Raw genomic sequence first — 56,084 nt, forward strand, 5'->3', positions numbered from 1 at the left:
GGTCGGGTTCTGGTGGAGACGACGCTTGCCGCGTTGCTCGAATTTGAAATGTTTGACGGCGTTGGTCAGCCGGATCTCGGGACGATCGAACCCAGCCGTCTCAAGATGCCCGTCGAGCAACTGCCCCGCCGGGCCGACAAAAGGCCGGCCCTGCTGCTCTTCGAAATCGCCCGGCTGCTCGCCCACGATCATCAGCCGCGCGTTGCCGGGCCCTTCGCCGGCGACGGCGCGCGTGCCGTTGCAGCCGATCGGGCAGGCCGTGCAGGTTGAGATGCCCTCGGCAATCTCGCCGAGGGACGTCGGGGGCGGGCGCTGGAAGGGATCGGCGCCCTGATCGACCATCTGAGCCTCGCGAGCCTGCGCGCCGGCAATCAGTGCGGGGATCAACGCGGCTTCCGGCAGGTTCTTCCAGTAGCGTCGAGGCATTTCCTTCACCATCATCGCCACCTTGAGCCGCGCTGGGTTGAAGATGGAGGCATAATAACGCTGCCAAAGCCCTTCGATCTCGTCTTCGCCGGGGGCATCCCGGGAGTCAGCGCCCGGCCCCTCCGCAAGCAGGGTGCCATCCCAGTGAAGGCTGAGATCGGGCGTCAGGATGGACCAGCGCTGGCTCGCGAACCGATTGAGGAAAAACGGGGCATTGGCGCGCACGATCGCGTGATCCGGCTCGAACCAGGCCACGTAGCGGTCCGTTCCGTCGGGATCGTGGGCCAGCCGGAACCGCACGAACGCACGCATCTTGTGAATGTCGCGGCGTACCTGCCGCTCCAACTGCGTCAGGGCGTGCACATCAGCATCGCTCGTCTTTTCAAGCAGGTGCGGGTCGCTTTGCAGGCGCCACAGCAGGCGATAGAGCAGCGCCAACCGTGTATCCGAGCTGTGCAGGATCACCTTGCGGGCCAACTCGATGAAGCGCTTGTTGGCCGTGACCGGGCGGGGTGATGGAGCCGGCTCGGGCGTGTCTTTGGACGCGAACAAATCCCGCGCGCTGTCCGATGCCGCTGCCCAGCGGATATGCTCCGGACTGACGCCCCGCAAGACCAGGGCGCGGGCCAGCTCACGCCATGTGTCGAAATCATGGGCGTCCTCCAGCTCGGCATTGAACAGCGCCGGCTGATCTTGGAGCGGGGCCGGCCTCACCCGAACAGTTCCATCTGGCGAGGCGGCGGAGCCAGTCGGGCGCGCAGGTTTGCCGTGTCGATCAACCCAGTCGGGCGCCAGTCGGCCGTGACGATAAACGGCCGCAATTTGGTGACCGTGCGGGTGAGCCGGGCAAGATCATCCAGCCGCAGGCGATGATGGCGGCGGGCTTGCAAGATGGCAGCCACCGCCCGCGTGCCCAGTCCTGGCACGCGCAACAGCTTCTCGCGCGATGCCAGATTGATGTCGACCGGAAAATCCTGCCGGTGCCGCAAGGCCCAAGCCAATTTAGGATCGATGTCGAGCGCCAGCATGCCGTCATCGTCGGTCGCGGTCTGCACCTCGCTGGTCGAAAATCCGTAGAAGCGGATCAGCCAGTCGGACTGATAAAGCCGATGCTCGCGCATCAGTGGTGGTCGCTTGAGCGGCAGGACGGCGCTGGCATCGGGGATCGGGCTAAAGGCGGAGTAATAGACACGGCGCAGGCGATGGCGGTCGTATAATTCGCTGGCCCGGCCGATGATCTGCGTGTCGCTGGCGCCGTCCGCGCCGACGATCATCTGGGTAGATTGGCCGGCGGGCGCGAACATCGGCGCATGTTTGAAGCGTTTGCGCGCATCCTTCGCCTCGACCATGGCCGAACCGAGCCGCGCCATCGCGCCTTCGATCTGCCCGCCATTCTTGTCCGGCGCCAGATCGCTCAGGCCGCGCTCGGTCGGCAGTTCGACATTGATCGAGACGCGGTCCGCCCACAGGCCCGCTTGCTCGACCAGCGCGCGATCAGCCTCGGGAATGGTCTTGAGGTGGATATAGCCCTTGAAGCCATGATCCTCCCGCAAGGCACGGGCGACCTCAATCAGCTGCTCCATCGTATGGTCGGCGGACTTGATGATGCCCGAGGAGAGGAACAGGCCCTCAATATAATTGCGCCGGTAGAAGTTGAGCGTCAGCTCGACCACTTCCTGTGCCGTGAAGCGCGCGCGCCGCACATTCGAGCTCTTGCGATTGACGCAATAATGGCAGTCGAAAATGCAATGATTGGTGAGCAGGATCTTGAGCAGCGAGATGCAGCGCCCGTCCGGCGCATAGGCATGGCAGATGCCCATGCCTTCGGTCGAGCCGATCCCCTTGCCGTCGCGACTGTTGCGCTTAGCCGTGCCGGACGATGCGCAGGAGGCATCATATTTGGCGGCGTCGGCAAGGATCGCCAAGCGGTCCGTGATCGTCTCCTGTTTCATTTGTTCTTTATATGTTCTTGCGGCTGGGTCGGCAAGCACCGCGCAGGCCAACGTGGCTCGGTTCGTCTGAAAATTGCACTGCCATGTGCCTTGCGCTATGCGCTGGGGAAGAGCCCCGGTGTCCGCTGATCCTCGCTGATTCGCGCCGCCGGGGCCTTGATTTTTACAACTGATGAGTAGGCACCCGCACATGTCCCGTCGTCGCCAGATTTATGAGGGCAAGGCGAAGATCCTTTATGAAGGTCCCGAGCCCGGCACGCTGATCCAGTATTTCAAGGACGATGCGACCGCCTTCAATGCGCAGAAGAAGGGGACGATCTCCGGCAAGGGCGTTCTGAACAACCGGATTTCCGAGCATGTCTTCACGCTGCTCGCGAACATTGGCGTGCCCACCCACTTCATCAAGCGGCTGAACATGCGCGAGCAGCTCATCCGTCAGGTGGAGATCGTGCCGATCGAGGTCGTGGTGCGCAATGTCGCCGCCGGTTCGCTCTCCACCCGGCTCGGCATCGAGGAGGGCACGCAGCTCCCCCGCACGCTCATCGAATATTATTACAAGGACGATGCGCTCGGCGACCCGCTGATTACCGAAGAGCATATCGCTTGCTTCGGCTGGGCGAGCCAGGAAGAGATGCACGACATCGCCGACATGGCAATCCGCGTGAACGACTTCATGAGCGGCTTATTCGCCGGCATCGGCATCCGTCTGGTCGACTTCAAGCTGGAGTTCGGCCGCATCTGGGATGGCGATTTCTCGCGGATCATCCTGGCCGACGAGATCAGCCCCGATGGCTGCCGGCTGTGGGATATGGCCACCAACGAGAAGCTGGACAAGGACCGCTTCCGCCGCGATCTGGGGGGTGAGGTCGAGGCCTATCAGGAAGTCGCGCGCCGCCTTGGCCTGCTGCCCGAGGGCCTTGAGAACGACGTTCTCGATCTGGAGAGCCACCGCAAGAAGCGCGGCAAGTAAGAGGATTGGGCCGGGCGCTTATCAGCGGCGCCCGGCACCCGCGCCTTTACATCGGCGCGCCGGGAAGAACCCAGGCATTGAGGCCCATCCACAGGGCCATGGCGACCATGAACAGGTCTTCGGTCAGCGAGACGAAGCCGAGTGGCACATTGGTCCCGCCGCCGACGCAGGCACATTTGAGGCTGCGTTTCTCCACATAGACGGCCTTGTAGATCGACACCGCGCCGATGCCGCCGATGAACGCGGCGACTGGCACCGAGAGCCAGGGCAGGGCCCCCGCGAGCATCAGCACGCCGGCGCCCAATTGGGCGAACGGATAGAGCGAGGCATAAGGCACCCATTTGCGGGCCAGCAGATCATAGCCCAGGAACATGGTCGCGAACCGATCCACATCCTGCAGCTTGAGCATCGCCAGCAGGATCATCGTCACGGAGATGAAACGCTCGAGGGTGAGCAGGCTGAGCAGCGGCGCGGCCGTCAACAGATCGATCGTCAGCGCGATCAGCGCCGCTACAGCGAAGACGACCAGAACAGGGGTATAGCTCGTCGCGTTCGGATCTTTGACGCTCAGGCCCAGGAAGCGGCGCAAGTCATCATGGCCACCGATCCGCTGACCGTCGATGAACACCTGCGGCGTGGTGGTCACATAATGCTCGGCCTTGAACGCTTCCTGCTGGGCGCGGGTTTCGATCCAGCGATCCTCGACATCATAGCCTTTGCTGCGCAGCAGGTGCAGCGCCTTGAGACCATAAGGACAGATGTGGCCGGGCATCACCATCCGATAGAGAACGGCCTTACGGCTGCTCGTGGCGCGGGGTTCAGGCATTGACGCTCATCCTTGCTGAGAAGTCCATGCACCCCATATAGGGTCTGTACCATGGTACGGAGTCAAGCATGGCGGCGATGAGCATTTCGGGTCTGGCGACGGCCGGCAACGTGGGGGTCGAGACGATCCGCTTCTACCAGCGCAAGGGGCTGCTCCCTACGCCTGAGAAACAGGCCGGCAATGATCTGTCCGGGGGCATAAGGCGCTATGGAGAGGAGGATGTCCGGCGGCTGCGCTTCATTCGGGCGGCGCAGCAGGCCGGCTTTACGCTGGAAGAAATCCGCACGCTTTTGTCGCTCGATGCGGGGCAGGATCGTGCCCGCGCGCGCGCCTTGGCGGAAGAGCGGCTGGTCCAGCTCGATGAGAAGATCGCGCAACTCGAAGCGGCCCGCGCCTCGCTGCGCCAGTTGGCGCGGACCTGTGCCCGTTCCGAAGAAGGGCCGTGCCCGATCTTGCAATCCTTCGGCGTGTAAGAGCTTATCCGGCGGGGAGGCGCAGGCGGACCATCAGGCCGCCCAGATCCTCGCTCTCGTCCAGCGTGACGGAGCCACCGTAGATTTCCGCGACATCGCGCACGATGGCGAGGCCAAGGCCGGTGCCGGGCTTGCCGCTATCCAGCCGCACGCCGCGATCGAAGATGCGTTCGCGCGCGGCCTCGGGAATGCCCATGCCGTCGTCCTCGACGAGAATGTCGACCCAGGGCGTACTCTGCACCACGGTGACGAACACGCTGCCACCGCCATATTTGGCGGCATTCTCGACCAGATTGCCAAGCAGCTCGTCCAGATCCTGCCGCTCGACGCGGACGACGGCTGTCTGCGCGCCGTCGCGGTCGATGCGGACATCCGGGTAGAGGCGCTCGACGGCGCGCTCCACCGCTTCGAGGCTCGGCCACACCAATGTGCGGCTTTGTGCCGCGCCGCGCCGGCCGAGGGCACGGGCACGGGCGAGATGGTGATCGATCTGGCGGCGCATCGTCCCGGTTTCCCGCACCACCGTGGTGGCGAGGTCGGGCGACTGGGCGGTCGCGGCGTTCATCACGACCGTCAGCGGCGTCTTGAGCGCGTGGGCGAGATTGCCGGCGTGGCGGCGGGCTTCCTCCGCCTGCTGCTCGTTATGGGCGAGCAGCGCGTTCAATTCCTCGACCAGCGGCTGGACCTCCCGGGGCAGGGGCACGGTTACGCGGCTCTTCTCGCCATCCCGCATGCGCGCGATTTCGCGGCGGATATGGCGCAGCGGACGCAGGCCGAAAAACACCTGCAAGCCGGCCAATATGATCAGCCCGACGCCCAGAATGACGAAGCTGTTGAACAGCGTAGCCCGCAGCGCGTGGATCTGCGCGTCCAGGCCCTCGCGGGCCTGCGCGACGATGAAAATCCACCGCGTATTGCTGCCCGGCAGGATCACGGTGCGAGCCATCAGGCGCAGCGGCTCATCGGGGAACTGGTTGCTGTCCATCCCCTCGCCGGGATTGGTTGTCATGCCCGGCGTGACGCGGATCGCGCGATCCCACAGCGAACGGGAGCGCCAGTCTTCATGGCCCTGACCGCTGATCTGGTAATAGAGCCCGCTCGCCGGCTCCAGAAACCGCTGGTCGGCAAGCGGGCGGTTGAACAGCACCTCGCCTTCCGGGCCGATCTCCGCCGAGGAGATCATGGCGGTCAGCACATAGGATAGCCCGTCATCGAAGGTGCGCGTGACGGTGCTTACCAGCACCCGGTCGAGCGCAAGCGCGCCGCCGAGCAACAGCAGGCCGATCCAGATGGCCGAGATGCCGAGAATGCGGCGGCTGAGCGATCCGGTGCTGCGGCTGGAGGCTGGCGGGGGCGCCGTCTCCGCTCCGTGCGGCGCCGGTTCAGCCAGCGGGGTCCTCCAGGCTGTAGCCCAGACCGCGGATGGTGGAGATCACATCGGCCCCCAGCTTCTTGCGGATGCGGGTAACGAACACCTCGATGGTGTTGGAATCCCGGTCGAAATCCTGATCGTAGATATGCTCGATCAGCTCGGTGCGGCTCACTACCTTGCCCTTGTGGTGCATGAGGTAGGAGAGCAGCTTATATTCCTGCGCGGTCAGCTTCACCGGCTCGCCGTTCAGCGTGACCTTGCCCGAGCGGGTATCCAGCCGCACGCTGCCGGCGATGAGCTCGGACGAGGCATTGCCGGACGAGCGGCGAATGAGCGCGCGCAGGCGGGCGATCAGCTCCTCGCTCTGGAACGGCTTGGCGAGATAGTCGTCCGCACCGGCATCGAGCCCGGCAACCTTGTCGGACCAGCTGTCCCGCGCTGTCAGCACGAGCACCGGCACCGCCGAGCCTTCCTTGCGCCAGCGGTCGAGCACGGTCAGGCCGTCGATTTCCGGCAGGCCAAGGTCCAGGATGATCGCGTCGTAGCTCTCGGTCGATCCGAGGAAATGGCCGTCCTCGCCATCGGTCGCCAGGTCGACGGCATAGCCGACGCCTTCGAGCGTGGACTTGAGCTGTTTGCCCAAGGTCGGCTCATCTTCGACGATCAGCAGACGCATGGCTTTTCCTTTCCGAATGAGGGGGCGTGCGCAGGCGATCCGGCCGGATCAGCGCGTCCGTCCGATGATATTGCCGGTCTTGCCGTCCACATCAACCCAGATGACCTTGCCATCCTGCTGGAGGAACTGCATCCGGTACACGCCTTCGCGAACGGATGGAGCGACGCCGACATATTGGGCGTCGCTGATCTCGCGCTCGACACGACGCTTGATGATCGAAAACGGCATCACCTCACCATCGAGCATGGCGCGCCGCGCCGCCCGCTGGTCATCGCCCCGCGCAAAGCTCTGCGCCGAAACCGGGAGGCTGGTGGCCGCCAGTGCCATCAGCCCGCCGAGCAGAAGAGAGGATGAAAGAGTTTTCATGATGCCGTGTTAGCCATCAAGCATTGAACAAGCGCTGAATGTCCCATCTGTCCCCCGTTCAGGGTTCCAGCATATACTGGACGTTGAGGGAAATCGAGGTGGCGATCTCACCGGGCTCGATCTTGGTCTGCGGCGCGGCTGCAGCAGAGTCGCGCATCGCCATCATCGGCATCGGCGGCGGCGCGAAACCGCCACCTTCGGAGATGCTCACCAGGCGCGCGGTGCGGAAGCCGGTCGCCTGCGCATAAAGGTTTGCGCGGGCCTGCGCGGTTTTTAGCGCCTTGGTGCGGGCCTGATCGAGCAGCTTGTCCGGCTCGGCAATGCCAAAGCTCGGGCCGTTGATGTTGGTCGCCCCGGCGGCGACCAGCGAGTCGATCAGATCGCCTGCGTTATTCAGCTTGCGGACCGCGACAGTGAGCTGGTTGCTGGCTTCATAGCCGATGAAGCGCGGACCTTTGCCATCCGTGCGGTCGCTATAATCATATTGCGGGTTGAGGTTGATGCCGCTGGTCTGGATGTCCTTGCGGGCGATGCCGGCTTTCACAAGCGCGGCGATCAGCTTGTCCATCTGGATGGCATTCTGCGCCATCGCATCCTTTGCCGACATCGCGCGGGTCTGCACGCCAGTGTTGATGGTCGCCATATCCGGCGCGCTGTTCACCGATTCACTGACGCTCAGGCTCAGCAGCGGGCCCTTGGCAGCCTGGGGTGCCGGCGGTTGCGGCTGGGCCGAGACAATCGCCGGCATCATGAGAGCGGCAGTTGCAGCGAGCAGAATTGGCAAACGACGCATGGAACATTTTCCCTTTTGTGTGATAGCCATAGAAATGGGCTGAAGCTTCTGAACGCATCCTGACCCATCGAGTTTCTTCCCGTTCATCTGGCGCCTCAGCCCTTGCTCCCGCCGCTTGCATCTGTTTTAGCGCCTTGCCATGGCCCCGCCACTTCTTTCCTTCGAGAATCTCGGTCTCATCCAGGGCGCCGGCTGGCTGTTCCGTGGTCTGGACATTCATGTCGGCGAGCGTGATCGCCTTGCGCTGATCGGTCGCAACGGGGCCGGGAAGACCACTCTGCTCAAGCTGATCGCCGGCACGGTGGAGCCGGACGAAGGCAAGCGCTCGGTCGTGCCCGGGCGCCATGTGGTGATGCTGGAGCAAGATCCGGATGTCTCCGCCTTCGCAACGCTGCATGATTTCGCCACGTCTGGCGCCAAGGCGCCGGCGGCGCATGAGGTGGAAGCGATTGCCGACCAACTCGGCATCGACCTCTCCCGCGCGGCATCGACCGCATCGGGCGGCGAGCGGCGGCGGGCAGCGATTTGCCGGGCACTGGCGAGCGAGCCCGATATCCTGTTGCTGGACGAGCCTACCAACCATCTCGATATCGCCGCGATCACTTGGCTGGAGGATTGGCTGTCGCGCTTCAATGGCGCATTCATCGTCATCAGCCATGACCGGACATTCCTTACGCGTCTTACCCGGTCGACGCTCTGGCTCGACCGGGGCAGCCTGCGGCGGCAGGAGATCGGCTTTGGCGGGTTCGAGGCCTGGATGGAAAAGGCCTATGCGGACGAGGCCCGCGCGGCCGAGAAGCTCGACGCCAAGCTGAAGATCGAGGCGCATTGGCTGGAGCGAGGCGTGACGGCGCGGCGCAAGCGCAATCAGGGGCGGTTGGGCAAGCTGTGGGAGATGCGTGCCCAACGCGCGGCGATGATCGGCCCGCAGGGCGGCGCCAAGCTGGAGGTCACCGCCAACGACACCAAGACCAAGAGCGTCATCACCGCCGAGCACGTCACCAAGCAGTTTGGCGACCGCGCGGTCATCAAGGATTTCTCGATCCGCATTCAGCGCGGCGACCGCATTGGCATCGTCGGCGGAAACGGGGCCGGCAAGACGACGTTGCTGCGCCTGCTGACCGGCGATCTGCAGCCGGATAGCGGCACCATCACGCTGGCCAAGACGCTGGACGGCATCGTCATCGACCAGCAACGCTCGCTGATGCAGCCGGACAAAAGGGTGCGCGATGTGCTGGCCGAGGGCGGCGACTGGATCGACGTGCGCGGCGTGCGCAAGCATGTCCACGGGTATCTCAAGGACTTTCTGTTCGATCCGTCGCTGGCCGAGGCGAAGATCGGCACGCTCTCGGGCGGCGAGCGCTCGCGCCTGTTGCTGGCGCGCGAATTCGCGCGCGAATCCAACCTGCTGGTGCTGGACGAGCCGACCAACGATCTCGACCTGGAAACGCTCGACCTGCTGCAGGAAGTGATTGCCGATTATGACGGTACGGTGCTGATCGTCAGCCATGATCGCGACTTCCTCGACCGCACGGTGACTGTGACTCTGGGACTGGATGGCTCCGGCCGGATCGATGTGATCGCCGGCGGCTATGCGGACTGGGAAGCCAAGCGCCAAAAGCCCAATGCGGCGGGCAAGCGATCGGCTGCGAAGGCGGATGCACCCGCTGCGCCACCGCCGCCCAAGGCGGCGAAGCTCAGCTACAAGGACCAGCGGGATTATGATCTGTTGCCGGGTCAGATCGAAGCGCTCGAGGCGGCGATTGCCCACGATGAAGCCGCGCTCGCCGACCCCGATCTCTATACCAAGAACCCCAAGCGCTTCGCCGAGTTGAGCGCGACGATCGAAAAGGCGCGCGCCCAAAAGGATGCGGCCGAGGAGCGCTGGCTAGAACTGGCCGAGCAGGTCGAGGCCCTGCAGGGTTGAGCCCGGCAAGGGCTGCGTGGCGTCCCGCCCTCTTTAGTCGGACCGCGTGGATCAAGATTTTCGACGCGCCCAGCCATGGTCGGCGGGGGCGTTGTCGCCGACGAGCATTCAGATGACCAGCACTCAACCGATTCGTGGAATTCTGCTCTGCGCCGCCGCTTTGCTGCTGTTCGCGGCGCTGGATACGACCACGAAAGTGCTCACCGTGCATTTCGAGGCGCCGGTGATCGTGGCGGCGCGTTTCATCGGCAACCTCTTGTTGATGCTCGTCGTCATGGCGCCGCGCGGCGGGCGGGAGATGGTGCGCACGACGCGCACCGCGCTCGTCTGGTTGCGTGGCTGCTGCCTCGCCTGCGCCTCCGTACTGATGGCGCTGGCGCTCACCCGCATGCCGGTCGGCGAAGCGACTGCGATCATGTTTCTCGCGCCGACACTGGTCGCGCTGGGTGGCGGGCTGCTGCTCGGCGAGGAAGTCGGGCTGCGAGGCTGGGGCGCTGTGTTGCTCGGGCTGGCTGGCGTCGTGCTGATCGCGCGGCCGGGTGGCGGGCTGGATGTCGTGGGCGTCATGCTCGCTTTGGGCGCCGCCATGCTCAATGGCACCTATCAGCTGATGTCCCGCACGCTCGCGGCGACCGAAAAAACCTTCGCCCTGCTGTTTTATAGCGCCGCTGTTGGCAGCCTCGTGTTTGGCGTGGCAGCGCCCTTCTACTGGGCGGGACGGATGCCGACGCTGCTGGAAGGCGCGCTGCTGGCGTCGCTGGGCCTGTGGGGCGGGGTGGGGCATTATCTGTTCACGGCGGCCTTTCGCCACGCCCCGGCTTCGACCCTGGCGCCGATCACCTATCTGCAGGTGCTGTGGGCGACGGCGCTGGGCTGGATCGTGTTCCGGCATGTGCCCGATCCGGTGGCGATTGTCGGGATGCTGACGATCGGCAGCGCCGGCATGTTGATCGTGCTGAAGCGCCGCCGCCGGACTCCGCCCGCGACGGTGTGAGCGCACCCGAGGGGTCAACCCTCGGCGGTGGCCGAAACCTCATAATGGGTGATCTGCTTGTCGCCGATGCCGAGGTCTTCCCATGTGGCGCGCCAGTCCTTCATGTGCTGGCTCGCGGCATGGGCCTGCTGGGCCTCACGGTCGCGGAAGACCTCGAAGATACGCAGCAGCCCGGGTTCCGCGAGGTCCTCGGCGAAGCTGTAGGCGATGCAACCCGGCTCCGCGCGGCTAGCTGCGACCATCCGCGCAATAACCGGACGCGCTGCGGCCAAGTTCTCCGGCGGCAACCGAACGGACCCGGCGAGGATCAGCATCAGCGGATCGGCGAATCCGGGGCGAGGCGCATGTCGAGATAATTGTCGACGCTCATCATCAGCTGGTCGAGCTCATGCTCGAAGAAGTGATTGGCGTTGCGGATCTCGTCATGATGGATGGTGATGCCCTTCTGCGTGCGCAGCTTGTCGACCAGCTTCTGCACGGAGGCGGCGGAGACGACCTCATCGTTCACGCCCTGGACGATGATGCCGGAGGCGGGGCAGGGCGCGAGGAACGAGAAGTCGTACATGTTCGCCGGCGGCGCGACCGAGATGAAGCCGCGCACTTCCGGCCGGCGCATCAGCAGCTGCATGGAGATCCACGCACCGAACGAGAAACCGGCGATCCACGTCGTCTGCGCTTCCTGGTGGAAGCTCTGGATCCAGTCGAGCGCGGCGGCGGCATCGGAGAGCTCGCCGATGCCATTGTCGAACACGCCCTGCGAGCGACCGACACCCCGGAAATTGAACCGCAGCGTCGCGAAACCGCGCTTCACGAAGGTCTTGTAGAGTGCCTGCGTGATGCGATCGTTCATCGTGCCGCCGCCCTGCGGGTGCGGATGCAGGATCAGCGCAACGGGCGCACGCGGGCGGGGCGGAGGGCTGAAACGACCTTCGAGACGGCCTTCGGGACCGGGAAAAATGACGTCGGGCATGGCACCTGAGACTTGAAATGGGAGCGGGCGACCGAGACTGGCCGACGACGCGGGACGGGCGCTTATATAGGCGGAAGCGCGATTTTCGCAATGTTTCTGGTGGAGGGCGCCCGCTTCAGCCCCGGAGCCAGCCCAGAGCAGCGGCGGTGAGGGGGTTCGTCGGGTCCAGCAGGAGCTTGGTGGTGAGCGCGAGGGACATGACGATCAGCAGGGGTCGCGCGATTCCGGCGCCGAAGCGGATCGCGAGATAGGCGCCGAATTGTCCGCCTGCGATGCTGCCAACCGCCATGGCAAGGCCGGTGATCCAGAGCACATGCCCGCCGATGATGAAGACGATCACGCTGGAGAAATTGCTAGCGAAATTGAGCAGCTTGGTATGGGCTACGGCGCGGATGAGGCCCAGGCCAAACAGGCCGACCAGCGCGGTGGTGAAGAAGGAGCCGGTGCCGGGCCCGAAAAAGCCGTCATAGCCGCCGATGATCGCCGCTGTGACGATAATCGCGAGCGGGCCGAAGCGGCTGTGCCTGTCCTCATCGCTCATGCGGGGCGAGAGGAGGAAATAGAGCACCATCGCGATCAGCAGCATCGGCAGCAGCGCGGAGAGAAAGCCGGAATCGATCCGCGTCACCAGAAACGCGCCGCCCGCAGAGCCGATAAATGACGCCAGCGCCGGCAAGGCGAAGCGGCGGAAATCAATATGTCCGCGCCGGGCGAAGGCGATGACGGCGCCGCAGGTGCCAAAGCTGCTCTGGAGCTTGTTGGTCGCCAGCGCGGCGACGGGCGGGATGCCCGCCGCCAGCAGCGCGGGAATGGTGACGAGGCCACCGCCGCCCGCCATGGCGTCGATGGTCGCGGCGAGAAACGCCACGGCCATGAGGATAAGGATGATGTCGAAGGCTGGATCCATGCCTTCGCATATCAGGTCTGTGTTGCGCCGCAACATGGCTGATTGCACCAGAGGGCAAATCCATTTGCCGCGGCGCGACGGGCCTGTAGGGAAGGGGCGATGAGCCGACGCATCTATCTCGATCATGCCGCGACCACACCGCTGCTGCCGCAGGCTCGCGCTGCGATGCTGGCCGGGTTCGATGCTTGGGCCAATCCCTCATCGCCGCATGCCGCCGGTCGTCAGGCGCGCGCCTTGCTGGAGGATGCCCGCCGCCGCGTGGCGCGGGCGATGGATTGGGATGGGCATGTGTTGTTCACCGCCGGCGCGAGCGAGGCCCTGGCCATCGCGTTGACGCGCGCGAAGGCGTCTCCTTTGCTGGCAGGGGCAAGCGAACATGATGCTGTGCTGCGCCACATTCCGGAGGATCGCCGGCTGCCGGTCGATCATGACGGGATCGTGTGCCTGCCCGATGCCATTGCGCCGGGTACGCTGATCGCGATCCAGCAGGTCAATAGCGAGACCGGCGTGATCCAGCCGCTGGAGGCGTTCGCCGAGCGCATCCACGCGCAAAATGGCCTGCTGCTGGCCGATTGCAGCCAATCGGCTGGGAAGATGCCGCTTCCGAAAGGTCCGGACCTGATCGTCCTGAGCGCGCACAAGCTGGGCGGGCCGATCGGCATTGGTGCGCTGCTGGTACGGGATCTGACGCTGCTCAGCCCAAGCGGCGGGCAGGAGCAGGGCTACCGCGCCGGCACCGAGGCCATGCCGCTGGCGCAGGGCTTTGCGGCGGCGCTGGAAGCCCCGCGCGGCTGGTTGGCTGACGTCGCCGGCTGGCGCGAGCGGATGGACGCGGCTATTCTCGCCGCCGGCGGTGTGATCGTGGCGGGCGCTTCCCCGCGCTTGTCGACTATCGCGAGCTACCGAATGCCCAGTGTGTCCGCGCAAGCGCAGCTCATCCGCTTCGACATGGCCGGGATTGCGGTGTCGGCGGGCAGCGCCTGCTCGTCGGGTAGCTTGCGCACCAGCCATGTGTTGGCGGCCATGGGTTGGCCGCAGGCTGAGGCCGCCGAGGTGATCCGTGTCACTATGGGGCATGACACGTGTGCGGCCGACATTGACGATTTTCTCACTGAGTGGCAGGCCATCGCGCACGGGAACGCAAGACGATGATCTACCTCGATTACCAGGCCACCACGCCGCTGGCGCCGGAGGTTGCGGATGCCATGGTGGCCGCGATGGATCATTATGGCAATCCGAACAGCGCGCATCGCGTCGGCCGCATCGCGGCGGCGGATGTCGAGCTGGCGCGGGGCCGCATTCTAGATGCGCTGGGCCGCGCGGATGGCCGCCTGATCTTCACCAGCGGCGCGACCGAGGCGCTGAACATGGCCATTATCGGCGCCGCGCGGGCTGCTCCGCAGAGCCGGCGACGGGTGGTGACGGTGGCGACCGAACATGCCGCCGTGCTCGATACGGTGATGGCTTTGCGTCGCGAGGGTTTCGAACCGGTGATCGTGCCGGTGAATGCCGACGGGCTGGTCGATCTGGAGATTGCCGAGGCGGCGATCGACGAGCGAGCCGCCCTGCTTGCGGTAATGCAGGTGAACAATGAGATCGGCGTGGTGCAGCCACTCGACCGGCTGTTCGTGATCGCGCGCGCGGCTGGCGTGCCGACATTGTGCGACGCCGTGCAGGGTTTTGGCCGACTGACGACCCCTCAGGCGGACCTGATCGCGATCAGTGCTCACAAGATCCACGGCCCCAAGGGCGTGGGCGCGCTGTGGCTACGCGAAGGGCTTGACCTGCCGCCGCTCATGCATGGTGGCGGGCAGGAACAGGGGGTGAGGCCGGGGACGCTCTCGCCCATGCTATGCGCGGGCTTCGGTGTGGCCGCGCAACTGGCGGCGCAGCGCCGCTATGCCGACCTCGCCCATGTCGAAGCGCTCTGGACGCGCGCGCTGGAGCTGTTTGCGGATTGGCACCTCAATGGTACCGGCGAGGCGCGCTATCATGGCAATCTCAATCTCCGCTGGGCGGGGCTGGACGCGGCGCGGCTGATCTCGGACGTGCGGACGGTCGCCGTTTCCCTCGGGTCTGCTTGCGCAAGCGGGTCCGGCCGGCCGAGCCATGTGCTCAAGGCCATGGGTCTGAGCGATGCAGAGGCGCGCAGTTCGGTGCGGATCGGCATGGGGCGCTACACCAGCATGGCCGATCTGGAAGAAGCCGCGAGCCTGCTCAATCAGGCCGCCGACGCACAGGGAGTGCCCGCATGACCTTAGTCCGCTTCATCAGCGCCAATGGCGAACATGTGCAGGAAGTGGAGGCCAGCGCGGGCGACATTCTGCTCGACGTAGCGCAAGCTGCCGGCCAGCCGCTGGAAGGCACCTGCGAGGGGCAGATGGCCTGCTCCACCTGCCATGTGATCGTGGACGCGGAGCACTTCAGCAAGCTCCCCCGCGCCAGCGAGGATGAGGAGGACATGCTCGATCTGGCTGCCGCCACCACTCGGACAAGCCGGCTCTCCTGCCAAATCGTGCTGAGTGACGCGCTGGAGACGCTGACCGTGCACATTCCCGCCGAGAGCCGGAACATGCAGGGGGCTTGAGGCAGGGCAGGCTAACCACTCCGTCGTTCTCCGTCATCTTCGTGAACACGGAAATCCAGAACTCAGCTGAACCGCTCTTCCGCTCCTAGATTCCCGCGTTGGCGGGATTGACGGGAAAGTGACCTTACGACCGGCCTCGCGCCGCTTGCATTTCCCGCCTCATACCGCCATATGCGCCGCGGAAGTCGGGCGGACGTAGTCTTCGCCAACCTGGTCAGGTCCTGACGGAAGCAGCCACAACGAATTCGCTGCGGGTCGTTCCGGCTTCCACCTCCTCTTCATTGTCATCGCCTTGTTCTGCAGCGCTCTTCTGCTTGCGGGCCTGCGCGCGGACTTGCGGGGGGCAGGATAGGGCGTCATGGGCATGGCGTCATAGGCAGGCCGCGCTTTCGTGGCTGAGCGGCGCGCGCGAAAGGACTGAGTTCATGGCCGGCAGATCCCGAACCATCGTCTATCTCATGCTGGTGCTGGTGATGCTGCTTTGGTCCGGCAACTCCGTGGTTGCGCGGGCCATCCACACCGAAATGCCCCCTTTCACGCTAGCCTTCTGGCGCTGGAGCGGCGCGACCCTGATCGCGCTGCCGGTGGCCTGGCGCTATTTGCGGCAGGACTGGCCCGTGGCGAAAGCCAATTGGAAGATCATTCTGTTCCTCGGCGTGATCGGCGTCGGCTGCTTCAACGCCTTCATGTATTCCGGCCTGCAATATACGACGGCGGCGAACAGCCTGCTCATCCAGGCGGCGATTCCGGCGCTGGTGCTGCTCTTCGATTTCTTGTTCTTCCGCAATCGCCCGCGCGCCATGCAGGTGGTGGGGGTGATCATGGCGGCCGCCGGGGTGCTTACGATCATCCTGCAGGGCAATCCTTCGGCCCTGTTCTCGATGGTGTTCAACCGGGGCGATCTGCTGGTGCTGTGCGCGGTCAGTCTCTGGTCGCTCTACACCGTGTTTCTGCGCCTGCGGCCCAAGATTCACGGGCTGAGCTTTCTGGCGATCACCGCGTTCATCGGCGTGCTGTGCATGGCGCCGCTGTCGGCTTATGAACTGACGCACGCGCGGGTGATCATGACGCCGGGGGTCGCGGCGGGCGTCGCCTATGTCATCCTGCTGCCCTCGCTGGTCGCCTACTTCCTGTTCAACCTGGCGGTGGAGCAGATCGGCGCGGGCGATGCAGGGCAGGTGATCAACCTGCAGCCGGTGTTCGGCGCGCTGCTCGCCGCGCTGCTGCTGGACGAACCGCTGCATGGCTACCATCTTGCCGGCATGGGCCTGATCTTCATCGGCATCGCGCTGCCCTTCCTGCGGCGATCCGTCCGCGCCCCGATGGCGCATTAACTTCCTGCGCAAGTGCAGCTAGAACGAACGCAATGACCGATTCCTCAGACGATCCGGGCTTCGACCTTGGCGAACCGCCCCGGCCGCAAGCGGCTGTGGCGCCCATCACTTCGCCTGACGCGCCCGCCTATCGCGTGCTGGCCCGCGCCTATCGCCCGCAGACCTTTGCCGAGCTGATCGGCCAGGAAGCGATGGTGCGCACGCTCGCCAATGCGATCAAGCGCGAGCGTTTGCCCCACGCCTTTCTGATGACCGGCGTGCGCGGGGTGGGCAAGACATCCACCGCGCGGCTGATCGCCAAGGCACTCAATTGCGTCGGTCCGGACGGGCAGGGCGGGCCGACGATCGATCCCTGCGGCGTCTGCGAACCGTGCAAGGCGATTGCCGAGGGGCGCCATATCGACGTGATCGAGATGGACGCGGCCAGCCACACCGGCGTCGACGATGTGCGCGAGATCATCGAGGCGGTGCGCTATGCAGCCGTCTCGGCGCGGTTCAAGATCTACATCATCGACGAAGTGCACATGCTCTCGCGCAATGCCTTCAATGCCTTGCTCAAGACTCTTGAGGAGCCGCCCGAACATGTGAAGTTCCTGTTCGCCACCACCGAGGTGAACAAGGTGCCGATCACGGTGCTCTCACGCTGCCAGCGCTTCGACCTGAGGCGCATCCCGGTGGAGTTGCTGGTCGATAATTTCCGCATGATTTGCGGCAAGGAAGGCGTCGTCGCCGAGGACGATGCCCTGCGCCTCATTGCCACCGCCGCGGAAGGCTCGGCGCGCGATGGCCAGTCGATCCTCGATCAGGCGATTGCGCATGCCGGGGTCGGCGAGGATGGCCGGCCCTTCGTGCAGGCCGATCAGGTTCGCGAAATGCTCGGCCTGTCTGATCGCGGCGCGACGCGGCGGCTGTTCGACCAGATTCTCGATGGCGATGCACCGGCGGTGCTGGCGACATTGGGCGAGCAGGAAGCGCTCGGCGTCGAGCCGCTCGCCACGGTGAATGCCTTACTCGATCTCATCCATGCGGCGACGACGGCCAAGGCCGGGCGCGGCGCCGGGCTCGACCGCATGCCGGAGGCCGAGCGCGGCGCGATTGCCGGCTGGGCAGAGCAATTGTCTTTCCCGGTGCTGCATCGGCTGTGGCAATTGCTGCTCAAGGGCCATGCCGAGGTTGCTGCTGCAGCGCGGCCCCACGCGGCCTGCGAAATGGCGCTGCTGCGGCTGATCCACGCCTCGGCCATGCCGGACCCGGCCGAACTGGCGCGGCTCATCCGCGACGGTGCCGGTGGCGGGCAGGCGAGCCCGACGATGCCGGCCCCTGCGCCCAGTGGGACGTTGAGCGAAGCGGCCCAGGCGGTCCCAAGCGCTCCGCCGCCGCCCGCGCCGCCAGCCGCGTCTGAGCCGGAAGCGGCAACGCCAGCGCTGCCGAAGGATTTTGCTGCGATGGTCGAGGCGCTCAAGGCACGCCATGCCCGGCTCAGCGCGGAACTGCATGATTATGTGAGCCTTGTGCATTATGCTCCGCCGGAGCTGGCCTTCCGCATCCTCCAGCCGCTCGACGCCGATTTCCCCCGGCAAGTAGCGGCGGCGTTGCGTGAGGTGACAGGCGAGGTCTGGGATGTCCGCTCGACGGATGCCCACGGCCAGCCAAGCCTGCGCGAGCAGGAGCAGGCCGCCAAGGAAGCGCGGCTTGCCCAGATCAGCGCTGCGCCTATCGTGGCTGCCGCGCTGGAAGCATTCCCCGGAGCACGGCTCGTGGACCCGGAAGATGAACAATATAGGAGTGAAGGCTGATGAAGGACCTCAACGACATTCTCGGCATGGCCAGCCGGGTGCAGGAGGAAATGCAGAAGGCGCAGGCTGAACTCGATAACATCGAGGTCGAGGGTGCGTCCGGCGGCGGACTGGTCAAGGTGCGGGCGAGCGCCAAGGGCCGTATCCTCGGCCTTTCGGTCGATGAGAGCCTGATCGTGCCGGCCGACAAAACGATGCTGGAAGACCTGATTGTCGCCGCCTTCAACGATGCGCGCGCCAAGGCGGATGAAGCCGCCAACGAGCAGATGAGCAAGATGACGGCTGGTCTGCCGCTGCCGCCGGGCTTCAAGATGCCGTTCTGATCGGCGTAAAAAGGCGATAGTTTTTACCCGCGCTTAACCAGTTCAGCCGTCAGTAGCTTTTCGCGCCGTTGAAATGCGCGCGCGGCTGAACGATATGATGCATTGATCGTTTTTCGCGATGCGCGGGAAAAGCGACCGGGTTGTGAAGCGGCCCCTTCTGCACGAAGGCGGTTCGCAGGCTCAGGGGTAAGGCCCCCTGGCTGGATTGGAGTGACAATGGATCTTGATCTGCCTCTCTTGCCGCTGCGGGATATCGTCGTTTTCCCGCAGATGATCGTGCCCCTGTTCGTGGGACGCGACAAGAGCGTGACGGCGCTTGAAAAGGCGATGGCGGGCGACAAGGACATCTTCCTCGTCGCGCAGCTCGACCCGAGCGAGGACGATCCGGACCGGGAAGCGCTTTATGACATGGGCGTCATCGCCAGCATCGTGCAGATGCTCAAGCTGCCCGATGGCAACGTCCGCGTGCTGGTGGAAGGCAAGCAGCGCGCCTCCCTGACGGCGTTGACGGATGCCGAGGATCATATCGTCGCCACCGTTGCGCCGCTGGACGATATCGTCGTGGGCGGCGCCGAGGTCGAGGCGATGATGCGCTCGGTCACCGACCAGTTCGAGAATTACGCCAAGCTCAACAAGAAGTTGCCGGCCGAAGCCGCCGCGCAATTGCGCGAGATCACCGAGGCTGGCCGCCTGTCCGATTTCATTGCGGCGAACCTTGCCGTTAAGGTCGCCGACAAGCAGTCGCTGCTGGTCGAGGGTGATCCGCTCAAGCGCCTGGAAATGGTCTTTGCCTTCATGGAAGGCGAACTCGGCGTGCTGCAGGTCGAGAAGAAAATCCGTGGCCGCGTGAAGCGCCAGATGGAGAAGACCCAGCGCGAATATTATCTCAACGAGCAGCTCAAGGCGATCCAGCGCGAGCTGGGCGGCGGCGAAGGCGAGGAGGGCGATGAGCTTTCCGAGCTGACCGAGAAGATCAAGAAGACACGCCTGAGCAAGGAAGCGCGCAGCAAGGCGGAAGCCGAGCTCAAGAAGCTGCGCTCCATGCAGCCCATGTCGGCCGAAGCGACGGTGGTCCGCAATTATCTCGACGCGCTGCTCGGCGTGCCCTGGGGCAAGAAGAGCAAGCTCAAGAAGGATCTGGTGAAAGCGCAGGACGTGCTGGATGCCGATCACTTCGCGCTCGACAAGGTCAAGGACCGGATTATCGAATATCTCGCCGTGCAGGCGCGCTCCGACAAGCTTAAAGGCCCGATCCTGTGCCTCGTCGGCCCGCCGGGTGTCGGCAAGACCTCGCTGGGCCGCAGCATCGCCAAGGCGACGGGCCGCGAGTTCGTGCGCCAGTCGCTGGGCGGCGTGCGGGACGAGGCCGAGATTCGGGGCCATCGCCGCACTTATATCGGCTCCATGCCGGGCAAGATCGCGTCCAACCTCAAAAAGGCCGGGGCGATGAACCCGCTGGTGCTGCTCGACGAGATCGACAAGCTCGGCCAGGATTTCCGCGGTGATCCGGCTTCCGCGCTGCTCGAGGTGCTGGACCCGGAGCAGAACAGCAAGTTCCAGGACCATTATTTGGAGATCGACCTCGATCTGTCGGATGTGATGTTCGTCACGACCGCCAACAGCCTCAATCTTCCACAGGCGCTGCTCGACCGCATGGAGATCATCCGGCTGGAGGGTTACACCGAGGACGAAAAGCTGGAGATCGCGCAGCGGCATCTGATCGAAAAGCAGATCGAGGCCCATGGGCTGAAAGAAGGCGAATTTGCCATCGAGGAAGCCGCGCTGCGCGACCTCATTCGCTATTATACGCGGGAAGCGGGCGTGCGGACGCTCGAGCGCGAGATTGCGCGTCTGGCGCGCAAGGCGCTCCGCCGTATCCTCGAGGGCAAGGAAACCAGCGTCACCATTACGCCGGAGAATCTGGGCGATTATGCGGGCGTGCGGAAATTCCGTCACGGCATTTCCGAGGAAGAGCACCAGATCGGTGCCGTCACCGGCCTTGCCTGGACGGAAGTGGGCGGCGAACTGCTCACCATCGAATCGGTGACGGTGCCCGGCAAGGGTCAGATCAAGACGACCGGCAAGCTTGGCGACGTGATGACCGAGTCGGTGCAGGCGGCCTTCTCCTATGTGAAGGCGCGCGCCCCAGCCTATGGCATCAAGCCGAGCATCTTCAACCGCAAGGATATTCACATCCACCTTCCCGAAGGCGCGGTACCCAAGGATGGGCCGAGCGCTGGCATCGGCATGGTGACCTCCATCGTCTCCACGTTGACCGGCATCCCGGTCCACAAGGATGTCGCGATGACCGGCGAAGTGACGCTGCGCGGCCGGGTTTTGCCCATTGGCGGGCTGAAGGAAAAGCTGCTCGCGGCGCTGCGCGGGGGGATCAAGACCGTGCTCATTCCGCAGGAGAATGAGAAGGACCTGGTGGAGATTCCGGCGAACATCAAGGAAGGCCTTGAAATCGTGCCGGTGAGCCATGTGGACGAGGTGCTTGCTCGCGCTCTCACGGGGGCGCTGACACCGATCGACTGGTCCGAGGAAGATGATCTCGCCGCCCAGCCTCCGATCGGCTCGGCAGCCGAGCATGAGCAGCGGATGCGGCACTGAGTCTCGCGATGATCGTCATGACACCGATGCCCAAAACAGCCCGATTTGAAGTTAAGGGCGGTTAAGGATCGTCGTAAATGGGCCGGTCCGTCGCCCGGACCGGACCGATCATCGTGAAAAACAGCGTAAATCAGGGTTTTTAACGGGTTTGAGGCGCAAATCTCTTTGACACTTGCGACGAAGCAAGCCTTTATGCGCGCCTTCGTCGCATGATTCCCACCACAAGTTTTCTCAAGAAGGGGGTTCCCAAGGCATGAACAAGCAGGATCTCATCAGTTCGGTCGCGGATCAGAGCGGCCTCACCAAGGCCGATGCGAACAAGGCTGTTGAGGCAGTGTTCGACGCGATCACCGCCGCTCTCAAGAAGGGCGATGAAGTTCGCCTCGTTGGCTTCGGCACGTTCTCCGTTTCGCAGCGCAAGGCCTCGACCGGTCGCAACCCGCGCACCGGCGAAACCATGGCGATCAAGGCTTCCAGCCAGCCGAAGTTCAAGGCCGGCAAGGGTCTCAAGGACGCCGTCAACTAATCAACTCGATCGATCGTTGCCCCGCGCTTTCCGGCCGGGGCACCGCTTGATTGGATCGCCGACAGGGAACGCGACGTCCTATGTCGGCAAAGGCCGGGCTCTGCCTGGCCTTTTTGATTTTCAGCCGGGGTGAAGGCTGACGATGCCCGGTCTGCCGGGAAAAGCGTGCTAATCCCGAAAGGGGCGCGCTCTATGCTTGACGGCGGTCCTCCCGGGGCATTATGGGCCGCCTCTCGATAGCGTCGATGGACGCTGTGGCGATCGTAGCTCAGTTGGTTAGAGCGCTGGTTTGTGGTACCAGAGGTCGCGGGTTCGGATCCCGTCGATCGCCCCATTTTCTTCTCCGAGATTTGGATGACTGGCCGCCGCGCTGCGTGCACGGGGCTGACAGCCCGTCGCGCGCAGCCTATAGGCACCGCATGGCAAAAGCAGACGATGATCGGGAGGAAGGGCTACGGCTCAATCCTCGCTATGACCGCGACGGGCTGATCACAGCCGTGGCGAGCAATGTCGATACCGGCGAATTGCTGATGCTGGCGCATATGAACGCGCAGGCCCTGGCCGCGACGATCGAAACGCGCGTCGCCCATTTCTGGTCCCGCAGCCGGGGCAAGCTCTGGCGCAAGGGCGAGGAGTCCGGCAACGAGCTCCACATTGTCGACATGCGGATGGATTGCGATCAGGACGCGATCTGGCTGCTGGTCAAGCCCGTAGGGCCGGCCTGCCACACGGGCCGCGTCAGTTGCTTCTATCGCCGCGTCACGGATGACGGGCTCGAATGGATCGACAACGAGACGCACGCCCATTGAGCGGTAACGGATATGTCGCTCAGTCCCGTCTGAGCACCGGCGGGGAGGGGTTGATTTTCCGTTGACGTAAACGTAAACTGTGCGTCTGACCTTCATGGAAGGATGGATGCAATGACGAAGCTCCAGATGATTGCCGGCATTCCCCAGCCGGAACGGGACGGGCGGGAAGAGTTTTCGATCTCCGACCTGTGCGACGAATTCGAAGTTACCCCGCGCGCTCTGCGCTTCTACGAGGATGAGGAACTCATCTCGCCGCGCCGGCAGGGCCTGACGCGGGTCTACAGCCATCGCGATCGCGCGCGGCTCGCCTGGATCTTGCGCGGCAAGCGGGTGGGATTCAGCCTGGCCGAAATCCGCGACATGATCGACCTGTACGATGCCGGCGACGGTCGGCGCACCCAGCGCGAATTTACCGTCGCCAAATGCGAGGAGCGGATCGGATTGCTCCAGCGGCAGCGGCAGGATATCGACGAAGCCATTGAAGAGCTGAAGAATTTCGTCGCGCTCGTCGAGGAAAATCAGCGCCTGTCAGGCGAACTCAACTAAGACTTTCTACCACGGAGAGGCCCATGCCCAGCTACAAGGCGCCCGTCGCCGACACCATGTTCATCCTCAACGAGATCGTCGGGCTGGAGCGTCTGACGAACAATCCCGGCTTTGCTTCGGCGACCAGCGATATCGTTCAGGCCATTCTCGAAGAGGGCGGCAAGTTTGCCAGCGAGGTGCTTAGCCCGCTCAATGCCGTAGGCGACCAGATTGGCTGCAAGCGCAATGACGATGGCACGGTGACGACGCCGCCGGGCTTTCAGGAAGCCTTCGACCAGTTCGTCGCGGGTGGCTGGACCACGCTGCATGCGCCGGAGGAATATGGCGGGCAGGCTCTGCCTATCGTGCTGGCGATCGCCGCCGAGGAATATTTCACGGCGTCGAACCACGGCTTCAACATGTATCACGGCCTGACCGGCGCCGCGGTCAGCGCGATCCTCGCCAAGGGCGACGATACGCTCAAGCAGAAATATGTGCCCAACATGGTCTCCGGCCAGTGGTGCGGCACCATGAACCTGACCGAGCCGCACTGCGGCACCGACCTCGGCCTCATCAAGACGCGCGCGTTGCCGCAGGATGATGGCAGCTACAAGATCACCGGCACCAAGATCTTCATCTCGGCCGGCGAGCACAGCATGGCCGAGAATATCATCCACCTCGTGCTGGCCAAGACGCCGGGCGCGCCCGCAGGCAGCAAGGGCATCTCGCTCTTCCTCGTCCCCAAGATGATGGTCAATGACGATGGCTCGCTGGGCGCGCATAACGCCGTCACCTGCGGCTCCATCGAGCACAAGATGGGCATTCACGGCAACGCGACCTGCGTCATGAACTATGACGATGCGACCGGCTGGATGATCGGCGAGGAGAATAAGGGCCTCGCTGCGATGTTCATCATGATGAACCAGGCGCGGCTCGGCGTGGGCCTTCAGGGCCTCGCGCAAGGTGAGCTGGCTTATCAGCAGGCGGTCCATTATGCGATGGACCGGCGGCAGGGGCGTGCGCTCACGGGGCCTGCCGAGCCGGACAAGCCCGCCGACACGCTGTTCGTGCACCCCGATGTTCGCCGGATGCTGATGGAGTGCAAGGCGCTCACCGAAGGCCTGCGCGCGCTGGTTCTGTGGGGCGCGCTGCAGGTCGATCTCATCAAATATGCGCCGACGGAGGAAGAGCGTCAGGCGGCGGATGACATCATCTCGCTGCTCACCCCGGTCATCAAGGGCTATGGCACGGACAAGGGCTTCGATGTCGCCGTGCTCGCGCAACAGGTGTTCGGCGGCCATGGCTACATCCGCGAATGGGGCGTGGAGCAGGCGGTGCGGGATGCGCGCATCACCATGATCTACGAAGGCACCAATGGCGTTCAGGCCATGGATCTGGTCGGCCGCAAGCTGCCCGCCAATGGGGGGCGCGCGGTGCAGGCGCTGTTCAAGATGGTCGCCGAGGATGTCGCCGCCGGCAAGGCCGTGCCCGAGACGGCTGCTATTGCTGAGGCGCTGGAGAAGGCCAATCAGCAACTGCAGGCCGCGACGATGTGGCTGATGCAGAATGCCATGCAGAACCCGAACAATGCCGGCGCGGCGGCTTACGCCTATATGCACATCACCGGCATCGTCGCCACGGGCATGATGTGGCTGCGTATGGCGATGGCCGCGCAGGCGCAGCTCAATGCCGGCACGGGCAATCCCGACTATATGAAGGCCAAGCTGGTGACGGCGCGCTACTTCGCCGAGCGCATCATGCCGGAAGCCGGCGCACTGCGTCGTAAGATCGAGGGCGGTGCCGAGGTGCTCATGGAACTGCCGCCAGAGGCGTTCCTGACGGCAGCCTGATCGGGCCTATCCTGTGGGACCAAGAAGCGGCTTCCTCTCTCCGGAGAGGGAGCCGTTTTAACGTCGATGGCTGAGGTTCAGGGCTTTGCAGATGCCGGCGCATCAGCCCGCAGCGGCGCCTTGAACAGCGCGGCATCGCCGGGCTTGAGCGGCACCAGCTCGCCGCGCTGCATGTCGGCAACCGGGCGGGCGCCGGTCGGCAGGTTGATCCGCGAGCCTTCCCCGCGTTCGTCGGCCAGCAGCTTGGGCGCCGGTGCGCTCGGCGTGCGGCGGACCATGCAGTTGACGCGCGGCACGTCGCGGAACTCGTCGCAATTGTAGAGCGTGCGCTCGATGCCGCTGTCCTTCATGCGGATATAGGAGAAGGACATGGAGGCGAGGCTGGTTTCCGCGACCGGGAAGCGGCGCGGCGTCGCCTTGTCGCTCGTCCAGGCCAGCAGGCGACACTGCGCGCGCCCGGCGCACAGGCGCGCGGCGGCGTCCGCATAGCGGGCGGGGTCACCGCCCGGATCGAGCGTCATCACAAAGCCCGTGCCGCCGGGCTCGATGGCGGCCAGCCGACCGGGGCCGATGCGCTTGCCGATATCCGCAGCGCCAAGCAGGGCGGGTGCGGTGGCGTCGTCGATCAGCGAGCCGGGCAGGGTGCCGGCCAGCGCGCCATCATCGGCGTGAACGGGCGACAAGGCGGCAAGCTTGGCGATGGCAGGTTCGGCAGCGATGCTGAGGCTCCGCGCAAAGGCCGGCGGCGTGCCCCACCAGCCCTCCCAGCGGAAGAACAGGTGCGTATCGACCGCCGCGACCTTGTCGAGCGACTTGCTCCAGTAGGGCATCACCCAGTCGGTGTGATAATGGGTGCTGTAGCCGACAGGCGCATAGACATCGCCAGCGAGCATCCGCATGGCATTGCCCCGAGCGCGATCCCAGGCTGCCTGGGACGGGCGGCGCGCCATAGCGCCATCGCAAGTGAAGGTGAACTGGCAGCCGGTGGCCCGCTCCTGCCCTTGAAAGACCACGCCGCACACCGTCTTGGGGAAGGCGGGGTGGCGCAGGCGGTTGAGCACGACCTGTCCCACGGCGCGCTGGCCCTTGGCGTCGTCGCCGGCTTCATAGATCATCGCGGCGGCGAGACAGTCGGTTGCCCGACCCAGCGCCATCGCGTCGCCCTTGAACGTGAAGGGGCGCGCGGCAGGATTGGGCGCGGTCGAGAAGGGGATCTGCGCGTTCAGCTGCCGCGCCTGATCGGGGTGGGAGGCGTCGAGCACCAGCGGCTCGACGACGGGCACGGGGCTGTTATCCGGTGCCTTGGGCAGAGCTGTGCTCACGGCCTCGCTGCCGGACAGCGCGGTAACGCTGGGGCGATTGCCGATGGCGAGCAGCGCCAGAGCGCCGGTCAGGATCAGCCCCAGCAGGCCAGCCAGCACGAGTCGGCCTTGGCGCGAAGAGAGCGCCGGAAATGCCGATTTTCGCGCAATCAGACCGTTGGTTGCCATACGTCCTTCCGCCAAAGCCGCCATGCGCGGCCGGAGAGGGGCGGTATGTGTGCCTTTAGGCCGCGTTAGGCAAGAGCGGCACGGCCAGCCGCCCGGCCACAGGGACGGCCGTGCCATAACGGGAAATTCCGGCCGGCAAGTCTTAACGGCTCGCCGGCACGGGATGGTCGGCCCGGATCAGCCGGCTTCGGGCAGGAAGTCCGGCACCGAAAGATAGCGCTCGCCAGTGTCGTAATTGAAGCCAAGCACCTTGGCGCCGGCGGGCAGTTCCGGCAGCTTCTGGGCGATGGCGGCGAGCGTCGCGCCGGAGGAGATGCCGACCAGCACGCCTTCCTCGCTGGCAGCGCGGCGGGCATAGTCCTTGGCATCGGCGGGATCGACCTGGATCACGCCGTCCAGCAGGTCGGTGTGCAGATTGGCGGGGATGAAACCGGCACCGATGCCCTGGATCGGGTGCGGGCCGGGCGCGCCGCCGCTGATGACCGGGGAGAGCGTTGGTTCCACGGCAAAGACCTTGAGGCCCGGCCACATTGCCTTGAGCACCTGCGCGCAGCCGGTGATGTGCCCGCCCGTGCCGACGCCGGTGATCAGTGCATCCAGCGGCTCATCGGCGAAATCATTGAAGATTTCCTGCGCCGTCGTGCGGACATGGACATCGATATTGGCCGGATTTTCGAACTGCTGCGGCATCCACGCACCCGGCGTGGCCGCGACGATCTCCAGCGCGCGCTCGATGGCGCCCTTCATGCCCTTTTCCCGCGGGGTCAGGTCGAAGCTGGCACCATAGGCCAGCATCAGGCGGCGGCGCTCAAGGCTCATGCTCTCGGGCATGACGAGGACAAGCTTATAGCCCTTCACGGCGGCGACCATGGCAAGACCAATGCCGGTGTTGCCCGAGGTGGGCTCGACGATGACGCCACCGGGCTTGAGGCTGCCGTCCTTTTCTGCAGCCTCGATCATGGCCAGCGCGATGCGGTCCTTGATCGATCCGCCGGGGTTGGAGCGCTCGGACTTGATCCAGACATTCGCATCGCCAAACAGGCGGTTGAAGCGGATGTGCGGCGTGCCGCCGATCGTTTCGAGAATGGACGAGACTTTCATGGGCAATCCTCCATAAGGCGATCGATCAATTAAAACTTAATTGATAGAGATTTGCAAGGGGCGGACTCTATCCTTCTTTTGCGGGAGCAGCGCCCGCGTGGGAAGGTCGTAAATGAACCTCGGGCGGATCGAACGTCCGGGCGTTCCGCAATTCGGGGAAAAGGCGCGACCACCACAAGGTGATGGCGATTGCACCCACGCCGCCGGCAATCACAGCAGCGATCGGCCCGATGAGCGCGGCGAGAAAGCCCGACTCGGCATCGCCCAGCTCGTTCGAGGCGGAAATCGTCATCATCGATACGCTGGTTACGCGGCCGCGCATGTCGTCGGGGGTGTGAAGCTGGATCAGCGACTGGCGGACGAACACCGAGAACATGTCCGCACTGCCCCACGTCGCCATGGCGAACAGGGCGACGATGATAGCGGTCTGCTGCGGCATGAAGGCGGTGAGCCCGAAGACGATGGTCGCCAACCCGAAGATGCCGACGGACAGCATCATCTTCAGCCCGACATTGTGGCGGAGCGGCCGGAACGAGAAGAACAAAGCGGTCAGACCCGCGCCGATGCCGGGCGCTGCGGCAAGATGTCCCAGGCCCTGCGAGCCGATATGGAGCACATCGCGCGCATAGACCGGCAGAAGCGCTGTGGTGCCGGCGAGCAGCACGGCAAAGAGATCGAGCGTGATGGCGCCGAACACCAGCCGGTTGGTGCGCACATAAGTGAGGCCATCGATGATCTGGCCGATCGGATGACGGTCGCGCTGGCGGGCCGCTTGTGGGACTTTGCCCACGAAGATCATGCCAATGACCGCGACGCCAAACAGTGCGCTGCTGAACATGTAGGCAAAATAGGGCTTGAACGCATAGGCGTAGCCGGCGATCGCCGGCCCGACGATGCTGCCGGCCTGCCAGAACATGCTGCTGAATGCGATGGCGCGGGGCAGAAGGTCCTTGGGGACGATGTTCGGGCCCAGGGAGCCGAGCGCTGGCCCCTGGAAAGCGCGGGCAAAGCCGATCAGCGCGGCGAGTGCGAAGATCAACGGCAGGCTGATCCATCCTTCGTAGCTGGAAAGTGCCAAAATCCCTGCCGAGAAGAGCAGCAGCGAGAGCGTGCCCATGGCGATGCGGGTGCGCGAATAATTGTCCGCGACGAGTCCCGCAAAGGGGGTCAGCACGAAGACCATGACGAATTGGATGAGGCCGATCAGCCCGAGCTGCGCCGCCGACTGCCCGGGAGACATGGTCTGGCGCGCGATGTTGTAGGCTTCCCATGCGATGATGAGCGCCATGCCGTTCGATGCGAGAATCGTGGACAGGCGGACCATCAGATAGGCGCGGAAGGCGCCGATCTGAAAGGGATGGGTCGGTGGCTTGCGCCCGGCGGTGCCGTCAGGCTCGCGAGAAGATGGGCTGACCATGCATGTTCCTTGGCGCAAGGCTGGCGACGGCGCAACGGACCAAAACGCGCGCAGGGCAAAGATTTTCGATTGCCGCGCGCCTTCGCTTGGGCGGAACGAAAAAGGCCCGGCAGGAACCCACGCTCCGCCGGGCCGAGTTTGAGCACTGGGGCTGCCAGCGCCCTTCGGGTCGCAGCTCCGCCCTAAGAAAACATGGTTAATGAGTCATCAGGAAATAAAGCAGCTTGTCATTTTTCCTGGCGCACCTGCGGCGTCCTGAACACAATCGCGCCGCCTGAGATGCCGCACCTCAGGCGAGGCTGATGAAGCTGTCCAGAACCCGCTTGGCGCCGGCTTGCTCGAAATCGATCTCCAGCTTGTTGCCCTCGATGCCGGTCACCGTCCCATAGCCGAACTTCTGGTGGAAGACGCGGGTACCGAGGCTGACGTCGCTGCGACCCTTGTTTCCGAGGCTCACAGCGCTCTGCCGCGCTTCGACGAGGCGCGTCGGCTCACGCGCGAACTGGCTTTGCGCCCGTTGCCAGCCTGGTCCGCGCCCTGAACCGCGCGCGACATTGGCGAAGGGATCGTCCCGCTCGGACCAGTTGGCGCGCCACAGGCTGGCGCCGCCGGACATGGTGTTTTCTTCGTCCACCGTCTCCTTGGGCAATTCGCCAATGAAGCGCGAGGGGATGGAACTGGTCCACTGGCCATAGACCCGCCGGTTGGCGGCGTGCAGGATCAGGCAGCGCTGGCGGGCACGGGTGATCGCCACATAAGCCAGCCGACGCTCTTCCTCCAGGCTGGCAAGGCCGCCCTCATCGAGCGCGCGTTGCGAGGGGAACAGGCCATCCTCCCAGCCCGCCAGGAACACGGTGTCGAACTCCAGTCCCTTGGCGGCATGGATGGTCATCAGCGTGACTTTGGCTTCATCGGCCTGCGCCTCATTGTCCATGACGAGGCTGACATGCTCGAGGAAGGCCCCGAGCGTCTCATATTCCTCCATGGCGCGGGTGAGTTCCTGCAGGTTCTCCAGCCGCCCGCTGGCTTCCGTGGTGCGCTCGGCCTGCAGCGCAGCGGTGTAACCGCTCTCGTCGAGAATCTGGCGCGCGAGATCGGCGTGGTTCATCGCATTGGCGAGATCGCGCCAGCGGGCGAGATCGCCGATGAACCGCCCCAGCGAGCGCCGTGCCTGCGGTGTCAGCTCGTCCGTGTCCAGAATGCGTGCGGCCGCGCTGGTCAGCGGTTCACGCATGGCGCGCGCGAGGCGGTGGACCTTCTCGACTGCCTTGTCGCCCAGCCCGCGCTTGGGCACGTTGACGATCCGCTCGAAGGCGAGATCGTCCGCCGGCTGGTTGACGAGGCGCAGATATGCCAGCGCATCGCGGATTTCGGCACGCTCATAAAAGCGGAAGCCGCCGACGATGCGGTAGGGCAGGCCGATCTGGATGAAGCGGTCCTCGAACTCGCGAGTCTGGAAGGAGGCGCGCACGAGGATGGCGATCTTCTCGGCGCCGACGCCCTGCCGCTCCAGCGACTCGATTTCCTCACCGACGCGGCGGGCCTCTTCCGGCCCGTCCCACACGCCGATGACGCGCAGCTTCTCGCCATCGGCCTCCTGCGTCCACAAGGTCTTGCCGAGCCGCCCGCCATTCTGCGCGATGACGCCGGAGGCCGCGGCGAGGATATGCGGCGTCGAGCGATAATTCTGCTCCAGCCGGATGATCGCGGCGCCAGGAAAATCGCGCTCGAAGCGCAGGATGTTCGCCACTTCCGCGCCGCGCCAGCTATAGATGCTCTGGTCATCATCGCCAACGCAGCAGATGTTCTTGCGCTGCTGGGCGAGCAGCCGCAGCCAGAGATACTGGCTGGTGTTGGTGTCCTGATACTCGTCCACCATGATGTAGCGGAAGCGCTGCTGATATTGCTCGAGCACCTCGCGATCAGTCTTGAAGATCGTCAGCATGTGCAGCAGCAGATCGCCGAAATCGCAGGCGTTGAGCGCGCGCAGGCGGGCCTGATACAGCGCATAGATCGCCGCGCCCTTGCCATTGGCGAAGGCCTCGCTCTCGCCCGCGTCGATTTCGCCGGGGGTGAGGCCCTTGTTCTTCCATTTGTCGATCAGCCCGGCCAGCGCGCGGGCGGTGAAGCGCTTCTCATCGATCCCCTCGGCGACGATGATCTGCTTCATTAGGCGCAACTGGTCGTCTGTATCGAGAATGGTGAAGTTGCTCTGCAGCCCGACCAGTTCGGCATGGCGGCGCAGCATCTTGGCGCAGACGGAGTGGAAGGTGCCGAGCCAGGGCATGCCCTCGACCGCTTCGCCGATCATTCGCCCCACGCGCTCGCGCATCTCGCGCGCGGCCTTGTTGGTGAAGGTGACGCATAGGATCTCGGAAGGCCAGGCGCGGCGGGTCGCCACCAGATGCGCGAGGCGCGCTGTCAGCGCTGCCGTCTTGCCCGTGCCCGCGCCCGCCAGAACCAGAACCGGCCCTTCCGTGGTCAGCACAGCCTCGCGCTGCGGCGCATTGAGGCCCTGGATATAAGGCGGGTCGGCAGGAGAGGGGGCTGGCAAAGGATCGGTCACAGGCGAACAACTAGGGAACGGGTGGGGCTGGGGCAAGGGCCTTGGCGTGCGTTCCGACCGCTTCATCCCGATTACGCCCCCGGCGGTCTGCGGCGGATGGTTCGACCGGAACGGCTGTCCCGCTGCGGGATTTCCATCCCACAAGAACGATCACTCATAGGAGGATGCGATCATGCGCTTCTCAACCATTCTCGCCTGCGGTGCCGCTTCGGCACTGGCCTTCGCTGCCCACGCACAAGACATGCCGCCTCCGGGTGGAGCGCCAGCCGGCCCGCCGTCCGCGACCGCGCCGATGCCGGGCGACACACCCGGGCCGATGCCGGGCGGGACGGACACCATGCCCCCGCCGACTGGTAACCCCATGCCCGGCGATGGCATGAACCCGCCGCCGCCGCCGCCTGCTCCCCCGCCGCCCCCTGCACCCGGCGGCACGATGACGCCGCCGCCTCCGCCCCCCGGTGGTGGTCAGGTTGAGATGATGCCGCAGCGGCCCGTGGAGCAGACCGCTCCGCAGCCCCCGGCAGAATATCCGGTCTGCTCGCGCACCGTGAAGGACGGGTGCAAGAACCCCGGCGGGCAGTAATCAACTGAGCTTCTGCTGAGGTCGGCGTCCGTCTAGGTTGCCGGCCTCAGCAGGACCAATTTGGCCTTGCCGACCACGCGCTCGGCATCGCAATCGAAGCCTTTGACCGCGATCTCTTCCCGCTTTTCGGTCTCGATGCTCACCCAGGTGCTGGGACCGACCCAGCCGAGCCGGGCGAGCTTGTCCAGAGCGACGGCACCCGCGCCGGTGCCATAAGGCGGGTCCATGAAAATTACATCCAGCGGCGCCGACGTGGCGCCAAGCGCGAGAACATCGTTCTGGCGTATGTCGGGGCGCGCGAGTCCCAGCTTTTCTGCGTTCTTGCGCAAGGCGGCGATCGCAGCCCGGTCGCGCTCGACGAACAGGCATGTCGCTGCCCCGCGAGAGAGCGCCTCGAGGCCCAGCGCGCCGGAGCCGGCAAAGAAATCGCCCACCGCCAGCCCTTCGAACGAGCCCAGCCGGCTGGTGAGCATCGAAAACAGTGTCTCGCGTGTGCGATCCGCTGTCGGGCGCGTTTCCTCGCCGACTGGCGCCACCAGCGGGCGGCCCCGCCATTGTCCGGAAATGATCCTCATTTGAGCGTCTTGCGGAACTTGATGAGATCGACCTGGCGCACCTCGGCCACTTCAGCAGGCGCGGAATCGCCCAGCACGAAGGGACCGTAGCGAGTTCGGATCAACCGGCTGACCTTGAGGCCGAGATGTTCGAGCACGCGCCGCACCTCGCGGTTCTTGCCTTCGGTCAGGGTCATTTCAATCCACTGATTGCGCCCGGTCCGCCGCTCCAGATTGGCGTCGATGCGACCATAGCGCATCCCCTCAATCTCGACGCCCTCGATCAGTTCTTCCAGCTGGGCCTGGCTGATCTCCCCGAACGCGCGCGCGCGATAGGTGCGCTCGACACCGGTGGAGGGCAGTTCCAGCTGCCGCTTCAGCTCGCCATCGGTGGTGAGCAGCAGCAGGCCTTCCGTGTTGAGATCGAGCCGCCCGACCGGCATCACGCGCGGCAGGTCGGCGGGCAAGCGATCATAAATGGTCGGTCGCCCGGCGGGGTCTTTGGCGGTGGTGAGCAGGCCGGCCGGCTTGTGGAACAGGAACATACGGGCCGGTGCGGGTTCTTTCACCGCCACACCATCCACCGTCACCCCGCGCAGCGACTTGAGCAGCGTTGCGGGCGTTTCCACCAGCGTGCCGTTCAGCGCCACGCGCCCTTCTGCGATCATCCGCTCAACGTCCCGACGGGAGGCGACGCCCGCGCGCGCCATCAGCTTGGCGATGCGCTCGCCCTCGCGCGCCGTGCCATCATCGGCGGCCTGGCGCACTTGTGGCGCGACGCGGCCGGCGCCCCGGCGCGCTCTGGGCGGCTGGGCTCGACGATCGGTTGCGCCGGCTGCAGGGCGCTGGGGACGGCGAGGTCCGGAAGGTCCACGAGTGTTCGACAAAATCTGTGTCCGTTTTTGGGGCGGCTGTGTCATCGCTGCACTGGCGAATCGCAGCCGCGCGACCTAGCGTTTTTGTGCGCCGGGATCGATCCGTTTTCGGTCTGCGGTTTGGCGCAACGGGAATGAGGCGGCAATGTTTTTCTCGAAGGAGACGCAGCGAATACGCCGCATCCTGATTGTCGAGGATGAGCCGCTGCTCGCTTTCGATGAAGAACATACCCTCCAGACGGCAGGCTATGAGGTGGTCGCGACTGTCGATCGCTTCAGGGAAGCGACGGCCATCATCCTCGAACAAGGCGCGGTCGATCTGGTTGTCACCGATGTGCGGCTTGCCGGTGTCCGCTCGGGCGTCGAGTTGGCCCGCCATGCCCGCGAACTCGGCATCGCCGTGCTGTTCGCGACGGCCACCTGTCCGGACGAAGCGCGCGATCAGGACATTGCGCTCGGGTGCCTCTCCAAGCCGTTTCTGCCGCGCGATCTTATCCGTGCCATTGGCGTGTGCGAGCGGGTGATAGGCGGGCGTTCGCCGGGCCGGCTGCCGGCGGGGCTGAAGCTCTTCAAGCGCAACTGAGGGCTGCGCTGAGGCGCGCCGGTAAAAAACGATGCTTTGAATTCCGGCATAGCGCTCTAAGACTGCGGGTTCAGGCCCAAGCAGTCGGAGTGTGCATGTCGCAGACCCTCATATTCGCCGTGATTGTCGGTGCAGTCGTGGCGAGCGGCTTTTTCGTTCCAAGCTTCCGTCCCTATTTGCGGCCCATGCCGTTCGTGGCGTTCCTGCTCGGCATATCGAGCGGCTTTCCGCTGACGCTGCTGCTGGCGACCATGACCTTCTGGCTCTCCAAGGTCGGCATCGACAAGTCCACGATCGGCTTCGCGATAGGCCTGACGACCCCCTACACGCTCAAATTCCTGTGGGCGCCGTTGGTCGACAAGGTGCCACTGCCTGTGCTCACCCGCTTGTTCGGGCAGCGGCGCGCGTGGCTGTTCTTCATTCAGGCGCTGCTGTTTGGCGCGATCTGGCAACTGGGCGCCAGCGATCCGGCGACCGATCTCGCGCGCTTTGCGCTCTGGGCCATCGCCGTCGCCTTCCTCTCGGCCACGCAGGATATCGTGATCGATGCCTATCGCATCGAAATCCTGAGCGAGCAGGAACTGCCGCACGGTACGGCGATGAACCAGTTCGGCTATCGCACCGGCAATCTGCTGGCCGGCGCTGGGACGATCTTCCTCGCCTCGACCGAGGGCGCCGGGCTGGGCTGGGCTGTCGCTTATGGCATCACTGCCTTTTGCGTGCTCCCGGCAGCGATTGGCGCGCTGCTGGCGGGGCCGGGGCGCTATGTGGAGCACCGCGCGGTCCGCGAAGGGCTAGCGATGGGCGACTGGCTCAAGGAGACCATCGTCAATCCATTCCGCGAGTTTCTCTCCCGCCACGGCGCTTCCCTGGTCCTGGGTTTCGTGCTGATCTACAAGATTGGCGATGCCATGGGGCAGGTGATGCTGGCGCCGATGATCGTCGAGCTGGGCTTTACCGACACCGAATATGTCACCGTCAACAAGTTCGTCGGCTTTGCCGCGCTGATTGCCGGGTCGGCGCTGGGTGCGCCATTCATCGCCCGGCTGGGCATGGGGCGCGCTTTGTTCGTCTCGGGCGCGATGATGATGCTCTCCAACCTGCTGTTCTGCGCGCTGGCCGTGGCCGGACATTCGACGCCGATGCTCGCGCTGGCGGTTGGGACGGAGAATTTCACCAGCGGCATCGGCCTGACGGTGTTTGTGACCTATCTCTCCGGCCTGTCGAGCCTCGCCTATACCGCCACCCAATTTGCCCTGCTGTCATCCTTCGCCGCAGTCGGCCGAACATGGCTATCGACGCCTTCGGGCTATCTCGCCGAGGGGCTGGGCTGGGTCGGTTTCTGGGCGTTCACCGTCGTGGCTGCGATCCCCGGCATGATCCTGCTCTGGATCATGTGGACGAAAGGCTTCGTGGTGGAGTCCGTGCGACAGCCCAGCACGCAGGACGATTAGCGACGCGCCTCAGACCGGCGGCTGGTTGTTCGCGACCAGCACCTGCCCTGCCAGATAGAGCGTGCCCGCCATGAGCACGGTGCGTCGCGGCCCGGCGGCGACATCCGTCAGCGCCTCCTGGATCGTTGTGAAGCTGCGGTGCGGTACTTCCCATGCGCGGGCGACCTGCGCGAAGACCTCCGGCCCGTGATGTTCATGGCCGGGCACCGGCAGCGAGCGGATCGAGCGGATCAAGGGGCGCAGCGGCTTGAGGAAGCCGGCGACATCCTTGTTCGAGAGCATGCCGATGATCAGGTCGATGCCCTCATCGGCCAGATGGCTTTCCGTCAGCGCGTCGGCCAGCGCCTTGCCGGCATCGGGATTATGCCCGCCATCGAGCATCAGCGTCCGCCCGGGCAGCATCGCATTGAGCGGGCCCCCTTCCAGACGCTGCATGCGCGCGGGCCAGTGCGCCCAGAGCGGCGCGGCGCGCAGCGCAGCCTCGGGCAATGGCACGGCCTGCTGGTGGCGGAGCATCGCAATGGCGAGGCCCATGTTGGATATTTGATGAGCGCCGTGGAGGCGAGGCATCGGCAATTCGATGCGCCCGGCTTCGTCGCGATAGTGCAATTGGCCCTGATATTCGGCGATGTCCCAACTCCGCCCGCGCGGCAGATGCGCCGCACCGGCCTTGTCGGCCACGCGCGCGATCGTGGCGTTCATCGCCGGGCGATAATGCTGGGTGACCAATGGCGCCCCGGCCTTGGCGATGCCGGCCTTCTCAAAGGCGATGCGGCTCAGCGGGTCTTCCGGCACGTCATGGTCCGGCGCGAGCAGGAAGCTCTCATGGTCGATCGCCAGCGAGGCGATGCCGCAGGCGACCGGCGCCTGAATGACGTTCGTCGCGTCCAGCCGTCCGCCCAAGCCCACCTCGATCACGCAGGCATCCGCCGGCACGGTGGCGAACAGCATGAAAGCTGCGGCGGTGGTGATCTCGAAGAAGCTGGCATTGAGATCGCCGCCGATGTCGAGAACCTGCGCCAGCGCGCGGGCCAGCGTGTCATCGTCGATCAACGTGCCGGCAAGGCGAATGCGCTCGTTGAACCGCACCAGATGGGGAGAAGTGAAGACATGGACGCTCTTGCCGTCGGCTTCCAGCGCCGCGCGCAGATAGGCGCAGGTCGATCCCTTGCCGTTGGTGCCGGCGACATGGAAGACCGGCGGCATCTCCAGATGCGGGTTGCCCAGCCGGCGGACGAGTTCGCTGATGCGTTCCAGCCCCAGCACGTCGCGGCCGGGCGAAAGCGCCATCAGGCGATCGAGTTGCGCCTGCACGGCAGGGTGATCGGAAACGGCGTGGTCAGCCATCGCAAGGCCTCTGGGTCAGGTGCCGCCTGGCCTGCTTGCCGGGAGACTCGCCCTGCTGCGCAGGTCGGCGAGTCCTCAGGAAGGCGCGGACGGGACGGAAATCGGTGGTTTTATGCCGCTTGCTTCGTCGTCAGATAGCCGATCGTCTTGGCCAGCGTCGCCTTCATTTCCTTGCGATGCGTCACCATGTCAATAATGCCGTGCGCGAGCAGATATTCGGCGCGCTGGAAGCCCTCGGGCAGCTTCTCGCGGATGGTGTTCTCGATCACGCGGGCACCGGCGAAGGCGATCAGCGCATTGGGCTCGGCAATCTGCACGTCGCCCAGCATCGCATAGCTGGCGGTGACGCCCCCGGTGGTTGGATCGGTCAGCACCACGATGTAGGGCAGGCCAGCCGCGCGCAGTTGCTGCACGGCGACGGTGGCGCGGGGCATCTGCATCAGCGAGAGGATGCCCTCCTGCATCCGCGCGCCACCAGCGGCTGTGAAGATCACATAAGGGCAGGACTGGCGCACGGCTTCCTGCACGCCTGCGACGAAGGCCGCGCCAACTGCCGTGCCCATCGAGCCGCCCATGAAGGCGAAGTTTTGCACGCCGACAACGGCAGGCTGGCCGTCGATCCGGCCGGAGGCATTGATCAGCGCATCCTGGTCGCCGGTCTGGGCCCGGGCGGCCTTCAGGCGATCGGTGTAGCGCTTGGAATCGCGGAACTTGAGCGGGTCTTCCTTGACAACCGGCGCGGGCAGGATGTGCATCGTGCCCTCATCGAAGATGTGCGCGAAGCGGGTGTGCGGGCCGATCCGGCCATGATGGTCGCAGCGCGGGCACACCGAGAGATTCTCGTCCCATTCCTTCTGGAAGATCATCTGGCCGCAGCTCGTGCATTTGTGCCAGAGATTGTCCGGTGTCTCGGTCTTCTTGGCGATGAAGGGCAGGGCATTGCGAACGCGGTTCAGCCAGCTCATGCGGCTTTCTCCTTCTGATTGAGCGCGGCGCGCAGGGTCGCCACGAAGTCGCGGACCGGGCCAGCGGCCTGGGCGCCATGCTTGCCGACCAGCTCGACGATGGCCGAGCCGACGACCACCCCTTCAGCCACCGCGCCGATGGCGGCCGCCTGCTCGGGCGTGCGCACGCCGAAGCCCACGGCGACGGGCAGGTCGGTTGCGGCCTTGAGCTTGGCGACGGCGGACTCGATGCTGGTCTGCGCTGCCTGCTGCAAGCCGGTGATGCCGGCGACGGACACGTAATAAAGGAAGCCCGAGGCCCCCTCCAGCACAGCCGGCAGACGCGCGGCGTCCGTGGTCGGCGTCGCAAGGCGGATCAGCGAGACGCCAGCGCCGCGCAGCGCCGGGCCAAGCTCGGCATCTTCCTCGGGCGGAATGTCGACGCAAATCACGCCATCGACACCCGCCTTGGCACATTCGGCGGCGAACCAGTCGGCGCCGCGTACGGTCATCGGGTTGGCATAGCCCATCAGCACCAGCGGCGTCTCCGGATGGCGGGCGCGGAAGGCGGCGGCGATCTCGAAGATCTTCGCCGTGCTGATCCCCGCCCCCAGCGCGCGCAGATTGGCGGACTGAATGGCCTGCCCGTCCGCCATGGGATCAGTGAACGGCATCCCCAGCTCGATCACATCCGCGCCGCCCGCGACCAATGCATCGAGCACAGAGGCCGTGTCAGCAGGCGTCGGATCGCCGCCGGTGACGAAGGTGACGAGTGCGGCGCGCCCTTCTGAGCGGGTGCGGGCGAAGGTGGAGGTGAGGCGGTTCATATCTTCGCTCCCAGCGCCTGGGCGACGGTGAAGATGTCCTTGTCGCCGCGGCCGGAGACGTTGACGACGATCAGCTTGTCCTGCGGCATCGCCGTAGCCTCCGCCTCCAGCGCGGCGAGGGCGTGAGCGCTTTCGAGGGCGGGGATGATGCCTTCCTGCTGTGAGCAGAGCTGGAACGCATCCAAAGCCTGCACATCGGTCACCGGCACATAGCGCACGCGGCCGCTCTCGTGCAGCCAGCTATGCTCGGGGCCGATGCCGGGATAATCGAGGCCCGCCGAAATCGAGTGCGCCTCGGTGATCTGGCCGTCCTCGTCCTGCAGCAGATAGGTCTTGTTGCCATGGAGGATACCGGGCTTGCCGCCGGTGAGACTGGCGGCGTGCTTGTCCGTATCGATGCCGTGGCCCGCTGCCTCGGTGCCGACCATCGCCACATCGGGATCGTCCAGGAACGGGTGGAACATCCCGATTGCATTGGAACCGCCACCGACGGCCGCGATCAGCAGGTCGGGCAGGCGCCCTTCGGCAGCCAGCATCTGCTCGCGGGTTTCCTTGCCGATCACGCTCTGGAAGTCGCGCACCAGCTCGGGATAGGGATGCGGACCTGCGGCAGTGCCGATAATGTAAAAGGTGTTCTCGACCGTCGCGACCCAGTCACGCAGCGCTTCGTTCATCGCATCCTTGAGGCTTTGCGATCCGCTGGTGACGGGGCGCACTTCGGCGCCGAGCAGCTTCATGCGGAAGACGTTGGGCTGCTGCCGCTCGATGTCCTTAGCGCCCATGAAGATGGTGCACGGCAGGCCAAAGCGGGCACAAACGGTCGCCGTCGCCACGCCATGCTGGCCGGCGCCGGTCTCGGCAATGATCCGCGTCTTGCCCATGCGGATGGCGAGCAGGATCTGGCCGATGCAATTGTTGATCTTGTGCGCGCCAGTGTGATTGAGCTCTTCGCGCTTGAAATAGATCTTGGCGCCGAAACCGGGCTTGGCGCGCTCGCGATAATAAGCGGTCAGCCGTTCCGCGAAGTAGAGCGGCGAGGGGCGGCCGACATAATGCGTCATCAGGCCATTGAACTCGGCTTCGAAAGCCGGGTCTTCCTTGGCGGCGCGATACTCGCGCTCCAGGTCAAGGATAAGCGGCATCAGCGTCTCGGCCACATAACGGCCGCCGAACTGGCCGAAATGGCCGCGCTCGTCGGGCAGGGCGCGCAAGGAATTGGGGCGGGAATTGGGGAGGGTGGTTGCAGCAGTCACTGTGCGTCTCTCTTGGTCACTGGGGTCGGGTCGCGTCGAAAGGGTCGAGCGATCAGCGCCATCGTGTCCCGATGCATCTGGCTATGGCAGGCAGTGTCATCATTCCCAACCGCTTTGCAGAAGGTCGCGGCCTTGTCCACCGCATTGACGCATTCGGCGGCTGGCCTTTGGGGCAGTCTGGCGAGCGGCGCCCGCTTTGCCCTCGGTCCTGATCCATCAGGTCGGCGGGGCGGGCACGAGGATCAGGGTTCGCTCCTCCACGCGCCAGGAGGCCAGTTGGGAGAGAAAGTTCATCCCCAGCACGTCCATGTCACCCAGCGCCGGGGATATCACGACCTTGAGGTTTTGGGCGGTCAGCGGGCCAATCGCGAGGCGCTCGACGGTGCCGGTTTCCGCCTGCACCGTCCCGTTGGCGGTTTGGAGCACGACCGGCAGCAGGCTGGCCCCGCGGGGCACGCCTGCCAGGTCTGCCGTCCCCGTGGACAGCGCCGTAACGGTGGCGCCGCTATCGATGAGCATCCGCCGGTCGACGCCATTGATCTGCGCCGTCGCCCAGAAATGGCCGTCGGGCGACATCCGGATGCGCACCTCATCGCCCACGACCTGCTGGGAGTCGACGCCGAGCCGGCTGCTGAAGCGCGACAGGGACGGGTCGAATGGCGCCTGCTGGAACAGCACGAACAAGGCAAACGCCAGCAAGGCGAACGAAAACAGGGCGCGCAGAGCCCGTCCCACATAGGGGATTTTGAAGATCAGAATGAGGATCAGCGCCGCACCGCCCGCATAGAGCGCAAGGTGAAGCCATTCGGGGTTGGTCGTCATCGGCATGAAAGCTCAACCGCAATCACGTGCATTCGATCCCGCACAGCGTCCGCGAACCGCCAGGGCGCCCCAATCAGCCAGCCTGCGCCGCACGGCAAAAGTCAGAGATCTTGGCCACATCCTTGACGCCCGGCGCGCTCTCGATGCCGGAAGAGACATCCACCAGCGGCGCACCAGTCAGGCGAATGGCATCGGCGACATTCTCTGCATCCAGCCCGCCAGAGAGGCCCCAAGGCAGCGGCGGGCGATGGCCGGCGAGCAGCCGCCAGTCAAAGCGCAGGCCCATGCCGCCGGGCAGAGCCGCGCCGTCCGGCGTCTTGGCATCGTAGAGCAGGAAGTCGGCCGCGCCCGCATAGGCCGCACCGGTTGCGAGATCAGCGGCGGTCTTTACGGAGATGACTTTCCAGACCTCCAGCCCGGTGCGCTGGCGGATGGCCGCAGCCCGCTCAGGGGTCTCGCGGCCATGCAACTGGGCAATCTCCATGCCGCCGGCAGCGACGAGCGTATCGATCAGATCATCGCTCGGATCGACGAGAACGCCCACCCGCTTCACATGGGCCGGCACCCGCGCGGCGATGAGGCTCGCCCGATCGGGCGCGAGATAACGCGGGCTGGGCGGGAAATAATTGAGGCCGACATGGCTCGCGCCGCCCCGCACGGCCGCATCGATAGCTTCGGCGGTCTTGACCCCGCAAATCTTGATGGCGACCTTGGGCATGAACAATGGCATCCGGTTGGGCATCGCCGGCGCTCGCAGCCGGTTCGCGGGCTAGGTAGGGGAGGATTGCTGTCAGCGCAACGCGGCGGAACAGCCTTAGCGGATCATCGCCCCGCCGAGCAGCGTGAGCAGCTTCACGTCCACCGCATAGCCTTCCGCGCGGCGGCCTGCGATCCAGTCGGCGAAGCCGGCGAGCGAAACGCGGTGAACGCGGATGTCCTCGCCGGGCACGCCGCCGCCATCGCCCACTTTCTCAAGGTCGAAGGCGCGGAACAGGGTGAAACTTTCCGAGACCATGCCGGGCGAGCTCCAATATTCGCCCAGATTCTCCATGCGGCCTGCGCGATAGCCGGTTTCTTCCTCCAGTTCCCGCGCGGCCGCGAGGCCCGGCTCTTCGCCAGCCGATTCGTCGCCCACCAGCCCGGCGGGCAGCTCGATACATCGGCGCCCGAGGGGGACGCGAAACTGGTCGACCAGCAGAATATGGCGCCCGTCCGTGCCCTCATCCATGGCGATGATGACGGCGGCGCAGATGCCGCGAGCGCGCGAGACATATTCCCACCGCCCGCGCCTCTTGGCGGTAATGAACCGGCCCTCCCACATGGCTTCCTCGGGGAAGCGGAACTCGTCTTCAGGGGTGGCGTCGCTCACAGTTCGATCAGCCGATCCGGCAACTCATTGGGATTGTCGGCGCTTTTGGGGCAATGTTCGGCGAGGATGAGGCCGGCCTTCTCGATGGCGAGCGCCATGCCTTGCGCGATGCGCCCGGCGCGCACTTCGTCGATCATCGCGGCCATTGCTTCGCCCCAGACTTCCGGCGACACGCGCGAGGCGATGGCTTCGTCTGCCACGATTTCCGCGCGATGCTCATCCAGCGAGAGGTAGAGCAACATGCCCGTAAGGCGGCGGGTCCGCGCCTCGGCCGAAGTACGGAACAGCAGCAGAGCGCGCCGCCGCACCCGCCGCGATTTGGTCGCGCCGGGCGTCGCCAGCATCCGCAGCGCTGGGATCGCCAGCAGATAGCGCATCACGAGGAAGTGCAGGCACATCTGCCCGAACATCAGCAGGTAGAGCAGGTGTCGCGGCAACTCATGATGCCAGCCGCCGGTCAGGCCGATCAAGGCACGCTCATAAGCTGCGGGGAAGGCGGCAGCAATCAGCGGCACCAGCAGCATGAACAGCAAGGACCAGTGCAGCCCGACATCATGATAGGCATCCGACCGGCGCGCGACGATGGTCACGATTTCCGCGTCGGTCTTCAGTTCCGCCTTCGCCACGGCATCGGTGACGATGCGGTGATCGGCCTCGCTCATGGAAATCCGCCTGCCCATCACCAGCCTCCGCTCGCGCCGCCGCCACCGAAGCTGCCACCACCGCCGGAAAAGCCGCCACCGCCGCCCCAGCCACCGCCGCCACCCCAGCCGCCGCCATCATTGTCGCGACTGTTGAGCGCGCTGCGAATGGCCGCTTCTGCTCCCCAGATGATGATGGGGTGGATGCCGCCGCGATAGCGCCGGCCGCCGCGCAACCGCCCGAAAATGGGCAGCACGACGAAGAACAATATGAAGATTGCGAGGAAAATCGCCGGCCCGAAGCCCTTCCCCGCCTGGCGCTTGTCCTGCTCGGCCGCGGCCGAGGCAAGCTTGCGCTGTTCTTCGGGCGGCAGTTCGAGAATGCGCACGATCTCGGCGACGCCCGCGCTGATGCCGCCCGGAAAATCCCCGTCGCGAAAGCGCGGCGTGATGACATCGCGGATGATGCGGCCGGATAGCGCATCGGTCAGGATCGGCTCCAGACCATAACCGACCTGAATGGTCAGCCGACGCTCGTTCGGCGCGACCAGCAGCAGTACTCCGCTGTTGGTATCCTTCTCGCCGATGCCCCACGCGCGGCCAAGCCGATAGCCATAATCGCTGATCTCATAGCCATTGAGGTCCGGCACGGTCGCCACGACCAGCTGGCGCCCGGTGGTTTTTTCCAACGTCTCGGATTGCTGGGTGAGAGCTGCCTCTGTGGCGGGGTCGAGAATGTCGGCGCCGTCCACCACTCGCCCGGTCAGCGCGGGAAAGCTCTGGGCAAGCGCAGCATCCGGCCGCAGCATGAGCAGCGCGACCAGCACCAGCATAAAGCGCATCAGCGCCGGCCCGATGGCCGGCGCGACAGGGCGGTGGGGCCGGGTCAATTGCCGTTGAACATCGCGCCGACATCCGGCGTGGTGTCAGCACCGGCCTTGGCCTCGAAGGGCGTCAGCGGCTTGGCGCCATGGATCAGCTTGGCGCCGATCATCTCCGGGAAGGTGCGGATGCGCGTGTTATAATCCTGCACCGCGAGATTATAGTCGCGGATCGAGATGTTGATGCGGTTTTCCGTGCCCTCGAGCTGGGTCATCAGGTCCGCGAAGCGCTCCTGGCTCTTGAGGTCGGGATAGCGCTCGACGGTGACGAGCAGGCGGGAGAGGGCGCCGCTCACATTGTTCTGCGCGGCCTGAAACGCCTGGACCTTGGCCGGGTCGCTCAGTTGATCCGCGGTGACCTGCACCTGCGTCGCGGAGGCGCGGGCACTGATCACGCCTTCCAGCGTCTCCCGCTCGATCTGCGCGGAATTGCGCGCGACGGCGACGAGATTGGGAATAAGATCGGCCCGGCGCTGATAAGCCGCCTGCACGTCAGCCCATTTGGCCTTGGCATTTTCCTCGGCGGTGGGCACCGAATTGATGCCGCAGGCCGCCAGCGCCAGCGGCAAGGCAAGCAGCAGAAACATGCGCAGTGCTTTGAATGGCGATGAAAGCGTGGCCATGGCGGTCTGTCCCCTCATAAGGCGGTGTATCGCTTGAGTGATACGCTAAATAGGGTGTTGATTGCCCGCCCGCAACGGGCTTAGCTGCCCCGCATCATCCAAATCCATCATCAGCAGCCCGCAGACGGCAGGGGAGAAACACGATGCTGACCGAATTCAAAGCCTTCATCGCACGGGGCAATGTCCTCGATCTCGCCGTGGGCGTCATCATCGGCGCAGCCTTCGGCGCCATCGTCAGTTCGGTGACGGACGATCTCATCATGCCGATCATCGGCGCGTTGCTCGGCGGCCTGGATTTCTCCAACTACTTCGTTCCGCTGGCCGCCGTCCCCGACGGGACGGAGCCCACGCTGGAGGCCATGAAGGCTGCGGCGGTGCCGGTGTTCGCTTATGGCTCGTTCATCACGGCGGTGATCAAGTTCTTCATTCTGGCGTTCGTCATTTTCCTGATCGTGCGGCAGGCCAACCGCTTCTTCGTTAAGAAAAAAGCGGAGGAAGTTGCAGCGCCCGCTGGCCCCTCCGAGGTCGATCTTCTCAAGGAAATCCGCGACGTTCTGAAGGCGAAGCCCTGATCGGTCCGTCGCATTGGGGTGAACGAAAGGTTGCCGAGCCGGGAACCTTTGTCGCTGCGGGGGTTTTGTTTGCAGTCTCGTGACAGATGGCGGGACCTAACAGGAGACAGACGCGTGAAACCCATGATGATCCTTGCCGCTGCAGGCGTAGCCCTGACGCTGGCCGCATGCGATTCCAAGGAAGCGCAGAACGTCGAAGATGCCTATGACAACCGGGCGGACGCGATTGACAACCAGGCTGACCAGCTTGAGCAGGCGAGCGACCACATGAACGGCGCTGCTGAAGACCGCGCGGAAAACGCCGTGGATCGTCTTGAAAATCGTGCGGATGCCGTGCGGAACGTGGGCGACGAGAAGGCTGACGCGGTCGACGCGGCCAAGTGAGTTGCCAATTGATCTGAGCGCTCGCTGAGCGTTTGGTTCCACCGGCCCGGCATAGTCCAGAGGGATTATGCCGGGCTGTTTGCGTCTGCGGGCTTCTCAACCGCGAATTGATCCCTATATGAGGATCTGCCGGCTTGTCCGGCTATGGCGATAAACTGCGGCGTGTAATAGGCGCAGCGGACCCGGGGGCGGTACCCGGCGGCTCCACCAGAAGTGGCTCTTCCTTTCAGGAAGAACTGTTCCTGACGGGGCCGAACTAGGATCGACGTGTGTTGAAAAACGCTGTTTTTGCCCGGGCTGAGTAACCCGTTCAAGGCTCAAAACCCATAAGTGCCAACGATAACGAAGCACTTGCTCTTGCAGCGTAATTGAGGGCCTCACGGCCTGACATTACCCTAACAGAACGCGGTTGGACCGAACCGGGCAACAGAATCGGATTCCAGCGGCACGGGGAGCGCCGGGCAACAGAAGCTCCCCACCTCAGCCCTTCTCGCACAGCTTTTGAAGACCCGACTTCTTTGGGGCGCTGCTTCGCGCGGTTCTGGCGTTTCGCGCCCAAGCGTCGCTGCAAAGCCCAGAACCATGAATATTACAGAATTATGACAAAATGCTCCTCTCGTACGTACATACGAAAAATGATGACTATCCTTATGATTTTGTGTATTTAAAAATTTTTGTTAGAATATTGATAGCGAGTCATAAAACTGAAATACTCTCGGTCAGATTTCAAAAGATACGAGAGGAATTGTCATGAATTTCAAGATTTTGATTGCAGGAGGCGCCGCGCTCGCGGCACTGAGCTGCACAGGCGCGATCGCTCAGACCGGCGGCGCCACGGGCAGCTATGCCGCCACCGCCATTTCTGCCGGAAATCTGGACGAAGCCGAGCGCTTGTTGCAGCCGGCCAGCATGACCGATGCTGCGGATCCCGCGCGGCTCATCAACATCGCGACGGTCTATGCGCGCACGCAGCGCAAGGCCGAGGCGCGCGAGGCGCTGATGCGCGTTCAGTCGCTGCCCGCCGAGCAGCTCGATCTGGCCGATGGCGCCAGCTATTCGAGCCACGCCGTCGCCCGCACCCTGCTGGCGCGCCTCGATCAGCATTGAGGCCGATCCGGCTTCCGGCCGGACATCATCCCGAAAAGGTGCGCGGACGCAGGTCTTGCGCACCTTTTTTCTATTGAGGGGTACGGCGAGCCCGCCACCGGCAGCTCCAATGCCGTACATCCTCCCGCTTCCGAAAGCTGGGCGGATGTTCGCGGCCTCGTCCATGTGGTCGGCCGCTGCCCCAAGCCCCTGCAATAAAACTGACATGAATCCGTCACGCGGATGACGCGGGGATTGCATCCCGCTGTCACACTCATCGCCTAGCTGCCGCGCCGAGGGCGCAAGGGGGACTTCACAGAGTCGCTACTCCCGTTGGCCGTCCTGCAATCGAAATCCGGAACATCCGGCAGCGGAGACGACGATGAAACTGATCAATCGGACTATCAACTTCATGCTGGCAGGCGTGGCCCTGCCGCTGCTCGCCGGTTGCGGTGCGAGCGAGATCGCATCCCCGGGTACGGGCGGTATCGTGATCAACAATCCAACGCCCACCCCCACGCCGACTCCTACACCGACGCCGACCAACTCGGTCACCGCGGCGCTCGGCTGTCCGACGATCAACAATCCCACTCAGCTGACTGACTCGGGTACGATCTCCGGACCGACCGGAACGTGGCGCGTCTGCTCGCTGCCCGGCGTCATCAGCCGCAACCTGACGTTGGAGAAGATTCCCGGTCTCGTTTATTATCTTAACCCGGCCATCAACAACGGCCGCGTGGATGTCGGCTGCGACGGCGGTTTCTCCGCGCCAAGTTCTGGCTCGCCCCGCGAAAGTACCACGGTCGGCTGTCGCGCAACTGAGATTGCGGGTCTGGGCCTGCAGAGCTCAGTCGCTAACGGGTCGGGCCAACTGATCGCAGATACCAACGTTACTCTGACCATTCAGCCGGGCGTGATCGTCATGGGCCAGGGCGCGGCTTTCCTTGCGGTCAACCGGGGTAACAAGTTGGTCGCTGAGGGCACGCAGACGTCACCGATCATTTTCACCAGCCGCGACAACGTGCTCGGTCAGGAAACTGACACATCGATCGGTCACTGGGGTGGCGTGATCTTGATGGGTCGCGCGCCGGTCACCGACTGCAACTTCGGCACCGTGGGCGTCGATTGCGAGCGCAACACCGAGGGTTCGGTGAACCCCGCGCGGTTTGGCGGCAATGACCCGACCTACAATGCGGGGTCCATGAAATATGTCCAGATTCGCTTCTCTGGCTTTATCCTCAGCGGAAACACCGAACTGCAGGCGCTCACGACCGAAGGCATCGGTAGCGGGACCAAGCTAGATTACATCCAATCGCACAACAGTTCGGACGATGGCGCTGAGTTCTTCGGCGGTGTCGTGAAGTTCAAGCACTATATCGCAACCGGCGCCGACGACGACAGCCTCGATCTGGACACGGGTGCGCAAGGCGCTTTCCAGCATGTCATGCTGATCCAGCGTCCGGGCCAGGGTGATGCACTGTTCGAGATCGACAGTGATGGCAAAGAGACCGACGCACCGCGCTCGAAGCTGTACGTTGCGAACTTCACAGCCCTTCAGTCGCAATCCAGCACCAACAACGAAGCCAACGATCTGGCTTCGTCGCTGTTCCGCGGCAACTCGGATACGACGCTGGTCAACGGCGTCATGGTGACGCCGAATAACGAATGTATCCGTCTGAACGGGTCAGGCTCGACGGCGGATCGCGCCACTCTCAAGGCCTATTCGGTCCTGCTTCAGTGCAACAGCGCCAAATTCCTGGGCAACAAGAGCTCTGACTCGAACGCCGCCCGCTATACGGCTGCGGACGTGGCGCTGGCTTTTGGTGCTGGGTCCAACGGCAATAACGACGCTTATACATCGTCGCTGACTAGCCTGTTCATCAACGGTACCACAGAAAACGCAGTCGCGGGAACCGATCCTAAGACGATCGCCGGCCTGAGCACGGACTTCCGCGACTTCTTTGACAGCACGACTTATGTCGGCGCCGTCAAGGACGCGAACGACACGTGGTACAAGGGCTGGACCTGCAACTCCAGCTACGCGCAGTTCGACGATACGAGCAATACGAACCGGAACTGCAGCTCGCTTCCGACCACCTGATCGGTTGCCCGAAGCCTCACCGTTGAGCGGGGTGCGGCGCTGATCGTCGCACCCCGCCGTGACACCGACTATATTTAGGGGATATTTCATGGCGACGCCGCTCAAGTTCGGGGTCTTGCTGCTTCTATCCACGGCGTTCGTTGCCCCTGCAGCGATCGCTCAGGAAGCCAAGGCGGTTCAGGAAAGCGACAATACGGCTCCTGCTGCTGACGGCCAGGAGCAGGCTGCTCCGGACATTTCCATCCCAGGCGGGGATATTGTTGTCACGGGCCGTCGCAATGCGAATGTTCAGCAGGCTGCGCCGGCCGTTGTCTCGGTTCTTTCGACAGCGGACATCGCCCGGACCGGCGAAGGCAACATCGCCGGCGCGTTGGGCCGTGTCACGGGCCTGAGCGTTGTGGGCAATGGCTTTGTGTATGTGCGCGGGCTTGGCGACCGCTATTCGCTCGCTTTGCTCAACGGCCTGCCGCTACCCAGCCCCGAGCCTCTCAAGCGCTCAATTCCCCTCGATCTATTCCCCACCAACATCGTCTCGTCCTCGCTCGTCCAGAAGAGCTATTCGGTGAACTTCCCCGGCGAGTTTGGCGGCGGTGTGGTCAATCTTACCACCAGCGTGGTGCCGCAGGAGAGTTTCCTCACCGCGACGATCGGCGGCAGCTTTCATTCGGAAACGACCGGCATCAATGGTTACACCTATTATGGGTCGAAGACCGACTGGACGGGCTTCGACAATGGCACGCGCAACACGCCGGCGGGCCTTGCGGCTTATTATGCGACCGGTCTCACGACTAGTCAGATCACCAATGAACAGAACAGAACCCTCGCTGGGTCGCTGGTGACGCCAAGCCTGTCGATCGCACAGCGCGACGGCACAATTCCGCCCAACTTCTCGGGCAGCCTGTCCGCCGGCACGTCCTTCGAGCTGGGCAGCGACGCAGCGCTCGGCTTGATCGCCACTGCCGGGTTCAGCAACAAGTGGCAGACCCGCGACGCCATCCAGCAGTTCTCGAGCCAGGACGATCTTGGGTTCCTGAACTCGAATTTTGAGCGGGTGACGACGACGGATCGCAGCGTCGCAAACGGCCTTTTGGGCGTTGGCCTGGAATTTGGCGACAACAAGATCCGGACGACCGCACTCTACATTCGCGATACGCTGAAAAGCACGCGCATCGGAATCGGCACCCGGTCCCAGGGGGCCACATTCCAGGTGCAGGACACCGCCTGGTACGAGCGTCAGCTCATCGACACGCAGTTGGTCGGAGAGTTCAAGCCGTTCGATGGGCTCAGCGTTGATCTGCGTGCCAGTTACGCCAATTCTCAGCGCGAAGCGCCGGCCGAGACGAGTTTCGAGTATTTTCGGACGGGTAACAGTGAGGATCCCTACGGCAACCTCTATCAGATCAGCCTGACCGGCAATGTGGGTAATCGCCCACGTATTGCCTTCTCGGATCTCAATGAGGATTTGTGGGCAGCAGGGGGTGACGTCACCTACAAGCTTACCCCGGACATCAGTCTGGGCGCTGGCTATTATTATCAGGTGACGCGCCGTACTACCGTCCGCCGCGAATTCCAGTTGAACGCTGACAATTCAACGCCGACGGGTGTTCTGCTATTGCGGCCCGATATCCTGTTTTCGCCGGGCGTCATCAATGCCGTCGGACCGGGTGGTGCGATCAATCCCTATGGCATCGAAGCGAACGAGGTCGAGCCGAACCCGGCTTGGAGCGCTCGCCTCAAGAATCACGCCGGTTACGGCAAGATCAACTGGCAGTTGATACCGGGCCTTACCGTCGATGCTGGCGTCCGCTATGAAAGGGCGTTCCAGCGCACCCAGCGTATTCAGGTCTTCCTCTCGGACGCTTCGGTGTTCCGCACTGCCCTGAAGAATGACTACTGGCTGCCCGCCGGAACGGTGACCTGGGAGTTCCAGCCGGCCATGCAGCTGCGCTTCAATGCCTCCAAGACCATCGCACGGCCCCAGTTCCGCGAGCTGGTGCTTCAGCCTTATTTCGACCCCGAAACCAACCGGACCTATACGGGCAATCCATTCCTCACGGACAGTAAACTGACCAATTTCGAGGGCCGGTACGAATGGTATTTCGATCGCGACCAGCGGCTGTCCGTCGCCGGGTTCTACAAGACGATCGATCGGCCGATCGAGGCGTATCTATCGCTCGACTCATCCGGAAACAGCGCGTCGACTTTCTTCGCCAATGCGCCGAGGGCAAGTCTGTACGGTGTTGAAGTTGACGTGCAGAAATATTTCAACATGTCCGACTGGTTTGCTGGCGATATGTTCGCGGCCCGCCGTCTGGTGACGATTGCGAACTACACTTACACCAAGTCCAAGCTGAAGGTTGCGAGCGGCGATACCACCATTGGGGCCAACGGCGTCGTGACTGCTGCAACTGCCTATTTCAAGGACGGTTCCTCGCTGACCGGACAGTCCGATCACATCGTCAATTTCCAGCTCGGCATGGAGAATACGGACCGGTTGTCGCAACAGACATTCATCCTCTCCTACGCCAGCAAGCGGGTGACCAGCCGGGGCGTGTCTGGCGATCAGCCGGATGTGTTTGAGCATCCTGGCTTTAATTTGGACTTCGTCTGGAGAGAGGGCGTGTTGATCGGAAGCCGCGAGGTTGACCTCAAGGCAGAGGTCCGCAACATCCTGTACAACAAGTATCGCGAATATCAGGAATTGGGCGACCGGCGCGTCTACTATAATTTCTACAATATTGGCACGACCTTCAGTCTCTCAGCATCATTGAAGTTCTGATCGACTGCGAGAAGCCGCACTCAAGAGTCAGAAAAGCGCCCGGCCAAGGGTAGGTCGGGCGCTTTCATTGTGTCGAACATTCTGGCCATCGCGACTTCTTGGCTTACCCCGCCCAGATGCGCTCGCGATACCATTTCGTGATGATGTACTTCACGCCCGAGCGCACCTTCATGCCGTGATGGATGGTGGCCGGGTTCATTGTCCCGTCCGGCAGGCGATTGTTCCAGGCGACCAGCTTGCCGGTTTCCGGCTGGATCATCTTGTCCACCTGGGTGAAGCGCGTGGCGCCGCCGGCGGCGGGCTGGTTGAGATAGACCATCAACGTCCAGGTGCGGTTGCCCGAGCGACCGCAGTAGCGCTCAAAATCCATGCCGCCGGGCTCGAAATAATCGGTATGCGCCTTGAATTCCTGACCCACGGCGTAGCGCTGCCCCTGCAGCTGCTCGCCCTGCGCGGGATCGATGCCGCTATAGGCCGCGAGCTTGGCGTTGATCGCGGCGACGAAGGGGTCGCTATCCTCCAGATCGCAGGTCTCGCTGGTGCGGAAGGCTTCGTAGCCGAGATCATCGGCGATGGTGGAGGGCCGGCGGTTGGCTTCGATGCGGTCGATCAGCCCTGCGCATTCGTCCGAATCGAGAAAACCCTTCTTCACGAACAGCGTGAGGTCGCGCCGAGGGAGGCGCTGAATGCCCGGCTGACCGGCAAGAAGAGGTGCGTCGAGCATCGACATGGCTTAGCGGTGCGTCTAGCAACGGGAGCGGAGCCGGATCAACCGCTCCACGGCGATTATTTTTGCGGGGTAGACGGCGTCCGACCGGCCATTCAGCGCATCTCAGCGCCGGTTGTCATTTTTTGGTAACCATGGTGAAACGGATCAGTCATACACCGCGCATAGGCAGCGCTTGCTTTGCTGGAGGGCATCAAATCTAGGATGCGGTGGACCGATCTCATTCGGCGCGCGCGACAGGGCCGGCCCGCCGGTTCTTCCAGCCTCGGTCAATGGATCGAGGCGGTGCTGCTCGTCGTCCTCATCATTCAGATCGCCCGGCTGCTCTGGGCGCTCGGCACGCCGGTTGGCCTGTTCGGTGACTGGCGCGCGCGCGAGCCGGTGCTCGTCTCTGCGGATGCGCGGAGCGCCCTGTTCGCCGGCTTCGATCCGTTCTTCCGCAACGGCGCGAGCGCGGGCGGTGGCGTGCAGCAAGTCACGTCCCTGCCGTTCCGTCTGTTCGGCATCCGTCTCAACGAGGCGTCGGGCCAGGGCTCGGCGATTATCGCCAATGAGGCGGGTGAGCAGGCCAGCTATGCCGTGGGCGATCAGATCGCCCCGGGCATCATCCTCAAGGCGGTGCAGTTCGATCATGTCGTCATCGAGCGCGGCGGTGTCGGCGAGACGCTTTACATCGATCAGTCCGGTGGCGACGCGCCCGTGGTGCCCGCGCCGCCGGCCGAGGGCGGCCCTGCCATGCCGCCGGAGATGACGACCGGCGCCGGCCCGCAGGCGCCTGCCGCGGCGTTGACGCCCGATTCGGTGATGAAGGCGGTCAACATGGCGCCGCGCAATCAGGACGGGAAAGTTACCGGCATCGTCCTCAACGCCGGCAGCGATAGCGGCGCACTGTCACAGGTCGGCTTCCGGCCCGGCGACATCATCGTGCAGATCAACGGGCGGCCCGTGACGTCCATGGGCGACATCGCCCAGTTGCAGGCGGCGCTCCGGCCCGGCGCGCGCCTGTCCCTCATGGTCGAGCGCGGTGCCTCCACCGTGCCCATCTCACTCAATCTCCCGGAACGCCAATGACCCTGCTTCCCAAATTCCGCCGTTTCGCCGGCAGCGCCATGATCGCGCTGCTGCTCGCCGTGCCGGCGGTCGGCCAGTTGACGCTGAATGTGCGGGATGCCGATGTGCGCGCCTTCATTCAGGATGCGGCGCGGGTGACCGGGCGCACCTTCATCATCGACAATCGGGTGCAGGGCAAGGTTTCGGTCGTGACGGATCGGCCGCTGTCGCGCTCGGAATATTTCGAGATCTTCCTCTCGACGCTGCGCGCCAACGGGCTGGTCGCCGTGCCAGCGGCGGGCGGCGCCTTCCGCATCCAGCCGGTCGAGGGCGCGGCGGGCCAGCCGGGGCAGGTGGGCCGGGCTGCCAACAGCAACCAGTTCGTGACGGAAGTCATCCGCCTGCGCTCCATCGACGCGCAATCGGCGCTGGAAACGCTCCGCCCGCTAGTGAGCCGCGATGGGTCGATCACCGCCAACCGCTCCGGTCGTTCCATTGTGGTCGCGGATTATGCCGATAATATCCGGCGCATCCGCCAGGTGCTCGCGCAGGTGGATACGGATGGATCGACCACGCAGCTCATCACGCTGAAAAATGCCGGCGCGCGAGAGATCGCCACCTCGCTGCAAGGTCTGCTTGCCGGAGAGGAGGGCGCGCCCTCCCGCGCCAGCATCGTCGCGATCGACAGTTCCAACAGCATCGGCTTGCGCGGTGACGCGACGACCGTGCAGCGCCTCGCCGCGATGGTGCGGGATATCGATTCGCGCGCCGCGTCGGGCACGGAAATTCGCGTCTATTGGCTCCAGCATGCCGATGCGGACAAGATGCTGCCGGTGCTGCAGCAACTGCTGGGTCAGGCCGGGGTGGTGTCGGAGACGCCGGCTGCCACGAATGCGCCCGGCGCGCCCGCCGGCGCAGGCAGCGCACCGGTGGCCCCCGCCGCCACACCGGCGAGCAGTTCGAGCGGGGGCGGCATCGGGCGCGGCCCCGCCGTCGTGACGCGCTATGAGGGCGCCAATGCCGTGATCGTCGCCGCCAATGGCGACACGCAGCGGATGCTCGGAGAAGTGATCCGCCAGCTAGATACCCGTCGCGATCAGGTGCTGGTCGAGGCGATCATCGTCGAAATCGGCGACAATGCCGCGCGGCAGCTCGGCGTGCAGTTCCTTGTCGGCAGCACGTCGACCGGCTTTGCCGCGACGAACTATTCCAATGCCAGCCCGAACATCCTGACGCTGGCCGGCGCGCTTGCCGCCCGAAATCTGAGCCAGACGGAGACGGTGGTGGTGGCGCCCGACGGCACGCGCACCACGACCACGACGACCGAGAATAGCGGCCTTGCCAATCAGCTGCAGAGCGCGGCCGTCGATTCGCTGGCAGCGGCGCGCGGCGGCTTTGGCGGCATCGCGACGGAACTGGGCAGCAACGGCGTGTTCGGCGCGATCATCAACGCCGTCCAGTCGGATACCGAGAGCAACATCCTCTCGACGCCGCACATCACCACGCTCGACAACCAGCAGGCCAAGATGCTCGTCGGGCAGGAAGTGCCGGTTGCGACGGGCGAGGCGCTCAGCCCCAATTTCGATAACAAGTTCCGCACCGTGCAGCGGCAGAATGTCGGCATCATGCTCGACGTGACGCCGCAGATCAGCTCGGAAGGGACGATCAAGCTGTTCATCAAGCAGGAGGTCAGCAGCGTCGCCGGGCCGGTCTCCAATAACAGCAGCGATCTCATCATCAACAAGCGTGAGTTCGAAACGACGGTGCTGGTCGATAATGGCGACATCCTCGCCATTGGCGGCCTGCTCGACGAGAATGAGCGCCGGACGATCGAGAAGATCCCGCTGTTGGGGGACATTCCCCTGATCGGTGAGCTGTTTAAGTCGCGCAGCCGGGCGAAGGCCAAGACCAACCTGATGGTCTTCATCCGCCCGACGATTCTCGGCAGCCGCGCCGATGCGCGCAAGATGACCGCCCAGCGCTATGGCTATATTCGCGGCCAGCAGATGCTCGCCAACCCGGATGTCGAGCCGTCCATCGATCAGCTGGTGCGCGAATATCTGGGGACGACGCCGCCGGTCGCCGAGCCGAAGCCTGGCGATCAGGTGGTCGACGGGCGGATCGCGACCGGGCAGGAGGTGCGCTCCCAGCAGGTCGTGCGGCCGGGCGCGGTCAAGACGACGGACGTGCCATGAGCGAGCCCGAGCGCCCCGCTCAGGCCGAAGGCGCGCCCCTGCCGGTGCCGGCTGAACTGATGCCGCCGGTGCAGGCATCTGACGAACCCGCGCCGCTGGTTCACGAGACATTGCCGGTCGATATTCCCTATGCCTTCGCACGCAAGCATGGCGTGGTGCTGGTGGCGGACAAGGCCGAGGCGGATGCCGCGCAGCCCCGCCTTGCCGTCGCGATGCGGGAGGGCGCCGATCCGCGCGTGCTGGTGGAGGTGCGCCGGCATCTTGCCCGCAGCTTCGATGTCTCGATCGTCAGCCAGCAGGATTTCGACAAGCATCTCTCCAACCATTACGCGATGGAAGGCTCGGCGGCGGCGATGGCCGGCTCGCTCGCCATGGGCGGGGACGATCTCGATTTCATCGCCGGCGACCTGCCGACCGCCGAGGATCTGCTCGACAGCGGCGACGATGCCCCGGCGATCCGCCTCATCAACGGCATTCTCGCCGAAGCGGCCCGGCAGGGCGTCAGCGATATCCATATCGAGCCTTACGAAACCGGCCTCGTCGTGCGGATGCGCATGGATGGCGTGCTGACCGAGACGCTGCGGATGCCGCCGCATGTCGCGCCGGTCGTCGTCAGCCGCATCAAGGTGATGGCGCGGCTGGACATTGCCGAGCGCCGCGTGCCGCAGGATGGCCGCATCGGCCTCACGCTGGGCGGCAAGCTGCTGGACGTGCGCGTTTCGACGCTGCCCAGCCGGGCGGGCGAGCGGGTGGTCATGCGTATCCTCGACAAGGAGAACGCCGGCATTTCGCTCGATGTGCTCGGGCTGACCGGCACGGCCGATGGCGTCTTCCGTCGCGCGCTG

General features: G+C 64.6%; 53 protein-coding genes, 1 tRNA gene and 2 other RNA genes (2 of these 56 only partly in view). 29 read left to right on the top strand and 27 right to left on the bottom strand.

The features are described from left to right. Together M2334_RS05325 and M2334_RS05330 are read right to left on the bottom strand one after the other, a co-directional pair. Window positions 1-1,140 carry the 5' portion of a UdgX family uracil-DNA binding protein gene (locus tag M2334_RS05325; RefSeq protein ID WP_413716431.1) on the bottom strand. It extends 285 nt beyond the left edge of the window, so the window shows 1,140 of its 1,425 coding nt (coding positions 1-1,140); the start codon lies at window positions 1,138-1,140; the stop codon falls past the left edge of the window. Continuing rightward, entirely contained in the window at window positions 1,137-2,378 is a 1,242-nt protein-coding gene (locus tag M2334_RS05330) for a putative DNA modification/repair radical SAM protein (protein ID WP_264604945.1), read from the bottom strand. Before M2334_RS05330 ends, M2334_RS05325 begins: the two co-directional genes overlap by 4 nt. Before the next feature lie 190 nt (window positions 2,379-2,568). Here M2334_RS05330 and purC point away from each other — a divergent pair, with 190 nt between their 5' ends. Continuing rightward, entirely contained in the window at window positions 2,569-3,348 is a 780-nt protein-coding gene (gene purC / locus M2334_RS05335) for a phosphoribosylaminoimidazolesuccinocarboxamide synthase (protein WP_181560284.1), read from the top strand. Between the two features lie 46 nt (window positions 3,349-3,394). Here purC and M2334_RS05340 read toward each other — a convergent pair whose 3' ends face one another. Then, entirely contained in the window at window positions 3,395-4,174 is a 780-nt protein-coding gene (locus M2334_RS05340; RefSeq protein ID WP_264604946.1) for a glutaredoxin, read from the bottom strand. Between the two features lie 68 nt (window positions 4,175-4,242). On the opposite strand from M2334_RS05340, the gene M2334_RS05345 reads away from it, so the two are divergent. Next, the gene (locus tag M2334_RS05345) at window positions 4,243-4,647 is read left to right on the top strand and encodes a MerR family transcriptional regulator (protein WP_264604947.1); all 405 of its coding nucleotides are present in this window, start codon (window positions 4,243-4,245) and stop codon (window positions 4,645-4,647) included. Between the two features lie 4 nt (window positions 4,648-4,651). Here M2334_RS05345 and M2334_RS05350 read toward each other — a convergent pair whose 3' ends face one another. The 4 genes from M2334_RS05350 to M2334_RS05365 all read right to left on the bottom strand — a co-directional run bounded on the left by M2334_RS05350 (window position 4,652) and on the right by M2334_RS05365 (window position 7,854). Beyond that, window positions 4,652-5,956, bottom strand: a complete 1,305-nt coding sequence (locus M2334_RS05350; RefSeq protein WP_181561478.1) for a sensor histidine kinase — start codon at window positions 5,954-5,956, stop codon at window positions 4,652-4,654. Window positions 5,957-6,029: 73 nt separating this feature from the next. Next, window positions 6,030-6,695, bottom strand: coding sequence for a response regulator transcription factor (locus tag M2334_RS05355; RefSeq protein WP_181560281.1), 666 nt, complete (start codon window positions 6,693-6,695; stop codon window positions 6,030-6,032). A 48-nt stretch (window positions 6,696-6,743) separates the two neighbouring features. Further along, on the bottom strand, window positions 6,744-7,061 hold the full coding sequence (locus M2334_RS05360; RefSeq protein WP_264594090.1) for a hypothetical protein: 318 nt from the start codon (window positions 7,059-7,061) through the stop codon (window positions 6,744-6,746). A gap of 58 nt (window positions 7,062-7,119) precedes the next feature. Next, complete coding sequence (locus M2334_RS05365) at window positions 7,120-7,854, bottom strand: SIMPL domain-containing protein (RefSeq protein WP_264604948.1); 735 nt, start codon at window positions 7,852-7,854, stop codon at window positions 7,120-7,122. Window positions 7,855-7,993: 139 nt separating this feature from the next. Here M2334_RS05365 and M2334_RS05370 point away from each other — a divergent pair, with 139 nt between their 5' ends. Further along, window positions 7,994-9,781: an ABC-F family ATP-binding cassette domain-containing protein gene (locus M2334_RS05370; RefSeq protein WP_264604949.1), complete on the top strand. Its 1,788-nt coding sequence runs from the start codon at window positions 7,994-7,996 to the stop codon at window positions 9,779-9,781. A gap of 112 nt (window positions 9,782-9,893) precedes the next feature. After that, window positions 9,894-10,775: a DMT family transporter gene (locus tag M2334_RS05375; protein WP_264594093.1), complete on the top strand. Its 882-nt coding sequence runs from the start codon at window positions 9,894-9,896 to the stop codon at window positions 10,773-10,775. A gap of 14 nt (window positions 10,776-10,789) precedes the next feature. Here the strand turns inward: M2334_RS05375 and M2334_RS05380 are convergent, their stop codons facing one another. From M2334_RS05380 to M2334_RS05390, 3 genes are all read right to left on the bottom strand, one after another. Next, window positions 10,790-11,089 (bottom strand): putative quinol monooxygenase, encoded by a 300-nt coding sequence (locus M2334_RS05380; RefSeq protein ID WP_264594094.1) that lies wholly within the window; start codon window positions 11,087-11,089, stop codon window positions 10,790-10,792. After that, window positions 11,089-11,745, bottom strand: coding sequence for an alpha/beta hydrolase (locus M2334_RS05385; RefSeq protein WP_181560275.1), 657 nt, complete (start codon window positions 11,743-11,745; stop codon window positions 11,089-11,091). Before M2334_RS05385 ends, M2334_RS05380 begins: the two co-directional genes overlap by 1 nt. A gap of 115 nt (window positions 11,746-11,860) precedes the next feature. Beyond that, window positions 11,861-12,652 carry a TSUP family transporter gene (locus tag M2334_RS05390; RefSeq protein WP_264594095.1) on the bottom strand — a complete coding sequence of 264 codons (792 nt, stop codon included), beginning with the start codon at window positions 12,650-12,652 and terminating at the stop codon, window positions 11,861-11,863. A 99-nt stretch (window positions 12,653-12,751) separates the two neighbouring features. Between M2334_RS05390 and M2334_RS05395 the strand changes: the two genes are divergently transcribed. The 13 genes from M2334_RS05395 (at window position 12,752) to M2334_RS05455 (ending at window position 25,015) form a co-directional block, all read left to right on the top strand. After that, window positions 12,752-13,804, top strand: a complete 1,053-nt coding sequence (locus tag M2334_RS05395; protein WP_264594096.1) for a cysteine desulfurase family protein — start codon at window positions 12,752-12,754, stop codon at window positions 13,802-13,804. Continuing rightward, complete coding sequence (locus M2334_RS05400; RefSeq protein WP_264594097.1) at window positions 13,801-14,907, top strand: cysteine desulfurase family protein; 1,107 nt, start codon at window positions 13,801-13,803, stop codon at window positions 14,905-14,907. Before M2334_RS05395 ends, M2334_RS05400 begins: the two co-directional genes overlap by 4 nt. Next, window positions 14,904-15,239 (top strand): 2Fe-2S iron-sulfur cluster-binding protein, encoded by a 336-nt coding sequence (locus tag M2334_RS05405; RefSeq protein WP_264594098.1) that lies wholly within the window; start codon window positions 14,904-14,906, stop codon window positions 15,237-15,239. The genes M2334_RS05400 and M2334_RS05405 overlap by 4 nt, the downstream gene beginning before the upstream one ends. 177 nt (window positions 15,240-15,416) lie before the next feature. After that, window positions 15,417-15,514, top strand: an RNA gene (gene ffs / locus M2334_RS05410) — signal recognition particle sRNA small type. Between the two features lie 150 nt (window positions 15,515-15,664). Then, window positions 15,665-16,573, top strand: a complete 909-nt coding sequence (locus M2334_RS05415; protein ID WP_264594099.1) for a DMT family transporter — start codon at window positions 15,665-15,667, stop codon at window positions 16,571-16,573. 32 nt (window positions 16,574-16,605) lie between these two features. Continuing rightward, window positions 16,606-18,369, top strand: coding sequence for a DNA polymerase III subunit gamma/tau (locus M2334_RS05420; protein ID WP_264594100.1), 1,764 nt, complete (start codon window positions 16,606-16,608; stop codon window positions 18,367-18,369). Next, complete coding sequence (locus tag M2334_RS05425; protein ID WP_264570937.1) at window positions 18,369-18,692, top strand: YbaB/EbfC family nucleoid-associated protein; 324 nt, start codon at window positions 18,369-18,371, stop codon at window positions 18,690-18,692. Before M2334_RS05420 ends, M2334_RS05425 begins: the two co-directional genes overlap by 1 nt. A 216-nt stretch (window positions 18,693-18,908) precedes the next feature. Then, window positions 18,909-21,305, top strand: a complete 2,397-nt coding sequence (lon, locus tag M2334_RS05430) for an endopeptidase La (RefSeq protein ID WP_264570936.1) — start codon at window positions 18,909-18,911, stop codon at window positions 21,303-21,305. A 253-nt stretch (window positions 21,306-21,558) separates the two neighbouring features. Further along, the gene (locus M2334_RS05435; RefSeq protein ID WP_181560266.1) at window positions 21,559-21,831 is read left to right on the top strand and encodes an HU family DNA-binding protein; all 273 of its coding nucleotides are present in this window, start codon (window positions 21,559-21,561) and stop codon (window positions 21,829-21,831) included. A 257-nt stretch (window positions 21,832-22,088) separates the two neighbouring features. Beyond that, window positions 22,089-22,165 (top strand) — tRNA-His (locus M2334_RS05440). 85 nt (window positions 22,166-22,250) lie between these two features. Beyond that, complete coding sequence (gene hisI, locus M2334_RS05445; RefSeq protein WP_264604950.1) at window positions 22,251-22,640, top strand: phosphoribosyl-AMP cyclohydrolase; 390 nt, start codon at window positions 22,251-22,253, stop codon at window positions 22,638-22,640. Between the two features lie 111 nt (window positions 22,641-22,751). Further along, window positions 22,752-23,186: a MerR family transcriptional regulator gene (locus tag M2334_RS05450; protein WP_181560264.1), complete on the top strand. Its 435-nt coding sequence runs from the start codon at window positions 22,752-22,754 to the stop codon at window positions 23,184-23,186. A gap of 23 nt (window positions 23,187-23,209) precedes the next feature. Continuing rightward, window positions 23,210-25,015 (top strand): acyl-CoA dehydrogenase C-terminal domain-containing protein, encoded by a 1,806-nt coding sequence (locus M2334_RS05455; RefSeq protein WP_264604951.1) that lies wholly within the window; start codon window positions 23,210-23,212, stop codon window positions 25,013-25,015. 77 nt (window positions 25,016-25,092) lie between these two features. Here the strand turns inward: M2334_RS05455 and M2334_RS05460 are convergent, their stop codons facing one another. The 4 genes from M2334_RS05460 to M2334_RS05475 form a co-directional block, all read right to left on the bottom strand. Beyond that, a complete protein-coding gene (locus M2334_RS05460) occupies window positions 25,093-26,505 on the bottom strand; it encodes a cell wall hydrolase (protein WP_264604952.1) in 1,413 nt (470 codons plus the stop codon). Between the two features lie 177 nt (window positions 26,506-26,682). Then, entirely contained in the window at window positions 26,683-27,606 is a 924-nt protein-coding gene (cysK, locus tag M2334_RS05465) for a cysteine synthase A (RefSeq protein WP_181560261.1), read from the bottom strand. Between the two features lie 67 nt (window positions 27,607-27,673). Continuing rightward, a complete protein-coding gene (locus M2334_RS05470) occupies window positions 27,674-29,023 on the bottom strand; it encodes an MFS transporter (RefSeq protein WP_264604953.1) in 1,350 nt (449 codons plus the stop codon). A gap of 289 nt (window positions 29,024-29,312) precedes the next feature. Beyond that, window positions 29,313-31,655: an ATP-dependent helicase gene (locus M2334_RS05475; RefSeq protein ID WP_264604954.1), complete on the bottom strand. Its 2,343-nt coding sequence runs from the start codon at window positions 31,653-31,655 to the stop codon at window positions 29,313-29,315. Between the two features lie 106 nt (window positions 31,656-31,761). On the opposite strand from M2334_RS05475, the gene M2334_RS05480 reads away from it, so the two are divergent. After that, entirely contained in the window at window positions 31,762-32,172 is a 411-nt protein-coding gene (locus M2334_RS05480) for a hypothetical protein (protein WP_264604955.1), read from the top strand. A 32-nt stretch (window positions 32,173-32,204) separates the two neighbouring features. Here M2334_RS05480 and rsmD read toward each other — a convergent pair whose 3' ends face one another. After that, window positions 32,205-32,747, bottom strand: coding sequence for a 16S rRNA (guanine(966)-N(2))-methyltransferase RsmD (rsmD, locus tag M2334_RS05485; RefSeq protein WP_264604956.1), 543 nt, complete (start codon window positions 32,745-32,747; stop codon window positions 32,205-32,207). After that, window positions 32,744-33,646, bottom strand: coding sequence for a pseudouridine synthase (locus M2334_RS05490; RefSeq protein WP_264604957.1), 903 nt, complete (start codon window positions 33,644-33,646; stop codon window positions 32,744-32,746). The genes rsmD and M2334_RS05490 overlap by 4 nt, the downstream gene beginning before the upstream one ends. Window positions 33,647-33,746: 100 nt before the next feature. Here M2334_RS05490 and M2334_RS05495 point away from each other — a divergent pair, with 100 nt between their 5' ends. Together M2334_RS05495 and M2334_RS05500 are read left to right on the top strand one after the other, a co-directional pair. Next, window positions 33,747-34,184: a response regulator gene (locus tag M2334_RS05495; protein WP_264604958.1), complete on the top strand. Its 438-nt coding sequence runs from the start codon at window positions 33,747-33,749 to the stop codon at window positions 34,182-34,184. 95 nt (window positions 34,185-34,279) lie between these two features. Further along, the gene (locus M2334_RS05500; RefSeq protein ID WP_264604959.1) at window positions 34,280-35,638 is read left to right on the top strand and encodes an AmpG family muropeptide MFS transporter; all 1,359 of its coding nucleotides are present in this window, start codon (window positions 34,280-34,282) and stop codon (window positions 35,636-35,638) included. 9 nt (window positions 35,639-35,647) lie between these two features. On the opposite strand, the gene M2334_RS05505 is transcribed toward M2334_RS05500, so the two are convergent. The 10 genes from M2334_RS05505 to M2334_RS05550 all read right to left on the bottom strand — a co-directional run bounded on the left by M2334_RS05505 (window position 35,648) and on the right by M2334_RS05550 (window position 44,345). Next, the gene (locus tag M2334_RS05505) at window positions 35,648-36,985 is read right to left on the bottom strand and encodes a bifunctional folylpolyglutamate synthase/dihydrofolate synthase (RefSeq protein ID WP_264570925.1); all 1,338 of its coding nucleotides are present in this window, start codon (window positions 36,983-36,985) and stop codon (window positions 35,648-35,650) included. Window positions 36,986-37,095: 110 nt separating this feature from the next. Continuing rightward, the gene (gene accD, locus M2334_RS05510) at window positions 37,096-37,950 is read right to left on the bottom strand and encodes an acetyl-CoA carboxylase, carboxyltransferase subunit beta (RefSeq protein ID WP_264604960.1); all 855 of its coding nucleotides are present in this window, start codon (window positions 37,948-37,950) and stop codon (window positions 37,096-37,098) included. Continuing rightward, window positions 37,947-38,756: a tryptophan synthase subunit alpha gene (gene trpA, locus M2334_RS05515; RefSeq protein ID WP_264570923.1), complete on the bottom strand. Its 810-nt coding sequence runs from the start codon at window positions 38,754-38,756 to the stop codon at window positions 37,947-37,949. Before trpA ends, accD begins: the two co-directional genes overlap by 4 nt. Further along, on the bottom strand, window positions 38,753-40,009 hold the full coding sequence (gene trpB / locus M2334_RS05520) for a tryptophan synthase subunit beta (protein ID WP_264585490.1): 1,257 nt from the start codon (window positions 40,007-40,009) through the stop codon (window positions 38,753-38,755). The genes trpA and trpB overlap by 4 nt, the downstream gene beginning before the upstream one ends. A gap of 216 nt (window positions 40,010-40,225) precedes the next feature. Then, entirely contained in the window at window positions 40,226-40,831 is a 606-nt protein-coding gene (locus tag M2334_RS05525) for a TIGR02281 family clan AA aspartic protease (RefSeq protein WP_264604961.1), read from the bottom strand. A 73-nt stretch (window positions 40,832-40,904) separates the two neighbouring features. Further along, complete coding sequence (locus tag M2334_RS05530; protein WP_264604962.1) at window positions 40,905-41,549, bottom strand: phosphoribosylanthranilate isomerase; 645 nt, start codon at window positions 41,547-41,549, stop codon at window positions 40,905-40,907. Window positions 41,550-41,645: 96 nt separating this feature from the next. Further along, window positions 41,646-42,152, bottom strand: a complete 507-nt coding sequence (locus tag M2334_RS05535; protein WP_264606039.1) for an NUDIX hydrolase — start codon at window positions 42,150-42,152, stop codon at window positions 41,646-41,648. A 44-nt stretch (window positions 42,153-42,196) separates the two neighbouring features. Beyond that, the gene (locus M2334_RS05540) at window positions 42,197-42,862 is read right to left on the bottom strand and encodes a TPM domain-containing protein (RefSeq protein WP_264594115.1); all 666 of its coding nucleotides are present in this window, start codon (window positions 42,860-42,862) and stop codon (window positions 42,197-42,199) included. Window positions 42,863-42,879: 17 nt separating this feature from the next. Continuing rightward, on the bottom strand, window positions 42,880-43,683 hold the full coding sequence (locus M2334_RS05545; RefSeq protein ID WP_264574903.1) for a TPM domain-containing protein: 804 nt from the start codon (window positions 43,681-43,683) through the stop codon (window positions 42,880-42,882). A gap of 44 nt (window positions 43,684-43,727) precedes the next feature. Then, window positions 43,728-44,345: a LemA family protein gene (locus tag M2334_RS05550; protein WP_181560247.1), complete on the bottom strand. Its 618-nt coding sequence runs from the start codon at window positions 44,343-44,345 to the stop codon at window positions 43,728-43,730. Window positions 44,346-44,488: 143 nt separating this feature from the next. Here M2334_RS05550 and mscL point away from each other — a divergent pair, with 143 nt between their 5' ends. From mscL to M2334_RS05580, 6 genes are all read left to right on the top strand, one after another. Further along, window positions 44,489-44,917, top strand: coding sequence for a large conductance mechanosensitive channel protein MscL (mscL, locus tag M2334_RS05555; protein WP_264573312.1), 429 nt, complete (start codon window positions 44,489-44,491; stop codon window positions 44,915-44,917). 123 nt (window positions 44,918-45,040) lie between these two features. Continuing rightward, window positions 45,041-45,301, top strand: a complete 261-nt coding sequence (locus tag M2334_RS05560) for a hypothetical protein (protein WP_264595368.1) — start codon at window positions 45,041-45,043, stop codon at window positions 45,299-45,301. Window positions 45,302-45,390: 89 nt separating this feature from the next. Beyond that, window positions 45,391-45,781: a transfer-messenger RNA gene (gene ssrA, locus M2334_RS05565) on the top strand. A gap of 270 nt (window positions 45,782-46,051) precedes the next feature. After that, window positions 46,052-46,408, top strand: coding sequence for a tetratricopeptide repeat protein (locus tag M2334_RS05570; protein WP_264604963.1), 357 nt, complete (start codon window positions 46,052-46,054; stop codon window positions 46,406-46,408). 361 nt (window positions 46,409-46,769) lie between these two features. Beyond that, window positions 46,770-48,488 carry a hypothetical protein gene (locus M2334_RS05575; RefSeq protein ID WP_264604964.1) on the top strand — a complete coding sequence of 573 codons (1,719 nt, stop codon included), beginning with the start codon at window positions 46,770-46,772 and terminating at the stop codon, window positions 48,486-48,488. An 88-nt stretch (window positions 48,489-48,576) separates the two neighbouring features. Then, window positions 48,577-51,267 carry a TonB-dependent receptor domain-containing protein gene (locus M2334_RS05580; protein WP_264604965.1) on the top strand — a complete coding sequence of 897 codons (2,691 nt, stop codon included), beginning with the start codon at window positions 48,577-48,579 and terminating at the stop codon, window positions 51,265-51,267. Window positions 51,268-51,370: 103 nt separating this feature from the next. On the opposite strand, the gene M2334_RS05585 is transcribed toward M2334_RS05580, so the two are convergent. Continuing rightward, window positions 51,371-51,997 (bottom strand): prolyl hydroxylase family protein, encoded by a 627-nt coding sequence (locus tag M2334_RS05585; protein ID WP_181560242.1) that lies wholly within the window; start codon window positions 51,995-51,997, stop codon window positions 51,371-51,373. Window positions 51,998-52,198: 201 nt separating this feature from the next. Here M2334_RS05585 and M2334_RS05590 point away from each other — a divergent pair, with 201 nt between their 5' ends. The 3 genes in view from M2334_RS05590 to gspE are tightly spaced (at most 59 nt apart) and all read left to right on the top strand, a layout consistent with a single transcriptional unit that may run on beyond the window. Continuing rightward, window positions 52,199-53,065 carry a type II secretion system protein N gene (locus M2334_RS05590; protein ID WP_264587593.1) on the top strand — a complete coding sequence of 289 codons (867 nt, stop codon included), beginning with the start codon at window positions 52,199-52,201 and terminating at the stop codon, window positions 53,063-53,065. Continuing rightward, window positions 53,062-55,239: a type II secretion system secretin GspD gene (gspD, locus tag M2334_RS05595; RefSeq protein WP_264594119.1), complete on the top strand. Its 2,178-nt coding sequence runs from the start codon at window positions 53,062-53,064 to the stop codon at window positions 55,237-55,239. The genes M2334_RS05590 and gspD overlap by 4 nt, the downstream gene beginning before the upstream one ends. A gap of 59 nt (window positions 55,240-55,298) precedes the next feature. Continuing rightward, window positions 55,299-56,084, top strand: partial view of a type II secretion system ATPase GspE gene (gspE, locus tag M2334_RS05600; RefSeq protein WP_264606041.1) — the 5' portion only. It continues 759 nt past the right edge of the window; 786 of the gene's 1,545 nt are visible here — the first part of the coding sequence; the start codon lies at window positions 55,299-55,301; the stop codon falls past the right edge of the window.

It is taken from the genome of Sphingobium sp. B11D3D (genome assembly GCF_025961755.1).
Classification (GTDB): domain Bacteria; phylum Pseudomonadota; class Alphaproteobacteria; order Sphingomonadales; family Sphingomonadaceae; genus Sphingobium.

Excerpts from the sequence above, each read along its gene's own strand:
- M2334_RS05370 (WP_264604949.1), top strand. The coding sequence starts at position 7,994 with ATGGCCCCGCCACTTCTTTCCTTCGAGAATCTCGGTCTCATCCAGGGC.
- M2334_RS05490 (WP_264604957.1), bottom strand. The coding sequence starts at position 33,646 with ATGACACAGCCGCCCCAAAAACGGACACAGATTTTGTCGAACACTCGT.
- M2334_RS05415 (WP_264594099.1), top strand. The coding sequence starts at position 15,665 with ATGGCCGGCAGATCCCGAACCATCGTCTATCTCATGCTGGTGCTGGTG.
- M2334_RS05590 (WP_264587593.1), top strand. The coding sequence starts at position 52,199 with ATGCGGTGGACCGATCTCATTCGGCGCGCGCGACAGGGCCGGCCCGCC.
- M2334_RS05475 (WP_264604954.1), bottom strand. The coding sequence starts at position 31,655 with ATGAAGCGGTCGGAACGCACGCCAAGGCCCTTGCCCCAGCCCCACCCG.
- M2334_RS05345 (WP_264604947.1), top strand. The coding sequence starts at position 4,243 with ATGGCGGCGATGAGCATTTCGGGTCTGGCGACGGCCGGCAACGTGGGG.
- M2334_RS05550 (WP_181560247.1), bottom strand. The coding sequence starts at position 44,345 with ATGGCCACGCTTTCATCGCCATTCAAAGCACTGCGCATGTTTCTGCTG.
- mscL (WP_264573312.1), top strand. The coding sequence starts at position 44,489 with ATGCTGACCGAATTCAAAGCCTTCATCGCACGGGGCAATGTCCTCGAT.
- purC (WP_181560284.1), top strand. The coding sequence starts at position 2,569 with ATGTCCCGTCGTCGCCAGATTTATGAGGGCAAGGCGAAGATCCTTTAT.
- accD (WP_264604960.1), bottom strand. The coding sequence starts at position 37,950 with ATGAGCTGGCTGAACCGCGTTCGCAATGCCCTGCCCTTCATCGCCAAG.
- M2334_RS05540 (WP_264594115.1), bottom strand. The coding sequence starts at position 42,862 with ATGAGCGAGGCCGATCACCGCATCGTCACCGATGCCGTGGCGAAGGCG.
- M2334_RS05570 (WP_264604963.1), top strand. The coding sequence starts at position 46,052 with ATGAATTTCAAGATTTTGATTGCAGGAGGCGCCGCGCTCGCGGCACTG.
- M2334_RS05405 (WP_264594098.1), top strand. The coding sequence starts at position 14,904 with ATGACCTTAGTCCGCTTCATCAGCGCCAATGGCGAACATGTGCAGGAA.
- M2334_RS05530 (WP_264604962.1), bottom strand. The coding sequence starts at position 41,549 with ATGCCCAAGGTCGCCATCAAGATTTGCGGGGTCAAGACCGCCGAAGCT.
- M2334_RS05585 (WP_181560242.1), bottom strand. The coding sequence starts at position 51,997 with ATGTCGATGCTCGACGCACCTCTTCTTGCCGGTCAGCCGGGCATTCAG.
- gspD (WP_264594119.1), top strand. The coding sequence starts at position 53,062 with ATGACCCTGCTTCCCAAATTCCGCCGTTTCGCCGGCAGCGCCATGATC.
- M2334_RS05545 (WP_264574903.1), bottom strand. The coding sequence starts at position 43,683 with ATGCGCTTTATGCTGGTGCTGGTCGCGCTGCTCATGCTGCGGCCGGAT.
- M2334_RS05400 (WP_264594097.1), top strand. The coding sequence starts at position 13,801 with ATGATCTACCTCGATTACCAGGCCACCACGCCGCTGGCGCCGGAGGTT.
- trpA (WP_264570923.1), bottom strand. The coding sequence starts at position 38,756 with ATGAACCGCCTCACCTCCACCTTCGCCCGCACCCGCTCAGAAGGGCGC.
- M2334_RS05495 (WP_264604958.1), top strand. The coding sequence starts at position 33,747 with ATGTTTTTCTCGAAGGAGACGCAGCGAATACGCCGCATCCTGATTGTC.
- M2334_RS05460 (WP_264604952.1), bottom strand. The coding sequence starts at position 26,505 with ATGGCAACCAACGGTCTGATTGCGCGAAAATCGGCATTTCCGGCGCTC.
- M2334_RS05450 (WP_181560264.1), top strand. The coding sequence starts at position 22,752 with ATGACGAAGCTCCAGATGATTGCCGGCATTCCCCAGCCGGAACGGGAC.
- M2334_RS05355 (WP_181560281.1), bottom strand. The coding sequence starts at position 6,695 with ATGCGTCTGCTGATCGTCGAAGATGAGCCGACCTTGGGCAAACAGCTC.
- M2334_RS05360 (WP_264594090.1), bottom strand. The coding sequence starts at position 7,061 with ATGAAAACTCTTTCATCCTCTCTTCTGCTCGGCGGGCTGATGGCACTG.
- M2334_RS05480 (WP_264604955.1), top strand. The coding sequence starts at position 31,762 with ATGCGCTTCTCAACCATTCTCGCCTGCGGTGCCGCTTCGGCACTGGCC.
- M2334_RS05455 (WP_264604951.1), top strand. The coding sequence starts at position 23,210 with ATGCCCAGCTACAAGGCGCCCGTCGCCGACACCATGTTCATCCTCAAC.
- M2334_RS05470 (WP_264604953.1), bottom strand. The coding sequence starts at position 29,023 with ATGGTCAGCCCATCTTCTCGCGAGCCTGACGGCACCGCCGGGCGCAAG.
- M2334_RS05340 (WP_264604946.1), bottom strand. The coding sequence starts at position 4,174 with ATGCCTGAACCCCGCGCCACGAGCAGCCGTAAGGCCGTTCTCTATCGG.
- M2334_RS05380 (WP_264594094.1), bottom strand. The coding sequence starts at position 11,089 with ATGCTGATCCTCGCCGGGTCCGTTCGGTTGCCGCCGGAGAACTTGGCC.
- M2334_RS05385 (WP_181560275.1), bottom strand. The coding sequence starts at position 11,745 with ATGCCCGACGTCATTTTTCCCGGTCCCGAAGGCCGTCTCGAAGGTCGT.
- M2334_RS05330 (WP_264604945.1), bottom strand. The coding sequence starts at position 2,378 with ATGAAACAGGAGACGATCACGGACCGCTTGGCGATCCTTGCCGACGCC.
- rsmD (WP_264604956.1), bottom strand. The coding sequence starts at position 32,747 with ATGAGGATCATTTCCGGACAATGGCGGGGCCGCCCGCTGGTGGCGCCA.
- M2334_RS05375 (WP_264594093.1), top strand. The coding sequence starts at position 9,894 with ATGACCAGCACTCAACCGATTCGTGGAATTCTGCTCTGCGCCGCCGCT.
- M2334_RS05525 (WP_264604961.1), bottom strand. The coding sequence starts at position 40,831 with ATGACGACCAACCCCGAATGGCTTCACCTTGCGCTCTATGCGGGCGGT.
- M2334_RS05500 (WP_264604959.1), top strand. The coding sequence starts at position 34,280 with ATGTCGCAGACCCTCATATTCGCCGTGATTGTCGGTGCAGTCGTGGCG.
- M2334_RS05390 (WP_264594095.1), bottom strand. The coding sequence starts at position 12,652 with ATGGATCCAGCCTTCGACATCATCCTTATCCTCATGGCCGTGGCGTTT.
- hisI (WP_264604950.1), top strand. The coding sequence starts at position 22,251 with ATGGCAAAAGCAGACGATGATCGGGAGGAAGGGCTACGGCTCAATCCT.
- M2334_RS05580 (WP_264604965.1), top strand. The coding sequence starts at position 48,577 with ATGGCGACGCCGCTCAAGTTCGGGGTCTTGCTGCTTCTATCCACGGCG.
- M2334_RS05420 (WP_264594100.1), top strand. The coding sequence starts at position 16,606 with ATGACCGATTCCTCAGACGATCCGGGCTTCGACCTTGGCGAACCGCCC.
- lon (WP_264570936.1), top strand. The coding sequence starts at position 18,909 with ATGGATCTTGATCTGCCTCTCTTGCCGCTGCGGGATATCGTCGTTTTC.
- M2334_RS05435 (WP_181560266.1), top strand. The coding sequence starts at position 21,559 with ATGAACAAGCAGGATCTCATCAGTTCGGTCGCGGATCAGAGCGGCCTC.
- M2334_RS05575 (WP_264604964.1), top strand. The coding sequence starts at position 46,770 with ATGAAACTGATCAATCGGACTATCAACTTCATGCTGGCAGGCGTGGCC.
- M2334_RS05395 (WP_264594096.1), top strand. The coding sequence starts at position 12,752 with ATGAGCCGACGCATCTATCTCGATCATGCCGCGACCACACCGCTGCTG.
- M2334_RS05505 (WP_264570925.1), bottom strand. The coding sequence starts at position 36,985 with ATGGCTGACCACGCCGTTTCCGATCACCCTGCCGTGCAGGCGCAACTC.
- M2334_RS05425 (WP_264570937.1), top strand. The coding sequence starts at position 18,369 with ATGAAGGACCTCAACGACATTCTCGGCATGGCCAGCCGGGTGCAGGAG.
- M2334_RS05560 (WP_264595368.1), top strand. The coding sequence starts at position 45,041 with ATGATGATCCTTGCCGCTGCAGGCGTAGCCCTGACGCTGGCCGCATGC.
- M2334_RS05365 (WP_264604948.1), bottom strand. The coding sequence starts at position 7,854 with ATGCGTCGTTTGCCAATTCTGCTCGCTGCAACTGCCGCTCTCATGATG.
- cysK (WP_181560261.1), bottom strand. The coding sequence starts at position 27,606 with ATGAAAGTCTCGTCCATTCTCGAAACGATCGGCGGCACGCCGCACATC.
- M2334_RS05535 (WP_264606039.1), bottom strand. The coding sequence starts at position 42,152 with ATGTGGGAGGGCCGGTTCATTACCGCCAAGAGGCGCGGGCGGTGGGAA.